The following is a 54,066-nucleotide window of genomic DNA, read 5'->3' as shown; positions in this document are numbered from 1 at the left end:
CCATTATTTTATCTAGCTCTGTTAATAAATTAATTATATGAGTTTTTGCACCACCTGTGTCTCCTCCACTAATTAAATGTAATACTTTCATTATAATAACCTATACAGATAGGTTCAACCCTCCTTTTAAATAAAACCAATTTAAATCTTTATTTATTTAATAGTTCCTTATATAAACTTAAAGTCTCTTTTATCATCTTATCCAATGAAAAATTCTCTATAATCACCTTTCTAGAATTTGCTTCCTTCTTTTCATATACCTGATTATTATCATGTAAGTAAATAATAGCTTCTGCAAGTTTTTTAGGTTCTCCATAAGGAATTAATATACCCATATCGCCTTTTTCAAATATCTCGGGTACTCCACCTACTTTCGTTGCCACTACAACTTTTTCAGAAGAAAGAGCTTCTAATATAGAGAATGATATAGCTTCATTTTTTGAAGGTGATACATATATATCAGTAATAGATAGTATCTCTAAAATGTCTTCTCTGTAACCTAAAAATAAAACAGATTCTTCTAATCCATAATTCTCCACCTTCTGTTTAATGAATCGTTCTTCTTCTCCTGAACCCACCAATAATAATTTAAAATCTTCCATATGCTTTTTTAATTCTTTTACACCTTCTATTAAAAAACTATGCCCTTTTTCTTTGTTAAATCTTGACACAGTTGTTAATACTAATGTATTTTTATTTAAACCTAATTCCTTTTTTAAAGTACAATTTTCAATTGGTTTATAATAATCTGTATCAACCCCATTATATATAACTTTAAGTTTTTCTGATGAAATACCTTCTTTTTTCAAGGAATTTTTTACTGCATGTGAAACACATATGATTTTGTCAACAAATCTAGAAAATAATTTATTGAAAAACTTTATTTTTTTATCATTTTCTGCCATCAAATGAGCTGTCCAAATTATTTTTACTTTGGGATTAAATATTTTAGAAAGTACAGCTATATAGTTCTCTCTTAAGAAATGTGTTTGAATTATATCAATATTATTAGCTTTACAATAATCAGCTATGTTTTTTGCAGCCTTAAAATCAAAGGGACTTCTCATTTTTATAATATCTATATTGTTACATTTTTCTTTGACTTTTCCATGATTTCCCCCTTCATGATCACAAATGACAAAAAAATTTATATCTTTAGCCATATTATCTAAAATATTAAATAAATATGTTTCTGCTCCACCTTTTTCTATGGTAAAAATCATATGTAATATATTCACTTTTTTACTCCTTCCGTAACCTAATTTAAAAACGATCATCTTTATTATTTCTCCATTAGATTATACTATAGTTTTCATATCTTTAAAACATATTAAGAGTATTTCCCAGGAAATTTCCCGAAATTTAGTGATTTTTCCCATAAAAAAATAAGCATGTGGTTCATGCTTATTTTCTATTCTATAGATCTACAAGTCCAAGACTTATTTTTATACATTCATTTACTTTAAGCATCATTTCATCACTAAATTTGCCGATTTTTTCTCTCAATCTTTTTTTATCAATAGTTCTGATTTGTTCCAGTAAAACTACTGAATCCTTAGGCAAGCCATATTCTGTAGCGTTAATTTCTACATGGGTTGGAAGTTTGGCCTTATTTATCTGAGAAGTAATTGCTGCTATTATTATTGTTGGGCTATATTTATTCCCTATATCATTTTGCACCACAAGTACTGGCCGAACTCCCCCTTGTTCTGATCCTACTACAGGACTTAAATCGGCATAAAAAATATCGCCTCTTTTTACTATCACACTTTTTCACACCCTGACCCTGTAAGTTTTGCTTCATAACTATCTAGTTCTCTCATATCTTCTTCTAATCCAACTTCTGCCAAAGTAGAGTTTATTTTACTCATTTCTTTATAACCATCTTTCAGCTTTTCACAAATTTCCACTCTCTTTTTTTCTCTAATGTATAACTTCATTGCCTCTCTTACAAATTCACTTCTATTCTTCTTTTCCATGGAGACTATAAAATCAACCTCTTCTAATAAGCTATTAGGCAAACTTATCATAATTCTTTTGGTTTTAGCCATTAATATTTGCACCCCCAAGCCTTTTAGAGATTCCCCCATTAAACCAATCCCATTAAAATAAGCCCCATTAAAATATATTAACAAAATAAAAAATTATGATATTTAGTGCCAAAAATATTCATATGAACAATTATATTTGTTTATTATAATTGTGTCAATATTAAAGACATATTATACAAATATTAGATTAATCTAATAAATAATCTATAATCTTTATTATTTTACCATCTTTAATATAAACTCTAGGTACTCTTCTTCCTACCATACAAACTATTTCATAATTTATAGTACCTAATTTTTCTGCTACTTCATCAATATGAGGAACTCCATTTGTCCCATCTCCAAATAATACCACTTCATCTCCTACTTTTACATCTTCTATATCTGTTACATCAATCATACATTGATCCATACATATTTTACCTACTATTGGTGCTCTTTTCCCTTTTATAGCTACTTCTGCCTTAGAAGTTAAAAGCCTTGTAAATCCATCTGCATATCCAATAGGAATTGTAGCAATCTTACTTTTCCTTTTTGTAACAAATATTTGACCATAGCTAATTCCTGTACCTTCAGGAACTTCTTTTAAGTGAGAGATTTTTGCTTTTAAAGTCATAGCTGGCTTTAAACTAACTTTTTCTTTATCTACCTCATCAGATGGGTATAGTCCATAAATCATTATTCCTCCCCTTACCATATTTAGATTATATTCTGGCAAGTCTATAGTAGCAGCACTATTCGACACATGTTTAATAGGAATTTGTATATTCTTATCTTTTAATTTTTCAATAACCCATTTATAATTTTTAAATTGTTTTCCTGTATAAGCCTTATCTACCTCATCAGCTTTAGCAAAGTGGGTGAATATACCTTCTATTTCTAAATTAGGAAGTTTAGATATTTTTTCAATTTTATCTATAGAACTATCCACTGGTGGAAACCCTATTCTTCCCATTCCTGAGTCCACTTTAATATGAACCTTTGCCTTTTTATTTAGATTCCCAGCTACTTGAGATAGCTTCTCTGCTGATTCTAAAGTGTATATAGCTTCAATGATATCGTTTTCCACAGCTATCTTATGTTGACTATCTGGAGTATATCCTAGTATTAATATAGGTGCATCTATATCTGCTCTTCTTAATTCTACAGCTTCTGACAATGTAGCTACTGCCAATCTATTTGCTCCATTTTCAAGAAATACTTTTGCTGCTTCTATGGAGCCATGGCCATAAGCATTGGCTTTTACTACTGCTGTTACTATTGCTTCTTTATTTGTAATTCTTCTTACTTCTTTAATATTGTGAGCTAAACTATCTAAATCAATTTCAGCCCAAACTGGTCGTAATTCCTCTAAACTACTCATCTTTAGTTGCGCCTCCTTAAAAGTCTTCATCTAGTGTTAAATTATATTTAAAATTTTCATAAAATATTTCTGTGTTAACTTCTCCATTCCTGTCTAATATGTTCAACTTATATGGGACAAAATCCTTCTTATTTAGCCATACTTTTTGGCTATATCTATAATCACTTTGATTTTGCAAATCCATTGTAAATATTATGTATTCTTCTTCTATAGATATTTGGGGGTCCTCACAATGACTCAAATTTTCATAGAAATTTCCTATGAAAAAACTCTTGTCTAAAGATTTTATATTCTCCATAGAAATTGTCTGGCTTATATTGGGATGCTTTAAAAAAATTTTATCTCCATCATATATAATTATACACCCTAAACTCTCTTTTGGTTCAATAATTTCTAATTTAATTTTATCTGGTTTTATAAATACCTCTTTAAATTTATAGGAAGTTACCCCTTTGTTACTCTTAACTACTACCGTTGATATAGATTCATAATTGTCAAAATCATCTATATTTTTCTTAATATTATTTAAAATTTCTTCATCAGTTGTTTTTTTACAAGATGTAAACATAAGTAAAACAATTATAAGAAATAAAACACTCAATACTTTTCTCATATTTCCATCCTTTAATTTTAATTTTTATAAATTAAATCTATTGCATATGGAATATTTTCTAAAATATCCTCAGCAATTAATCCATATTCTCCTTTTTCATTTTTAGCTAAATCTCCAGCTAATCCATGAATATAAGTGCCTAAAATAGCAGATTCATAAACCCCTATTCCTTGGCCTATAAAACTACTTATAACTCCTGTAAGTAGATCTCCACTACCTGCAGTTGCCATGCCTGGATTTCCTGTTCTATTTACGTATATTTCTCCACTTTTACTACAAACTACAGTATCTGCTCCTTTTAAGACTGTAGTTACATTGTATTTTTGAGAAGCCTTTTTACAGTATTCTATTCTATTTTTTTGTATTTCTCCTATACTCACTTTAAGAAGCCTAGAAAGCTCTCCTGGGTGAGGAGTTATAACAGTCTCTCCTTCCCTCTTTATAAGGATTTCTGGCTTTTCAGAAACGCAATTTAAACCATCTGCATCTAATACCATTGGTTTATCAAATATATTAAGGATTTCTTCTACTATCCTAATTCTCTCATAATCTACTCCAATTCCTGGACCTAAAGCTATTACATCCAGATCTTTAATACCTTCTTCTATATCCTGTATACTATCTAAAATAAAATGTCCTTTCCCATTATCTTCTACAGGTTTTATTATGGCTTCTGTCAATTTAAGGGACAATATATTTGATAAAGACTTAGGAGTCATAGTATAGACTAAGCCACTTCCACTTCTTAAAGAAGCTTTACTTGAAAAATAAGCTGCTCCAGTCATTCCTGTACTTCCTGCAACTACACCTACTCTCCCATAAGTACCTTTATGGCTTTCTTCTTTTCTAACTGGCAATATGTTCTTCATATGTTTTAAATCCTTCATTCCTTTTAATTCAATATCTCTAGAATAATTTAACCTGCCTTCTCCAATTACTACAGCTATAGCATATTCTATTTCATGGGTTATTGAAAGATAAAGACTTTCTATACCTTTTTCCTCCATTAAAAAAAGGGCCTTACCATATAATTTTACGTGAGGTTTGCCTAGATTATTATGAAAAACTTCAATTTCCTTTAAACTAATTTTGCCTATACCAGTACCTAGTACTTTACTTACGGCTTCCTTTGTTGCAAATATTCCTCCAATAGTACATGGATTTTCATTTTTCCCTCTTATATACTCAATTTCACTATCAGTAAAAACTTTATTTAAAAATCTTTCCTTTTTAGTCCCTATAATCCTTTCTATTCTTTTTAATTTTACAATATCCACTCCAATACCTTTTAACATTTTATCCCCTCTTATTTTAAGTTTTCAAAAATTCCTCCGTCTAATGGAATGTTAAATAATCTAGCCATAACTTGAACAAATTGTCCTAAAAAATAAATAAACCCTATAAAGAATACTAAAATAAAAAATAGCTTTATATTAGTTTTTTCACTCATATCCTTATTTTTCTTATGCAATAAAGTATTTTTAATTAAAACTGTAAAAAAATCAAAAAATATCTCCAATACTCCTAGAACCAAAAAAATAAGGAAAATTATTTTTTTATTCATACATATACCTCTCTATTCAAATATTTCTCTATCTAATCTTTCAATCTCCTTACTACCTAACATTCTATGCAAAAAAGTATAAGTATCATTTATCCACTCTTCATAATCATGCTTTTCATTTATAATACTTCTCAATCTTTCTCTTAAATCTTCTAATTCACTTGATATATTAGACAGTTTTTCTTCCTTATCCTTTAATTCAATATATCCATAGTTTACTGTTGCTTTTAAAAGCTCATAATTTAAATTCCTTATATCCCTTGGAATAGTCTCTAATTTAAAAGTTAGCTCATCTATAGTTTCGTTAATCCAATAAATTTTTTCCTTATACTCATCTAGAAGATCTGCTGACTCAATTTTTTCACCATTATTTATTGCATCTGAAATACCTAGTATCATTCTCATACATTTTAATTTTTCTTTATTCCAATGGGAAATTTCCCTTTCAATTTTTTTCTGTTCTTTCAACAGTTCCTCCAAATCTTTTTTATATTTCTTAATATTCTTATCATCTGTCTCACCAAATAGCTCCATCCACTCATCATCTCTAACCAATATGGGAACCCTATTTTTTAAAATAATATTTTCATCTAATTCAATATTATTAACATTATCTTCTCCAAATTTTGCAAACATAAAATTTACCTCCTTCTCTAAATTATACTACAATTTAAAGAATTTTTTAAATAGGCTGTTATGTTTATAATTTTTTGGACAAAAAAAGAGAATGAAGAAAGTCATTCTCTTTTAATATATTTATTATTCAACTACAATGGTTCTAGCAATTTCTTTATCTACAGCTACTTGAGTATATCCTACTTGAAAAACATAGGAAGGAAAGGTTTGAATCACCTTAACAGACGATCCAGGAAAGACTCCCATAGCCATTAGTTTTCTTATAATATCATCCCTATCTGTTTTAATCTCAACTATAGTTCCTTCAAATCCTTTTTCTAAATTAGCCAGTATTTTCATCTACTTCCTCCCCTTTTTCTTCTTTAAAAAACTAAATAATCTAGATTTTCCTAATATCTCATATCCACAATTTGGACATTTATATTTTCCACAATTTTTATTCAATGGACAACTAGCACAAGATTTTTTACTCTCTTCTTCTGTAAATTCATATCCGCAGAAACTACATTTTATCATGCTAATACACCTGTAACAAGTAATATCCAGTTCAAAGCATATCCTGCAACAAAAGAAAACGCAAGTACAAATGCAGCAATATAAATAGCAGTCTTAAATCCTCTTTCCTTAATCATCATTACAAATTGTGCCACACAGGGAACAAATAAGGTTAAAGTAGCTGCTGCTACTACCAATTGTCTTGTAGATAATATACCTTCCTTCACTAAGTCAAACAATCCTGCTGCACCATAATCTCTTCTGAAAAATCCAAATAAAAACACTTCACTAACTTCCTCAGGAAGCCCAATAGCCATAACAAAAGGTCTAAAAACACCAACTAATTTTGGGAAAACACCTATTATATTCCCAAACCAAATAAGTATACTTATTAATATAAATAAAGGCAATATTTCAGCAAAATACCATTCCATTCTAGTATAAGTCTTTACCAATACATTGGATAGCTTAGGAAGTCTTAGCGGAGGCATTTCCATATAAAATAATGGCTCTTCTCCTGGTAAAACTTTAGCAGCTAAATATCCAATAAATAAAAATACAAAACTTATAAATATAATCCATACAATAAGAGCCTTAGGTTCCCCAGAAAGTAAAGATAAAATAACTCCAAGCTGTGCTGAACAAGGAATAGCTAAGGCTAATAACAATGTAGAAATAATTCTTTCCCTTTCAGTTTCCAATGTCCTACTAACCATAGTAGCCATAGTATCACAACCAAAGCCTAGTACCATAGGTATTACAGCTCTTCCGTTAAGTCCTATATTTTTAAATAGCCTGTCTACTAACATTGCAAGGCGTGGAAGATATCCACTGTCTTCGATGATAGAAAAAACAAAAAAGAAAGTCCCTACTATAGGTAAAACTATAGCCACAGCATATCTTATTCCTAAAGTTATAATTCCATAATCTCCACCAATCAACGCTCTAAGCCATTCCCACGGTATATGATTATTCAATATATTATTAATCCAGGGGTTTATATGAGCTTCAAATATGCTCCCCTCTAAAAAATCTACTACAACTCCTGCGCCAAACTGACCTACAAATTTATAAAGCCCAAAATAAAGTACTAATAATGCTATGGGTATTCCTGTAATTGGATTTATCATAATTCTATTTAAAGTCTCTGAAAAACTCTTTTCTTTTCCTTTTGTCTTAGTCATAACACTATCTGTTAAAATTTTTGCTTGCTTTTGTCTATAGGATGATATAACAAAAGTTAGTGGTTTTTCATATTCTTTTTTAGTTTCCTCAACTATATTTATTATCTTTAAATAATTTTTTCCTTCCAGCTCTTTTACCTCTTCCAATGCATCTTCATCTTCTTGGAGTAAAAGCAAAGAAAAAGCCCTTTTGGAAATAACATAATCTCCTTCTAATATATTTTCTATATCCTCTATTGCCTCTTCTATTTTATCATCATATATATTGCTAAGCTGCATTGACATATTTATCTATCCTCTCTCTCAATATATCTACTCCTTTATTTAGGGCTGCAGTAGTTGACACCACTGGTATACCTAATTGTTCTTCTAACTTTTCAATATCGATTTTAAGCCCTAATCTCTTTGCCTCATCCATAATATTTAAAACCAATATTACTGGAAGACCACTTTCTATTAATTGAAAAGTTAAAGGTAACATCCTCTCTAAGTTTTTTGCATCTATTACATGAAGTACTACTTCTGGTTTCTCATTAAATAAAAGTCTTTTAGTTACTTTTTCTTCTTCGGTAATACACATAAAAGAATACATTCCAGGAGTATCTACTATTTCATATTCCCTATCCCCTAAGACACCTTTTCCTCTAGAAACTTCTACAGTAGTTCCTGGATAATTAGACACAGTTACATAAGATCTAGTTAGTCTATTAAAAAGTACACTTTTACCAACATTAGGAGTACCTACAAGGACAATCTTTTCCAACCCTTCTTTTGCTTCACCCTCAACAACAATATTCTCATTCTTTAATGTTTCAGTAGGATTACAACATTTCATGAAAAACGCCTCCTTGATATTGAAAACCATTTTCAGTAAATGACAAAAACTTACTCTCTGTATATTTTATAAACAGAGAGCCTTAATAACTATTTTCACTTACATCTTTATTTTACATGATAATAGGTATCAATTCAATATTTTTTTAACAAATTTCTATTATAAAGTTTAAATCAATTTTTACGATTACACAAAATCGCTTTTTACATACACTATTATTAACCATATATTATTTTTTTAAAAGGAGATTTAATATTCATTGATAACGATATTTTTCAAATCCTATCTACATCTACATTTCAAAATATAATAAATAAGGATTTAATAAAAAAAGAGCAGCTTAATGCTGCCACAAATTTATTAATAAGGATGAACATTCCTTTTAATCTAAGTTTTTCTCAAGGGACTATAGATAGTCCTAAAACTGCTCAATTAAGTATATCTATAAACCCTTCTACAGAAATTCAATTCACAATAACTTTTTCAGAATGAATTTATCTTTGACCATATTTATTTAGCTTCAACTATTTTTTCTTTTATAATCTTATTAAAGAATTATTACAAGTACAATTTTCTTGGTTCAATCCTTCCTGTAATGCATCTATAAATAGTTTAGTTACTAATTCTTTTTTTCCTTCCATAGCACCAGCAATATCATGAACAGTTATTCCATCTGGTTCTATCCCAGTACACCAATTGCTTATAATTCCTATAGCTGAATAACAGATTTTTAGCTCCTTTGCAAGAACTACTTCTGGTACATTAGTCATACCAACTACATCCCCACCTAAGGCCTTATACATTTTTATCTCTGCAGCTGTTTCAAATCTTGGCCCCTCAGTACATACATAGACCCCTTCTCCTTTTATTCCAACACCTTTCTTTTGAGCTGTCTTATAAAAAACCTCCCTTAAATTTTTACAATAGGGATCAGACATATCACTGTGAATTACTCCTTCTTCTCCACCTTCGTAAAAAGTTATAGGCCTTGATTTAGTAAAATCTAAAAAATCATTTATAACTACTATATCTCCTGGAGCATAGTTTTCGTTCATAGAACCTACTGCTACAGTAGCATATATGTATTTTACCCCTAATTTTTCTAATGATTTCATATTTGCTCTATAATTAATTAAATGAGGAGGAACAGAATGTCCTTTCCCATGGCGAGGAAGAAAAGCTATTTCTTCTCCATTTATCTTTACTATATCTACTTCCACATCACCATATTCAGTTGAAACACTCTCTACATAGCTATCTTCTCCTATATCATAAACCCCTGTTCCACCAATTATAGCTTTTTCCATTTTTTCACCTTCCTAACTATTATAATTAATTTTATTTTGAAAATAAGACAAAGGATCTGCCCCTTTGTCTTATGGCCTTAGTTTAAGGATGTTTTCTTTGAAAGGTGGTTTTATAATTCCCTTTTCTGTAATAATAGCTGTAATATTTTCATTAGGCGTTACATCAAAAGCTGGATTATAAACCTTAACTCCTTCTGGAGCTATTCTCTTACCTTGAATATGGGTGACTTCTTCATCATCCCTTTCTTCTATAACTATCTCTTCTCCTGTTTCAATATCAAAATCTATAGTAGAAATAGGTGCTGCAATATAAATAGGAATATTATATGCTTTGGCAACTACTGATAGCATAAAAGTACCTATCTTATTTGCTGTATCCCCATTTGTTGCAATCCTATCTGCTCCTACAACTATTAAATCGATCTTCCCATCTCTAATAAGGGTAGCAGCTACACTATCAGGTATAAGTTTACATGGTATCTCTTCCTTTACAAGCTCCCAACTAGTAAGTTTTGCACCTTGAAGTCTTGGTCTTGTTTCATCAGCATATACAAATATATCCTTACCTGAATAAAATGCTGATCTTATAACACCAAGAGCTGTACCGTAACCTACAGTAGCCAATGCTCCTGCATTACAATGGGTTAAAATTGTAGCCTTTTCTGGTATAAGAGTGTTTCCATATTCCCCCATAGTTTTATTTATCTCTACATCTTCTTTGGCAATTTTATTGCCTTCTTCCTTTAATTTTTCATATATTTCTTTAGGAGATAATTCCTTATTTCCTTCAATAACATTTCTCATTCTCTTAATTCCCCACATAAGATTTACAGCTGTAGGACGAGAACTATTTAGAACTTCTAATATTTCTTCCATTTTTTCAAGAAAATCTTTCTTTTCTAAATCTTTATATTCCTTTGCACCTAAAACAACTCCATAGGCACCACTAGCTCCAATAGCAGGGGCACCACGCACTACCATATCTTTTATAGCAAAGTCAACATCTTTATAAGTTTCGCATACAAAGGTTTCAAAAGAATTTGGTAGCTTTCTTTGGTCAATTAGATATAATTTTTCATCTTTAAATTCAAGAGTTTTTATTTCCATAAATACCAACTCCCTTATCTATTTATTAAGCTTTTAGCAGACTTTTCTGCATTGTACATAATTTTTTCTACGTCAATTGTTTTTATTTCATATCCTTCCATTATTATATTTCCATCTACTATTACAGTCTCTACATCAGAACCTTGACAAGAATAAGCTATGGCAGAAACTATATTGTGTTTAGGATATAAATGTGGTTTTTCCATATCTATAAGTATTAAATCTGCTTTTTTCCCTACTTCTATAGAGCCTATTTCTTTGTCCCAGTTTAAAGCTTTGGCACCATTGATAGTAGCCATTTCTATAGCTTTAATTGCTGGAACAGATACTGCATCTTCTGTAACCCCTTTATTTATAAGAGCAGCAAGATTTATTTCTTCAAACATATTTAAATTATTGTTACTTGAGGATCCATCAGTACCTAACGCAACGCATACTCCACTATCTAACATTTTTTGTACAGGAGCAAAACCACTTGCTAATTTTAAGTTACTACCTGGATTATTTACAACTGCTACATTATTTTCACTTAAAATTTCAATATCTTCATCTGATACATGGACACAATGGGCTGCTAGTGTTGGATATTTAAATAACCCTAAATCATGAACATGTTTTATTGGTGATTTATTAAATTGGTTAAAACTATCTTCAACTTCTTTCCTAGTTTCTGAAAGGTGGATGTGTATTCCTGCTCCCAATTCGTCTGCTAATTTCATAATCTTTTCAATATAAGATGGTCCACATGTATATGGTGCATGAGGAGCAACCATTACCTTAAGCCTACCATCTGCCTTTCCATTCCAGTTGTTATATAAGTTTTTAGTATCCTCTAATTTTTCATTATTTATTGCCTCACTATTGTCTCCACTTTCCTCTATAAGTCCTCTAGATAATACACCTCTAATTCCAGATTCTTCAACTGCCTTTCCTACTTCATCCATAAAAAAGTACATATCTGAAAAACATGTAACTCCAGATTGTATCATCTCTACAATGCTAAGCATAGAACCCCAATAGATATCCTCTGCTTTAAGCTTTGCTTCTACTGGCCATATCTTTTCTGTAAGCCATTTATGTAATGGCACATCATCTGCATAGTTTCTTAAAAGAGACATAGCAATATGTGTATGAGCATTTATAAGGCCTGGAAGGGCTACCTTCCCCTTGCCATCTATTATTTTATCAACCTTTATATCCCCTCTTAAATATCCAATATGTTCAATCTTTTTATCTACAATATAGATATTTGTATTTTCAATAGGCTCTATTTTCTCTCCCATTGGCAAAAGGGTAACATTTTTAATTAAAATATTCATATAAAAACCTCCATAATTCCAACTTATTTTAAATTTTTATCTAATTAAGTTAAAAATAAAACTCCTCTCAATATATCAAAATAATCATCAGAATTTAAAACTATAGTTTTAGCTTCTATTTGTTTGGCATTTGGATAGAAAGAATTTCTATAAGCCATTTGGTGTGTAGAATATCTGATTTCTAATTTAAATGAATCTGGTAATTTTATTTTATATTTATTTAAATCCCCTTTTAAAGCTTCTTCCACTCCTTTCTTAATTTTAGCTATAGCTAAATCTGGATGAATACTTATTGTAGAATTACCAATCCCTTCATTTACTGCTACTGTCACTATATTTTCATTTAATCTATTTACTTCTTCACATAGCCCCTTATCTCCACTTAAAAAGGCAACTGGTACCCCTAAATAAGCTGCTATATAAGAATGTATTAAAAACTCACTACAAAGCTCTCCATTTAGTTTAATATAGTCTATTGCTGAATTATGCATTGTATGAGCTAAAGGATTAAAATTGGAACCTCCCCAAGAATGGTATCCTATATACATTAAGGCATCAAAGGACTCGTCTAGTCCTTGAACCATAGAAAATGGATGCCCACTCCATCCCCTAATTAGCCTAATATTTTCAGGCAATTTTAATGGATCTAAATTTCTTCCTGTTTCATGGGCATCTTTTATCCAAATCTCATCTGCACCTGCATTAGTAGCCCCTTTACATGCTGATTCAACTTCTCTAGTCATCTGTTCAGCAAAATACTCATAATCTTCTTTAGTCTTTTCAGTTTCATCCCAATGGTTTATACCAGTAACACCTTCAATATCTGCACTTATATAAATTTTCATTTAAACCCCCCCAACCTTGTAGTATATGTTAATTCTACCTTTTATTTAGCTATAATTCAAGAAAACCTCTAAGTAAATTTACTTAGAGGTTTCTATGTTAAACCAATTCGCCTGCTTCTGCTTTTTCCTGCTCTTCTTCAGTCATACGAGCTGCAACTAGGCTTGTGCCACTTAACAAAATTACTAAAATAGGAGTAAAATAATTGAAGAAAGCCCATCTTCCATATTGAAAAGTACTAACTCCTAATATTGTAGTCATAAAAACTCCACATGTATTCCAAGGTACAAGGGCTGAAGTCAATGTTCCTCCAGATTCTAATGCATTAGATAAGGTCTTTGGATGCAATCCCTTATCCCTATAAGCGTTGGCATACATTCTACCAGGTACTACAACAGATATGTATTGCTCTGGCATAGTTATATTACTAACTAAACAAGTAAGTATGGTCATAGTTATAAGACCTGTAACACTCTTTATTCCCTTAAGCAATTTATTAACTATAACTTCTAATTGTCCTGTCTTTTCCATTATTCCACCAAACATCATAGCTAATATTGTAAGAGATATAGAATCCATCATATTAGATAAACCACCTGCAGTAAGAAGGCTATCTATGGCTTCTACACCAGTTTCACTTATATATCCTGCAAAGCCAGCATCTAATAATTGGCCTAAATTTGCGCCTTGAAATATGAAAGCTTCAATAGCCCCTAAAATTATACCTATAGTTATTCCAGGAATAGCTGGCATCTTAAACGCTATACTAACTATTACAGCTATTGGTGGAATTAGTAAAAACGGTGAAATTTTAAAACTAGCAGCGAGTCCTTGTTGTATTGCATCTATAGCTGATGTATCTGCATTAACACCTCTGAAACGCATACCTATGATTAAATATAATACTAAAGCAATTATATAAGAAATTAGAGTAGTAGGAAGCATAAATTTAACATGAGTAAATACATCGGTTCCTGCCATTGCTGGTGCAAGATTTGTAGTATCTGAAAGTGGTGAAAGTTTATCGCCAAAATAAGCTCCTGATAATATGGCCCCTGCAGCTATAGGTGCTGGTATGCCTAATCCCTTTGCTATACCCATAAGCGCAATACCTATAGTCCCTGCTGTACCCCAACTAGTTCCAGTAGCTAAAGAAGTAATGGAACATATTATAGTGGTTGCTACTAAAAATATAGTAGGATTTAAAATATTAAGTCCATAATAGATCATAGTAGGAACCACTCCTGCTAAAAGCCATACACCTATTAGCATACCAATAATCGCTAAAATAATTATTGCTTGTAGCGCTTGATATATACCATCAAGCATTCCTTTTTCAATATCCTCCCAACTATAACCTATTTTAAGTGAAATAATAGCTGCAAAAATAGTACCTAAAAACATAGGAATATGAGGCTCAGTTTCAAATTTTGCTATACCTACTGCCATAACTAAAACAAGAAATACAAGGGATAAAATTGCCTCATACAAATAGGGTTGTCTTACCTCTCCTTTAGTTCTACCATTGCCATCATCCATAAAAAATCCACTCCTTTTATTTTTTTATTTTACTACAAAAAATAAAACATAAAAAGTAAAATTTTTTCACGTCCCCGTTTTAAAGGATAACGTTTTCATGTTACTTATAGAATATTCTACAATTTTTTAAATATTCCTTGCTATTTAATAAAGTTCTAATATTCTCAATATTTTGAATGGTATGAATAATACATCCTAATAGTTCACTTTACTACATTTTACTACAAGAAAATACTGTTTTTATTTTTTTATTTTTTTAGAAAATTAAATATTTAAAATATATGATCTCTTATATATTTTGCTACCGCTTTTCCTAATATTTTATGGCTTTCTGGATCTAAATGCATTCCATCTATTTCACTGGTTTTGATTAATTTTGATGAATCCAATAAATGACATTGACCACTAAGTAATCTATTAAACTCCTTAGAAAATTGTTTACTCTTTTCTATTGCTTTTTCAAATTCAGGAATAAGATATTCAGCCTCTCTTACTTCTGCTGGAATTAATATTGGTGGTGGTATTATAACAAGTATTTCAGGTGAAACCATATTTGGACCTGTTTCACTTTTTTTAATAATATTTATCAACATCTCTATACTCTGAGCTATTTCATAAGAGTTAACAGAAAATCTACTTTTTAAATCATTACTTCCTAAAAATAATATTACTAAATCTATAGGTTTATGAGTATGCAAACAAGGTGATAGATATGTTTTTCCATTCCTATATTCACCTCTTACTGGATCATTCCATACAGTAGTCCTTCCATTCAAACCTTCTGGTATTATTTCATAACCATTACCTAATTCATTTTCTAATACACTAGTCCATCTTATATCTTTTGGATATCTACCTGTACCATCAGGATTATAGCCCCAAGTATTTGAATCTCCATAACAAAGTATAGTCTTCATTTTCATTCCTCCCAAATCTTTTCTACTTCTTTTTTATAATTATATCATTAAAAGTTATTTTTTTATTAATACTATAGAATGATTAATATATTTAAAATCGGAACATAATAATTTAAAAGGATTTTAATATAAAAAGGAAGGAGAATAAAATGGAAAACCCTAGATCTATTAGTGAAATGATAAATCAAACTAAAAGAATAGAAGAAAACAACTCTAATAATATGGAACATCTAACAAGTATGGAAATACTCTTAACTTCTAATGATTATGCCAGAAGTAAAGATGAAAATCTTTCAAAGACCTTTTATAAGTTACAGGAGAAGGTGGAAGATATAAATACTCTAACAAAAAAACTGCTATCTGACTTAGAAGATAAAACCGACGATCATGAGAGTATTCACTAAATAATAACCAATCCTTTTTAAATTTTCAATATTATTGAAAATTTAAAAAGGATTTTATTGTTATTTGAAGAATATGCTATAGTAGTAGGTGATAAATATGAAAAGTATATCTGCTTATTCTAAAAAAAATTTTAAAGAAGGCAAAAACAATACGCCTTCAAATAGGGAATTACTAATTTCCTATAAGGTTCATAAAAATATGAATGCAAGAGATGAACTTATTCTAAACAATATGGGCCTAGTATACATGGTTGCTAAAAAAAGAATGAATATACCATCATCATTTGTATTTGAGGATCTAGTCCAAGAAGGAACTATAGGGATGATGAAAGGCATAGAAAAATTTGACATAAACAGAAGTACTAGTTTCTCCACCTACATATATTATTGGATAATTCAGCAAATCGACAGAGCCCTAATAAACAATGGCCATTTGATACGTCTTCCTGCCTATATATGGGAAAAAATAAACAAACTAAATTCTATAGAAAATTCATTTGACTATTTAGATACAGATTTAGATACTCTATGTTCCGAAATAAAAATAACTGAAGATGAATACAACGAAATCAATTATTACAGAAAAAAACATTATAGTTTCACTTCTTTAAATACTCTAATAACCATAGATAACGATACTTCATATATAGAACTTCAAGATCTAATTCCTGATAATAATTATAGCTTAGAAGAGACCATAGTTTTTAAAGATTTGGAAGAAAATTTAGATAAAATATTATCTACACTTTCCTCTAGGGAAAGAGAAATTTTAGAACTTAGATTTGGTTTAAAAGATAATAAGCCTAATACTTTACAGGAAATAGGAGATAAATATAATTTAACCAGGGAAAGAATTAGACAAATCGAATCAAAAGCCTTAAAAAAAATAAGAAAAACAAATTATAAAACTTCTATTAAAGAATATTTAAGCTATCCATAATATTATGGATAGCTTAAGGTATTTTATCCTCATATTCATAGTCTAATGCAAACTTAACCCTTTCTTCACAAGGAGGATGGCTATAATACCATATCTTATATATATCACTAGGTCTAGGCAATGATAAACTTCCTTCATGAAGTTTAATAAGAGAAGAAGCAGTAGCCTCTTTATTTCTTGCTAACTCTAATTCAAATTTATCCGCTTCCCATTCTAAGTGTCTTGAGTATCCACTAATAACAGGTGAAGCAATAAAAGTATAAAAATTTAGAACAAATATTAATAATGGTAGTGAAGCAATGCTATATAGATTTTTAAATCCAAAATATCTATATGAACCTTTAAGTGTCCAATTACAAGTTTTATCTACTAAGAATAATATTATAGTAGTAAATAATCCTCCTAATACTATACCTTTCCAAATATGTCCCTTTACATAATGACCTATCTCATGGGCTGTAATACCGACTACCTCATCCCTATCTAAATTATTTATTGTAGTATCCCATAGAACTATTCTTTTAGATTTCCCTACTCCTGTCATATAGGCATTCATTTCTTTTGTGTCTGTACTTTTATCCACTTGATAAATCTTTGCCTCTTCTATACCTGCTTTTTTAAGTAAATTTTTTATATCTCTTTCTAATTCTTTATCTTCAATAGAAGTGTATTCATTGAAAATAGGATCTATATACATAGGAGTAATAAAGCTTGCAAATAGATAAATTGGTACAGAAATAATTCCTAAATATAACCACCATCTACTAGGACTCTTATATATAAGGTAGAATGGAAACCATCCTATTAATAATACTATAATTAAATTTAATCCAAATCCTTTAAGCACAACTTCTAACCATCTTATAATTGATTGATTAGAAAGTCCAAATCTGTGCTTTATAACAAAACTTCCATAATAAGATATAGGTAAAGTTATTAAAAAATCTATTACTAAATAAAAACATAAGTAAATAGATGCCTCAAGGAAAAAACTATTGGTTTTCGATTGGGCAAACAACCTTATTCTATTTGATAGACCTGTTAATAAAAATAAAAATGGAATTAAAAAAGAAATTATGAGGTTGATAGCCCATATTTTTAAGCCAATTTTTCTATAAGAAAAAGCTTCTTCTTTTGTATCTGGATATTCTTCTTTTATATTTTCCATATTTTTATTTTCACTTATAAAGACCAACCCAATAAATATAATTAAAATTAAAAAAAACAATGTGAAAAACAGTTTAACTTTTCTTTCCAAATTATCACCTCTTTAAAATATTATACCATCCCTAATATAATATTCTATGCTTCCCTATTGTTTAAATACTATTAGTTTTTCATAATCTGCCTTTTAACATTAAAAAACAAGCCATACCAAAATTATTTTGATATGGCTTGTTACCTATAAATCTATCTTCTTTTCAATTATATGACCAGTTCCTAAAAATAATATTATTCCTGTGATTATATTAGTAATGAATCCTGCTATATTTATATAAAAATAGTCTTCAGTAGAAAACATTAAAGAAGCATTATCAATTTCAATTTGAAATAATGCTGAAATATTTGAATTAACAATACTCCAGTCCTTTAAATTTATATAATAAGGAGATATAGTTACTATTTTCATTTGAATCCATGCTATAAATGCACTTAAAATCAGGAATATAATGAACCACATACCACCAATTTTTCTATTTCTTAAAGTAACCCTACTAAGAGCCATTGAAAAATAAATAAGGATTAAAGTTGAAATTCCACTTATAAGAATCATTATTGCAAAAGATATAATTTCACTACTATTTATCAAAGAAAGTAACTCTTTAAAGTTTATCGTCTCTCCTGATGTCTTTGCCATCATAAAGATATTATAGCTAACTGTTATAGCTCCCAGTATAAGAAACCACATAAAAGCTACAATTAACTTTGCTCCTAATATTTGATTACCTGTCAAAGGCAATGTAAAAGTTAAATAGCCTCTGTCTTCATAAAGCTCTTTTCTAAATGAACCCACTATATATAAGAATGCAGATAAAAATGTTCCAAATATTAGTAAAGAAGCCAATGCAATTATTAGTGAAGATTCGTTCTTTGCCGTATAATTATATAATACTGTAGTAGCAATTAAAACTATAGCTAGTATACCTAAAATAACTTTATAAGTCCCTTTTATTTCATATTTCATGTACTTTCCCATAATACCCCTCCTACTCACTAAATATTTCCTTATAAATTTCATCTATAGATTTGCCTTTTTCTTCTCTTAATTCTTCAGCATTCCCCTTAAGAATTACCTCACCATCTTTTAAAAATGCTACATCATCAAAAAGATTTTCCATATCCCTAACTAAATGAGTAGTTATAATCATTGAACTATTTGAGTCGTAATTTTTAATTATTGCATCAAGAATTTGATCTCTAGCTACTGGATCTACCCCAGCTATTGGCTCATCTAATATATATAATTTAGCTTTACGTGATAAAACTAAAGTTAAGTTTAATTTTTCTGTCATACCTTTAGATAAAGAAGTAATTTTCATATCCTTTCCAAGTTTCATAAAATCCAATAGTTCTTCCCCTCTTTTTAAATCAAAATCAGAATAAAAATCACTATAAAATTTAAAAGCATCCTCTATAGTCATCCAATTATATAGAAAATTTCTATCTGGAAGATAGGACACTATAGATTTTGTATATACTCCTACTTTGTGTCCATCAATAAGTACTTCCCCTTTTGATTGTCTTAACAAACCAGTCAATATCTTTATTAAAGTAGTTTTTCCACTACCATTAGGTCCAAGAATTCCTAATACTTTTCCTTCTTCTATAGTTAAATCTAAATTATCTAAAGCTTTTTTGTTAAAATAGTTTTTAGATAACTTTTTTATTTCAACCAAATTCTCCATTATCTAATCCTCCTTTTTAATCTCATTTAATATTATTTCAATAATCTCATCATCATCAAAATCCAATCCTTTTATCTCTGCAATAAAATTACTTATTACTTCTTTAGCTGTATCTTTCTTTAATTTCATAATTACATCATCATCTTCTGTAACAAAAGTCCCCATTCCTCTCTTTGTAAAAACTAGATCTTCTCTCTCTAATTCTTGATAAGCTCTTTGCACTGTATTTGGATTTACTTTCAGCTTTGAAGAAAGCTCTCTTACAGATGGCAATTTATCACCTCCAGAGATTTCACCAGAGGTAATCCTCCTTTTTAAATAATTAATTATCTGAAGATATATAGGTAAATTATCATTAAATTCCATTTATTCACCCCCATGGTTTTTAAATCTGCCTGTGTATTAATTACATAGTACACTAGTACAATATACTTGTCAATACCCTCTATTAAATATTTACAAAAGCACCCAGTTTTTTTAACCAAGTGCTTTTTAATGTTTTATTTATATATAGCTTTTATAGGATCTAATTTAGAAGCTTTAGAAGCTGGAACTATACCAAATATTAATCCTGTCATTACAGATATAGAAGATGCCCCTAAGAAATTCTTCACAGTCATAACTGGTTTAATAGGCATGAATTCCCCTGCTATAATAGCTATTAAATAACCTAAAATTATACCTAAAAGTCCTCCGATTATCGTTATAAATATAGCTTCTACTAAAAACTGAAGCATTATACTTCTAGGTTTTGCCCCTATAGCTCTCCTAATCCCTATTTCCCTTTTTCTTTCTGTTACAGATACATACATTATATTCATAACCCCTATTCCTCCAACAAGTAGGGATATTCCGGCAGCAAATGCTACAAATAATGTTATACTACCTATAACTTTCTGCATAGAATCTATTATTTCCTGAAGATTAAATTCTTCATATTCTCCTTTTACATCTGGATGAAGTTCATGTAACTTTTCTTTTACTTCATTTATTACCTCATCCTTATCTACTCCCGGCTCTAGAAAAATGCTTATATTTTGAATAGAGTCTTCTGATTTCTTTTTTTCTCTAATTGCTTTTTCAGGAACAATAGATACATCATCTTGCATTTGGTCCATATTACCTAATGATATCTCAAAATTCTCCATATTGATCTCCCGTCCTATTCCTACAACTTCAAATAATTCCCCTTTCATCTTAACAGCTTTTCCTAAGGCTTTCTCTGGTTCTTTAAAAAGTTCTTCTGCTACTCTATAAGATAAAAATATAACCCTTTTATTAGATTTTCCTTCAATAGAATTTATATTTCTTCCAAAGGAAACCTTCCTATCTTTATCTTTTTCTTCATGTTTTTTAAATTCCGTAGAAGTATGTCTATTAAAATAGGAGATTTCTTCGAAATCATTAAACGCAAATATTTGTTCTTCATCATTTTCTTTAACTTTTTGTACACCTGATACTTTTTTTATTTCATTTATATCAGATTTTTCAAAAGGTCTTACAGTTACATCATCTGATTCAAAGCCAGCGTTATAATTTATTGTTATTTTGTTTAGGTTTGATTTTTCAATAGAACTTGTAGCTTCCTTTTTTACGCCTTCTCCTATTGCTAGTATAGCTGATACAGAAGCAATACCGATTATTATACCTATCATCGTTAAAAATATCCTTAGTTTATAAGCTCTCATACTATACCAAGCTGTTCTCAGTAGGTTATAAAATTTCATATAGTTGCCTCCTCTGAAAACTCTCCATCTTTTAAATACACATCCCTTTTAGTATATCTTTTTAAATCTTTATCATGGGTTACCATAATTATAGTCTTTCCATCATCATTAAGTTTTTTTATTAATTCCATTATGTCATCACTTGTTTCAGAATCTAAAGCTCCTGTTGGCTCATCTGCAAGTATTAAATAAGGGTCTGTAACCAATGCTCTAGCAATAGCTATTCTTTGTTGTTGACCTCCAGACAGTTCAAAAGGTTTGTTATTCCTCTTTTCAAGCAATCCTACTTGTTCAAGTCTTTCTTCTATCTTCTTTCTTCTATCCTCCTTAGTCTCTCCAGATCTATATAATAGGGGCATTTCTATATTCTGATATACAGTTAATGATTCTATTAAATGGAATTGTTGAAATATAAAACCCATATTCTTATTTCTAAATTCAGATTTCCTGTTTTCATTGAAATTAGATATATTTTCTCCTCTAAAAGTATATTCTCCTTCATTGAACTTGTCCAAAAGTCCCAATATATTTAACAAAGTAGTTTTACCGCTACCTGATTTACCCATTATAGAAATAAATTCTCCCTCTTCTATATTCAGATTAATCCCCTTTAGAACCGGAAAATCTCCAGCTTTTGTAGTATATTTTTTCTTTATATTTTTTAATTCTATAAGAGGACTACTCAACTTCATCCCCCTCCTTCAAGTCTTCAGTTACATCAGCTACTAACTCATCATTTTCCTTAAGTCCCTTTGTCACCAAAACATTTCCATCTTCCTTCTTGCCAGTTTCAATCTCATGTTTTTTAAGAATATTGTCTTTTATTAAAAATACAAATGTCTTATTATTCTCTTTAAAAATAGCTGTATCTGGTATCATAATACTATTTTTCCCATAAGGTATTTTAACTTGAACATGGAAGCCTTGTATTAACCCTTCTTGATTATCTATTGAAAATTTAATTGGATACTCTGAAAATGTACTTTCATTTCCTCCACCAAAAGCTTCTGCCATCCCTTCTCCACTCATTCCTTCTGAAGACGGTCTTTGAGATATACTTTCTATTTTACCTGTTTTCTTCCTTTCGTTAGCAACTAAAGTCATTTCAACACTCATGCCTTCTTTTAATTTAAACAGATCCACTTCATTTATAGTTCCAGTAGCTACAAAATCATGGCTTTGTACTATTATTCTATCCCCTTGAAGGCCTTCCCCTAACGATACCTTTTCAACACTCACTATGCCATCTAAATTTGAATATTCAATAGTATATTCTTTATTTTTAAGATTTGAAATCTCCCTTTCTACTTTTTTAATCTGTGAATCATAATCCGTCATTTGACTGGCAAAATTTGATTCTAATATTTGAGATTCTTCTCCCTCAATAGCAGTTGTTTCAGGCTGATTTCTTATTGCTTCTTCTTTCTTTTTTGAATCCTTTAACTCTTCCAATTGATTCTTAAGTTCAGATATTTGCTCCGTTATCTCTTCTCTTCTATAAGTTATTAGGGGAGCACCTTTTTTAACTTCTGATCCGTCTTCTATATGGATTTTTTCAATTTTTCCCTTTGAAGGATCTGTTGAAAGAACTTGCTCCGTCCTTGGTGATATAATTCCATTTACGAATACATTGTCCCTAGATGGAACTACATATCTTTCAATATTCTTTTCTTTTATTTCTTCTTTTTTATTCTTTCTTCCAAAAAATATAGCTGTAATTGCCAATGCTAAAATAGCAATTCCTATAATTATTAAAGCTATTTTCTTTTTCCTACTCATTTTAAGCCTCCTTAAAATAAAAATACAACTGAATACAATATAATATTTGGTACAGTTCTAATTTCTGAATCCTCTTCCTTATCTAATAAAAGTAGATTAAGTCCCACTGCGATTAATATCTTTATTAATCCTAATAGAATAAATCTCACCCATACTGTAGCTGGTAAATAATCAGTCAATAATAATATTATCATTGAAAATATGTATAATACCGTCATATTGGCAAAATATATACCACTAAATCTCTCCAGTATTTTAGGGTTGTCCACATTTATCTTATTAAATATCCATTTACATATCTTATATGTTAAAAATATAAATAATGCCGTTGAAATAATAGCTGTTATTACAACAAATACAGTACCGCCCTTTCCAACTGCCTCTAATTCTTTTTGTTCTCCTGGCATATTTTCAAGACCATTATTTAAAGCATGAATTGCATTATATATCTTATAAGCAAGGTATATAATTATAGTTACTATGAAAGCTTTTTTTGAATTTTTTTCAAAACTTTTCATTTGAATCCTCCTCTTTAGTGTATTAATTATACAATACACCCATACTCTAATATTGTCAATTCATTCTAATTAATATAGTTAAAAATAATGCACCAAATAACTTTAATTTATATTATCTATATAAATAGCTCCTGCATATTTTTCAGTAAATACACAGGAACTCTTCAAATATGTACCTTATTTAGTTTTAGAAGTATATATTTTCATCAAAATTAGTCACTTCTTTCTTCATAAGTTACTGTTGCATAGAAAATATTCCCACTATTTTCATATTCGATATCGATTATCTCAAGTATTTCTCCTTCATTTTCCGATATCCAATCATATATTTTTTCTTTAAGATCTGAACCATCTCCATAATCTACTATAGTCATATGTTTCACCATATCACCCCTCAAAAATATATTTATATAAATATATTCTTATAAGAAGAATGGTATACTTACAAAATATTAATTTGTAACACTTTCTCATAAAAAACATATTCTATATTGTAGCATTAAAATATTTATTAAATCCAGGAGGTGTATATATGACGGAAAAAAAAGGTGGCGGATTATTAGGTGGATTGTTTGGTGACGGAGATGAAAATACATTATTATTCTTCTTCCTTCTATTAGTAATTTTATTCACTAGTTCTTTTGATAATAGATATTAGTGAATATAGAACTATCTATTTTTTAAATACTTAAATTAGTAATCTACAAAACAAAATAGTCCATAATATTATGGACTATTTTGAATTAAATTATATATATAATTTAATATATATAAAATACATAAAGTTAGTCTACAGCTCAATAGACTAGCTTTTTTATATGTTAACATATTTTATTAAGGTTATAATAATTTAATTTTTGATAAAACTATTTAATGGAGGTGATATCTTGAAAGTCAAGAAATTTGTATCCCAAAGTTTTGGCAGAGTAGATGAAAATTATATAAAAAATTCTCTCCATTCTATAGAAGGAGTAAAAGCTGTTCGATTAGATGACAGCGCTAATACAATAACAGTAGAATATGATGATTCTAAAGTTTCTCCATCTACTCTTGAAAGTGAATTGAAGAAGAATAATTTTCTATAAACAAAAAGATGACAGGGTATGTACTCTGTCATCTTTTTTATAGAAAATTATTTGCACGCTTTTTAACTAACTACATAATCTAATATTGGAAGTTAATTTACTCTAAATTATCTATGGAGGTGTGCTTATGACTGATGATACTAAAAAAACTGGAATATTGGGTAATATTTTAAGTGATTGTAATGACGATACTTCACTATTATTTTTCTTTTTACTCCTAGTTGTTATCTTCTGTAACTGTGATTATAGGTATGAAGATAGCAATGATTCTCTACTTTTCTTCTTCCTACTTTTAGTAATTTTATTCTGTAATTGCGATAACACTTGTGGTTGTTAGTTTAGGTCGGGGACATTCCCCGACATTTTTTTATATTAAGATGGCACACCCTGAGGGATTCGAACCCCCAACCGACTGATTCGAAGTCAGCATATATATTGAATTTATGTATTTTTATATTTTTATAACCATGTATTTTAAGCCATTTGTTTGTTTTGTCGCTTTTGTTTATATCTATTTATGTCCCCAAATCTTTAAAAATGTCCCCAAAATGTCCCCAGTAAAAAAAGACTAGAAAATCTAGTCTTTTTTATATGTAATAACATTTGGGTATTTTAAGCTAATAATACGATCTATTTCTTCATCAGATAATGTAATACTCTCTACTGATTTTCTTCCAAATGCTTCATACATAACAAATATATTTTTTATTATTTTTTCTTTTATATTAAGATATCCTGATATCTCATCTATATCTAATGGAATTTTATTTTTTATTTTGCTCTTAATAATATTTAATTCTTTTTCTTTTAGCATATAAATCTCCCCTTTTTATCCTCTTTAATGAGTATATCAGAACATAAGTTCTGTGTAAAGATAATAAAAAAACAGATATGCTAAAAAATATAAGTAATTAGCTTTATGAGCCTGTATTTAGCTTATATTAAGATTTGACCTTATTAGAATAGAATTATATTGCTAGAGTTAAAATAGCTTGGATATAGAGGAAATAGACGGTCAGTTTTAGGTAAGATTAGTAAAATAAAAAAGGACCTGGCAATAAACCAGGTCTAAAATTAATATTGGAATTTTGAGCTATATTGTTGGAATTCTGCTTCTATTTTTAAATGTCATTGGAAATTATACAATGAAGGCTTCAAATCCATCTTTCTTTAGTTGCATAACTAACTTATTAGCATTTTCTCTCTTGCTAAACGCACCAGTTTGGACTTTATATAATCCTTTATCTTGTACAACTATAGCATCATAACCTTTTGCTTTTAGCTTTTTCAATAAATCATCTGCATTCTTTCTCACAGAAAATGCACCAGTTTGTACTCTATATAATTTCTTATCTGTATTAGGTTTAGATTCTTTAATTTCACCAAAACTCATAGCTATAGCTTCTGCATAATTTTTAGGATTCAATTTCTTTACATCATTAGCATTATCAATAAAACAACCTTCTATAATAATAGCTGGTGCTTTACAATGTTTTAAGGACCAATAATTAGGGTTTACTTTCACTCCCCTATTTCTAATGCCAATATGTCTAGAAACATTGTTACATATTTTTTCAGCATGTTTCTTTGAAGAACTTCCATTACTATATATCCATGTTTCTACTCCAGTTCCTCCACCTGCATTTATATGAACATCTAAATATAGATCTGCTCCAAAATTATCAACTTCTCTACATCTTTTTAAATGATGTGATTTCTTCTCACTAAACTTCTGATTATAAGGTGTGACATCTTTTACCTTATGCCCTTGTGATTCCAACAATGAAATTAAATTCTTTACAGTTGCTTTAGTTATATCTGCCTCACGTTTTCCATTCCCAACTGCTCCACAATCAAAATTACTTCCTATATATACATTATGTCCTGCACTTAGAGCTATCTTCATTATAAATCCTCTCCTTTTTAATTTATTCTTTCTTTTTCTGCCCTTGGATCTGCAATCAATTCATATCCTCCCATGGATGTTAAAGTTATAAGAATTGAATTTATTATTGTAACTATAATCCCTTGCAGATTACTAAAATCTCCTACAAAAGCAAGGTTTAAAATTAAAGATATAACAAAAGCATATAATCTCACAGCTCTATCTCCATAACTCTTTTTTACTAGTCCTTTTGTAAATTGGACTATTAAACCTACTGCCATGACTAGGCCTGTAAATGTAGTTAATGTATCCACAGTCATAAAATCATCTAGCATAATGTCACCTCCTTATCATTTAAATAATCCTTGTTGAACTGCATAAAAAAAGAAGCCTATAAAAGCTCCTACTAATAAACCTATAAACCACTTCATTGTTGTTGTAAGCCCTTGAATAGTTTCACAAAGGTTTTTAATCTGTATCTTAAATTCAGCGTTCTCTCTATCATTTTTATCCATTCTTTTATCTAGTTCTGATAATTTTTCATCATGTTCAGTAATTTTCATTTCCATAACTTCATGATTCATTTTCTACCTCCAGAATATTTAATTTTGAGTATAAAAATAAGCCCTTTAAGGCTTAATCTTCTTCATTCATTCTATTTTCTACTAATTGCTCTAGTCCTTCTACTGCTGTTTTTAATTCTTCTTCATTCTCTAATACTACAAAGCTTTCTTTTTTGTTTGAATCTTTTAAACTTCCTTTTTCATCTACTGTATCATAGGTATATGAAATCATTTTACCATTTCTATTATTTATTACTGCAAAACCTGTTAATAACTTCATTATGCTACCTCCTTTAATAATAAGTTTACTAAATCAAAATTCAATTTATCATCATATGTTTTTTCTAATTCCTTATCTTTTTTATCTTCATGTTCAAAATCTCTGTCAAAGCTTACAGAATCGTCTCTCCCAAGGTCAAAATTATCAGGTTGTTCTAACCTGTGTTGCTCATAACCCTTTCTCTTAGCTTTAAGTTCCCAACTAAAATTTAATCCGGAAGTACCTTCTACTATAAAATAAGTTTCATGTTTTTCTTTAATCCACACATCACCTTGACCACATTTTTGTAAAAACACATGATATTCAATCTCTGTATTAACACATTCCTGGAAAATATCATCTATATAAATATAACAAAGACCGCCTTCATCTATTTTTCCACTTCCAATATCACCAAAGAAATATTCTGCTGTTTCGTAGGCGTTTATAAGTCTTTCACCATGATTTTCAGTTTTTTGTAAAGAGTTCTTTTTACCACTTACCGACAAATCTCCTGTTATATTAACTTTTCTATTATATTCAAACGCACCCCTCATACCATTATAGGTAAATAAAACAGAGTCATAGAGAGACAAAAATTCATGATTTTCAGCTTTATATGTTAACTTATTGCCAAATGGACGTATTCTAACATTATCCCCAAAATACAGGCTACTGTCACATCTTATCTTCTGAAAAAATATAGTAGGCTCATAAGTTTGTATAGGATATTCACTATTCACACCTAATACATTATTTACATCAAAATCTATATAAGGATTAGAATTTGTACTGCTACTATGAAGTATAGAAAATCTAGAATTTTGATAATGGGTTATTGCCAGTCCTGGCTCCGATTCAGATACTAACCTCTTCGCACCATAAATCGTTCCTACAACAGGATTGTCAAGAGGTTTATACCAGTTATGGAATCGTATTGAATTTTTCGTAAGATGAACTGCTCTTTCTCCATTTTGATAAGCTACAAAATCCCCTACTATATGCAAGTTACCTTCTGTATCTCCTTGCAATACACTTGTATAGTTATCATTTAATATAACGAATCCTGCACCTTTAAAAATTGCCGCTTCCCCTGTAAAATCGTAATAAGCACCCTTTAATTTACCGTTTTCATACTTATTTATGCTTATTTTAAATTTCTCGGATGTTTGCTCTAATGTAGTTATTTTATTAGTTGCAAGGTTTAAATCTTCTTGATTAGCTTTATTATCTAAATCATTTTTATATGCTGTAGAACTTCTTACTGTATTGATTATAGAATCATCTGTAATTTTCTGTTCTGCTATTGATACGCGTGATTCTATTGCAGATACTTCATCGTTTACTTTTATTATCTTTGATTCTGTGCTAGATACTCGACTAGTTATATCATCTAGGGTAATATCTATACCTGCCACTTTTGTATTTATAGCTGTTATTTCATTTTCTATATCTTCGGGAGCAGGAGTCCAGTCTGTTGCTTTTGTTCCTTCTTCTAATTTTATCCATTTAACTAAGTATCTTTGCAATAAATCAATAACTTCAATACTTATGTTTATCCGTATCTTTGCAGTCATAGCTGGAGATAAAAAGCTAATCTTTGTTGTTATCCATGAAAAAGAGGCGTTAAATTCGTATATTGTTTTACTCTCGATAATTTCATCGTGATGATTGATAAAATCAACAACTATAAAGGTGCGTCTGTAAGGTTCACCCATATCAGAGCCGTGATGAATAGAAATAGAGTAATGTTGTTGATACCTAATTGCAGAATCTAACCGTATAGTTTGCGTTAAGGTCGCAGTTCCGATATCTATAGGTTTTATCATTGCACCAAAACTGTAAAAATTCACATTAGTATTATCCCCTGCTATCCAATATCGGTCTTCATTGCTAAAATCACTATTTCTTATTAAATTCCTGCCACCAATTTCAATTTCATTAATCAGCTTTTCCACATCAGTCTGACTAACTTTAAAATTAATTTCTTCTTTTAATATATCTATACTAGCTGTATTTTTGCTAAGTTGAGTGTTAATTGTAGTTATATTTCCATCATTAGTAGTTCTGTACTGATTAAACTCTTGATTATCTACTTTAAATTTTATTGCATTATCTAAAGCTTTAATTTCACTTCTTTGATTACTTATTTCTTGACTATTTTCATCTATAGCTAACTTTTGAGTAGATAATTCAACGTCAAGTGTTCTATCTCCTACTTGCACCCTAGTGCCTTTTATTACTTCATCACCTATATTAATCTCTCTTATTACACTATTAATATCTAGCTTATGCCCTTGTATGTTAGCTGCATCATCTACTTTACTATCGTTTATTGCTCCATCTGTTAATCCTTCTCTAGTAAGCCCTCTTTCATCAAATAAGACAGTTTCGCCATCTTCACCTCTAACTCTTAGACCATACACAGTGCCATCTCTATTGACATCTCCAAGAGCTACCCTTTCAAGACCATTATGGATGACTTGTAATCTATTACCTGCAATGTTAAGTTTTCCGTCCGCTCCTGCAACTGTTACAAGCGACGTGTCAAGTGTACCGGATTTTATTTTTCCTGCTGTTACTGCATTTATTTGAGCATCACCTATTGCTCCATCCGCTATAATTCCACTTCCTGCTAATATTTGACCTACACTTGCTAGTTCTACGAAGACTTCTTTTGATAGTATTGTATCTATTTCTGCAACATTACCTTTAAGGGCTGTTATATGTGCATTAATAGCTGTTAAGTCTTCAGTTTCAATGATTTTTATCTTTGCATTTATAGATTCTAAATTAGTATTTATAATCTTTTCTATTCTTGCAACATTAGCGTCTAATTCATTTGTGCTTACTTTATCTGCTAGCACTGTATTTACTTCTAATATGTTGACTCTCAAATCATTTAAAGATTGAGTTATAGAATTGCTTCCAGTAGAACCTGTAGAGCTTATCGCACCACTTGGAGCGTTAGCCCTTATTTCGCTTCTAAGTCCCCCCGAATAACTTATCCTATGATAGGCAATAGGAATACTCCTCTTATTCCCATGTCTATCTGTTAGGTTTATGATGTCCCCTACTTCAGCATGGGGCATGCCTTGTATGTCACACTCATAAGCAGTATATGAAAGAGGAAAAACTCTATTATATACAGCAATCAATTCATTCTGAGTAGTAATAGAGTCGTTTTTAATCTTTATAGTATATCCTGTATCATCACCGTAGGTTAAATCTTTATTTTCTTCTCCTTCTTTTTCTACTGTCAATCTTGTAAGCTTTACGTCATCATCTGCTAATAATTTAAAATCGTAATAGTTGTTAGCATCTAAATCAAACTCAACTACGTTTAGTTGCCTAAATTCAATCTCACCTAATTTGTTAGTTATTACATTCATTCCTAATAATTCTGATATATCTGATAACAGCTCTCTTATTGTTTTAGGTTTCTCCTTTATCGTTACATTTGTTAGAGCTTGAGATGCAAATTTTAATCCTTTAGTTTCAAGTTCAGTCTTAATGTTATTCAATGTATTAGGAAACTTTAGCTTACTATTATAGGGGCTATTCTCTAGTATAAATAATATGTCATATCCTACCAAAGATATTGTTTTATCTGTTTTTTTAGTATCCTTTGGACTAATTCTGAATACCCCCATAGGTACATATTCTATCACTCCTGGAGATACTTCTATACCTAAATAAGGCTTTAATTCTTGTGTAGTTAATACAGGTGGTAGCTTATCTCTGAATAGCTTTACTTCCAATTTACTAGCTACGACTCCACCTATAGCTGGTATTCCATCATTACCTAATGAGTATTCCATATTCATGCTAATAATATCTTCGGGAGTTAGCTCTAAATTTCCCAATAGTAGTTTTCCTGCAATCCTTCTGCTGTTTTGTTTTATTTTATTTTTAAATTCAGTCGATACATTATACATTGTTTAACCTCCTTCAAATAGAAGGTTTATTCTTCTATCATGTATTCAATACTCATGATTTCAGCTGGAGTCATGCTATATCCTTCTAATTCATCAATTTTAAATTTATGAATATCTATCTCATTTTCTATACTCAACAATTCCTTAATATCTTTTTCCCAGTTTTCTTTATCTTTAAATTTAATTTGACCATTCTTATCTGCTACAACTTTACCTTCATTATCTTTTTCAGCATATTTATCAATTAATTTTTGTCTTTCTTGCTCATAAATAAGTAGCTCTTTTTCTATCTTTGAAATATTCTTCGCTATAGCATAGCTAACTTTAACAGGTAACTGTTTTTGCGACAAAGTTCTTAATTTAGATATATCAGTTAACATTTTTTCATTACTTAATTTCATCTAATTCACCACCTAAAGAATCTAACTCTGCTTTTTTAACTTCTTCTTGAAATTCTGTTACTTGCTTATTAACTTCTTCCATATTAGCTTTGTACAACTCTACATTTTGAACCGTCTTGCCAAATGTAACGCTTCCTAGCTCATTTATAGTTGCATTTAAAAACATTACGTTCTTGCCTTCTACCTGAATATTTGCATTAAGATTTGTACTTTTATTTATTTTTAACATAATTATCATCCTTTCTATTTTTAAATTTTTCACCTTATTTAAAGGATATTGTTGGTCTGTGTAGAAGCATCCCTATAAAGGAGGTGAAGGGTGTGAGTAATCTTGAGCAAAACTTAAGCTATGTTTATCATAAGGATGACAATGTTAATCCTGGTCCAATAAAGTTAGAAACAAAAGGTAATTTTAATAGGAGAGAAAACATTGTCATCAATGTGACTGAGAGATTTCAGCGTATTTCAATCTATGAAAATGGATTAATTGTATGTGAAGAAATGCTCCCAGGTAAACATGTTTTTAGATTTAATAAGCCTTATGTCGAAACTGAGCCTGGAACACTCTACTTTGAATAAGGTCCTAAGTTAAATTTCCTCTCCATTTTGTCCGTCAATTCACCAACTTTTATGGAAGAATATTGTTCTTTTTTATTAATCTTATCTTTAGAAAAATTGGACAGTCCCTTTTCTTCTAATAACTCAAGGATCCTGTCCAATTTCTTTTCTACTCTATCCAATTGTAATTTTAAATCCATTTATATCACCTCGATTTATATTTTTATTGTTCAATAAAATTAACTTTAAGGCCCTCCCATACGGGAAAGCCTTCTTTCATACGTAACATTGGCATTGTTTTAGGTCCTGCATAAAAAGTTTTAGTAATAAGACCGTCTTTAGGATCATAGTATTTTATTTTAAAAAATTCTGGTTCTATTAACTTAAGAATTTTTGATATTTCTTCTTGGGTTAACGGACCCCATTCGCAATTTAGTTTTCTTTTATCGCTTGCGATTCTATCTCTATTAGTCCCCCCTGCAGCATTTCTGCCTGATTCTTCGCTGTCCAAATCATTAAATTCTGGTTGAAATGACTTGGGGGATTTCACTGACACTCCATTTATCCACAACATTTCTTTCATATGTTCATCACCTCTACAAGTCTAGTAATATTTTGCCTTCTTGCTTCTGTAGAGAATTGATTGAGTTTATTACTGCTCTACCCAGCTTAGTATCATTCACGATTAAATTTACTTCTAAAGGCCTATCAGAATTGTTTGTATTGTTATTGCTTTCATTTACTGCTGTCTGTATCATCCCCATAAGATCATCTAAGGGAGATACTACTTCACGCCCTCCTGGATTATCTCCAACAAGTGCCAACATTTCACCGTTTGTGATACCACCTTTGGCCAGAGCCGGAATACTTGCTAATCCTCCAGCCACAAAAGGTATGGAAGCGGGGAATGTTAAAGCTATAGTTCCAGCTGCTACAACCGCACCAGCTACTATAGCAGTTTTTGCTATAGTCCCTTTATTCTCAGAAAACCAACCTTGAAGTTTTCCTCCTGTGGAAGAAGCAAAGCTTTTAATATTCCTCCAAGCACTCGACAATGCATTTGCTATATTACTAACAAAACTTCTGCCCCAATCAGCAGACATTCTTAGTAGCCCACTTGCCCAAGACCGCATTGCTGGAACCGTGGATCTAAAGAAAGAATTAAAATTTCTAATCCCTGCATTTAATCCACTACCTAAGTTTCTAGCCAAAGCCATACTAGCACCTGCTGCCATAACCCCTACATTTCTACCAAACGCAAGCATTGACCTTTGCATTGAAGACAATCCTGCGTTTTGATTTCTTCCAGAAGTCATTACCCCTCTTGCTGCATTAGCTGCCATAACTGTTGCTATACCTGCTGAAATAACTCCCATGTTTTGCCTATGAGTTTTATAGTTAGCTTCAATAGCACCCCATGTAGTAGCTATTCTTTGTTTCATAGTTGCAGTTTCAGATTTAACACGTTCATTCATTTGCTGCCATTGTGTTGTTACATTAGTTTTTAATTCTACAGTCTTAACTTTTATATTTTCATATGCCCCTACCGTCAATGCTTTTACTGTTTCCAATGACAAGTCATATTCTTCATGTAATAACGGCGGAAAAACTAACTGTGGTATTGGTGGAGGATCTAGTCCCCAATCTGGATTATAGACTGGTACAGGTATTGGAGGAAATACAGGCACCGGTACCAATGGAGGTACTAAACCCCAATCCGGGTTGTATACTGGAGAAGGTATTGCCGCAAATACTGGTGCTGGGACCTTGATAGGCATTTCTAGAGTTTGTTTTAATTTCTTCCATTTATTCATAAACCAAGTAAAGAAATCATCAAATATACTCTTCATATCATCAGCTGTCTTTTTGGTTTTCATTGTATTTTCCATGTTCCCTACCATATTGTTTATACCTTCATCAAAACTACCTAGTCCACCTGGACCTTTCCCTCCGCCTGACCCTAGCCCTCCTGAACCATTGCCACCATTAATATTATCAATTAGGTTTTTTTGTAATATATTTAATTCATCAAAAGGTGCAAGTGCTTTTTTGGCCGCTTTAGATGCCTTATCAATACCTTTACCTAAGTCTTTTTGTCCTTTAGCTGCCTTTCCACCTGTTTTACCAATGTCCTTATTTGCCTTCGGTAAATCCAACATTGGTTTTAAATCCTTATCGTCAGGCATAGGACCAAGCATGTCAGTATTAGATTTTGTGTCTACAGATACCTCTTTACCAGTTATCATAGTGTAGATTTCGCCTATGCTTTTAGCTATTTTTATTAGTACATCTAAAACTTTTATTAATCCTTTAACTAGGGGTAGTATAACTACTTGAAGCCCCTTCCCAACTATACCTAAAAACTCTTGCCACTTTTCACCTAAAATCTTAACACTATGTGCCCAGTTCCAGTTGTTTCTAGCAAAGTCACCTTGAGCATCTCCTGTAACTGCCATTAAATAGTTGTATCTCAACATCACTTGTTCAGCTTGGTTCATTTCTTGCCATGACTTTCTTATTCCTTGTTGTAGCGCAAAAGCTTCTAAGTTAGCAATATTCATATTTATACCTAATTGTTTTAAAGGCATTGATTGTCCACTCATACCAGACATAATTTTTTGGAACATTTCATCTGTTTCTAAGTTATAGAAAGAAGCCATATCAGCTGTTAAGAGTGTTAGGTCCTTAGACATTTGCCTTACTGCATCCCCTTGAATACCAGAAGACTTTAACATTGCTCCCATATAAGATGCATATTTCTTTGCCGACAATTCCCCTATACCATGACTTTCTATTAATGTCTTAGAAAATTCATCTACATCTCGTGCCATACTGCCAAATACAGTATCTGTTACGTTCTGTATTTCTTCTAAATCAGATGATGTTTTTATTGCTTGTTTTCCAAAATTCACAAGTGCAGCTGTACCTAATGTTATTCCTGTTAACTTACCAAGAGTACTTAAACCAGTAGTTAGAGCAGATTGAAATCCTTTAAATTGTTTTTGAGTTTTGTCCATTTCTCGTTTTATTTGACTAAAATCGGCGCCACCACGGACTATAAAATTTGATTTACTCAATAATTCTCACCTCCTGTTTTGAGGTATTAAAAAAGCACCTACTTTTGTAGATGCTTTAAAACCATATATTAAATTGAATTTAACACTGTTCCCAATATCAAATTGAGTACAAAAAAGGCTACAATACTTGAAAGTAAAAATATAATGTCATCTTTAACTTTATTTTTCTTTATTAGATTGCGAATCAAAGTTATAAGTGAAATAATTCCTATGATAATACTATCAAGTATCAATGCTGTGAATATGCTGTCAAATCGTACTCCTATAGTTAATACAAAAAATATGTCAAATATTATAAGTGCTATCCATAGCCATAGGTTTGTTTGTAGCTTTTTGTTTCTTTTTTTAATTTTATTTCCTTCCTTCTTAGTATATAAGCCCCCTGCATCTGGCGAACCATATAGGCCCATCTAAATCCCTCCTTAAGGATACTTTATACCATTATAATATAAAATATCCTTAAGGATTACAAGTTTTCACATTCCCACCAAACATAGCATTTAAAGCCTTGACTTGTGCTAACATTTGTTCATCTGTCATAACCTTCTTTTCTTTTCCAACTTCTAACTCTAAATTATTTAATATTTTTTCTATTGGTACATCTTTAGTCCATACCCACCTGCTAGTTAAATATGCTTGCATAATTAGGTTCTTCTCTTCTTCTTTCCTTCTCCTAGAATAGCCTTTAGCCGCCATATTCAGTTCATAAGGTGTCATTTCCCAGAATTCACTCATAGGAACATCAATAAAGGTAGCGAGTTCTATGGCACCTTCAATCGTGAAAGGTTCTTTCTCGCTACCTTCTACTTGTTTTTTTCTTTTGTTTCACCTGTTTCCTCTCCTGTTTTAAATACACTATTTAATGCTTCCCACATAATTTTAGTTGCTTCCATAAGACTTGAGTGTTCATCTATTAACTCCATTACCTTATCAGGTGTTAGATCTTTATCTTCATGTTGTAATCCAGCCCACATTATAACAGAATACTCCTCCATTGATAATGCTCCAGTTTGCATTGCTTCTATTTCTGCGATTGGTTTTTTAAACTTCTTTTCTATTAAACTAAGTGCTTTCATGCCATATTTAAAATTTCTCACCTTATCTAATTCTATTGGATAATAACTCATTATATAATTACCTCCTTATTACCTTCCTTTTGTAATTCTTCATTTATTTGTTCAACAACCGTCTCAGCTATTTTTTGACCATCTATAGTAATGTTTAATTCAACGTTTCCTTTATCTTGTTCTTTATCAGAATTCAGGGTTTCTGGTATAAATTCTAATTTAATTATAGGCATCTCATCTACGCCTATGCTATAATTTACATTCTGTACTCCTTTAACCTCATTGCCATCAATAAAAACTCTTGCTGTTCTAAAATCCTTTTGTTCTATTCTTACATCATTGCCTGCCATTTTCTAATCCTCCTTTATATATAAAAAATAAAGGCCAGATTTTACTCTAGCCCTTATACTGTTGTTCCTACGGTAAGGGTTGGTTTTCCACTAACCTTAATAGTAGCTTTAAAACCTATTGTTCCATCTACATCTACGTCTCCAACTCCAAAGCCTGTTACAACTCCCTTAAAGCTCCATTCTGCTTTTGGAGTAGTAGGAAATACAATTTTATAATCTTCTGCTTCTCCATTATCTAATGAGTCCTGTAAAGCTACCTGTCCAGATGATGTGTCAGAATCAAAAAAGCCCTCTATTGGAACTTCCCCACCATCTTTAAAACTGCCTATATATTCTTTGTATCCACCTTCACTATCTAAGGTGGTTACATCAATATCATCAGCTGTAATTTCAATTCCGCCAATAGAAGTTAATCCACCTATTTCAGAATCGCTTTTTAGCAATTTAGTACCTAATGCTCTTGTTGCTTTACCCATTATTCTACCTCCTCAAAATAAATTGTAAAATCTATAATCCCTCTGTTTACTTTAAGCTCATGTTCGTAAACTTCATGTACATTATTTATGTCCATATCTTCAATATAAAATCCATCTAATTGCTTTTGTGGTAATGAAATTAATAAATCCTCAACTTTTTTAGTTAAGGATTTCATATCTTTGTATTTATTTGCCATAATTGAAAACATGAAAGAAAGATACTCTTTATTCGTAAATCCTTCAAGAGTTTTTATCTTTTTAGTAGTAATCCTTGTATAAACTAAATAAGGCTTTGTATGCCCTTCTGGTGCGTTTGTGGGGTATATCTCATTTTCAAGTTCAGGAATGTTATTTTCTATTAGGTTTCTTAATGCTACTTCCATTATTTTGGCTCCTTAAAGGTAGTTATATAGATATTTGTTATGCCAGTAGGTTTTCGTTCTATATTTTCACCATCTAATGTAGACCTGTCAATTTCTTCTACTTCATTTGCTATAGAAAAATCTTGTACCTCATCTACATAGTCAATAAAATCATTCAATATCTTTTTTATTCTTTCTTTATCCATCTATTTCACCTCTTCAAATTTACATCTATCGTCAGGGACCCAACTAGTAGTTTCCCACCCATCACTAGTAGCGCGGGTATGTTTTTCGCCACATCTTAGGCCCAATTTAATTCCACTATTTTTTTAATGGGCACAATAGGCACTCTGTAGGCTTTTTATCTACTAATACCTTGTGGATTTTCATCTTACTTCAACCCCGCTTTCGCTATTTCAGCATCTATTTTCTTTTGCATTTCTGATACTATAGTTCTTTCTACATTGCCAGTATTATTTGCTAAGCTGTCATGAATGAATCTATATCCAGGAATATATCTGCCATTTTTAGCAAAGAATCCATATTCTTGCGATACTGGATAGTAGCCTGTAATTTTCCCATCCTTATTAGGTTTTTGAAATATAAAATTATACTTTTCATCAAATACTACTTGATATACTTTTTTACCCTTTACTCTAGCACGTTCACCTTTTAGTTTCATTCCCTTGGACAAGGCTCCAGTATCATAAGGTGCAGTTGCTCTGGATTCTTTTAAAACTGTATTCATAGCTTTTCTTGAACTAGATGTTACATGTTTTTGTGGTACTTTCCCTAGTTTTTCTAAATCATTTATGAGTTTGTCCATACCTTCCACTTTAAAGTTAAAGTTAGTCATTAGTCCACAACCTTATTAACCAATGTTTGACATTCAAATAAAATGAGTAAAATATAAACACTCCTATTATTGAATCTACAATACTTGGTTGAACTTCTCCATAGTAATATAATTCTAAACCTTGCCATATAGCAATGAATAAAGCATAGACTCCTAATGTTGCAAAAAATAAAAATAGTTTAGCTTTTACTTTCTTATTCAATCTTTTACCCACCAATTAATCTACCATCAACATATAGTCCATATTCTCCACCGCATTTACATTTAGCTTTATTGTCATAAACTTCCCAATTTTCATTACTTTTCTTCTTGTCTTTTTCTTGTTTTGCTCCACATTTTATACATTTCTTTTCTATTTTCATTTTATTTCACCAACCTACAATAACACAATAATTCTCTATTTAAGCCTTTTACATTTACAGGTGGACCTATAATCTCATATATTTCATTGCCATGTTTAATTCTCATTTCAGAGGTTATTCCAGGGACATATCTCATATTAAATTTAACTTCTACTTTACTATCAGTAGTTAAAGCTGTGAAAAATTCATTGCCAAGTAGTGGATCTTTACTGGCCCATATACCTGCCTTAAACACTTCCCATGTATCAATAGGATCTCCATATTCATCTCTGCCTTTTACTCTTTGTAGAAAGTCTATTTTATGTCGATAATCTCTCATATTGAATCACCTACTGTATACTCGGCTGATAATGTCAAATGAGTTTTAAGACTTGTGTAGGATTGTTGAAATCTTTCTGCCATATTTATATCATCATATCCAAAATTAGCTTTACAATATAAAATTATAGCCCTTTTAATTAAAGGATCTGTATCTAGGACCTTATCTTTATTAACTCCACTAAGGATTAAATCTGCTTTAGCTGCGTCAATTAAATCTTGTAACTCTACATCTAAATCACTGCCATTAACTCTTAATGAGTTTTTAACTTCTTCTATCATTATTCTTCACCAACTTCACATGAATAAGGCATTAATACAATTTCTAGTCCTGTTTTCTTTTCTTCTGATTTAACCAGGTCAGATAGTAATTCAAATTCTTCTTTTGTTAGTCTCCTATTTGCTTTAAATATTATAGCTTTATCAGTTTCTTTGATTTTAGTTACTTTTTTCTTAGCCATTATCACACCTCCTTATACAAAGAAAATAAGAGAGGTCAGCCCTCTCTTATTAAACAGTTGCACCTTTCTTAGTGATTGTTACTAATGAATTTTCATCTACTACTTTTCCATCTACAAGCATTAGAGCCTTAGTTACTTGATCATCTGTATCATTATCTTCGTATTTCTTAACAGTTATATTGTAGTTTGTATTAAGCACATAATCTTTAAAATTGAATAAAAATGCTACAACTGCATCTGATTCGATAGTAGAGCCAAGGCTTGTCATATAGTCATTCAATACTACAGTTCTACCTAACAATGTTCTTTCAGGTCTACCATTTATACCATAATTAACTCTTGCAATAGGTTGTTTATTGCTATCTACCATACCTATAAACTTCATAAATGTCTTTTTAGTCATACACCATACTGCTTCTGATTCATAAGCAAGTGGTAAAGCTGCTTCTGCTTCAACTAAAGTTTTATAATCAATATCAGCGCTTGCTCCAATCTCTATATTTTGTCCTTCTGGAGCAGTTTCAGTTAATATGCCTGTAGGTTGTCCTTCACCTGTACCCGATATAATAGCTTGTTCTAATGCTTTTGTCATAGCTTCAGCAATATTATTTATTATAGTTGTTTCAAATACACCTAGTGTTACTATGCTAGTTTCAAATGATACTGATACCGCACATCTTAACTTGTAGTAATTGAATACCACATTACCTGTAGTTTTCTTTTGTTTGGCTGAACCTTTACCTTCTGCTGTCCAAGTTGCTACTGGCTTTACAGTTGATGTAGGAATTGCTAATCCACCTTTGTAAGATGTTCTAGTTACTAAAGGTAAAATCATTCCTGTTGCTTCAAGTTTTTCAACTATTTTTTCTAATATTGTTGTAGGAATTACAGAACCAACATCACTTGTAGTTGTGTTTTGGTCTGCATTTAGGAATTTTTCAGGAATTGGGGTTCCTTTCACTACATTGTTCATAAAAGCTTTTCTATATTCTATTGTGTTATATATATCTGTTTCAGTTGCTATTGTATTTTTTTCTAATGAATCTATTACAGTGCCATCAACTCCATTATCCCCTAGTTCGGCAATGTTTACTGGTTTAGGGTCAGTGTTTAGTGCATTTAAATTTGCCTGTGCTTTTGAAAAATCTTCCCATTGATTATCTAGCTTTTCTACTTCTTTCATTTTTGCATTTGCTTCTTCAATTTTACTTTCATTAATTAAGTTTTGAGCCTCGTCTAATAGTCCTTGTCTTTTAGCTAAATATTCTTTTTTATTCATTAATCATCTCTCCTTTTAATTTTAATAAATCTAATTGCGCCTTAGTTTTTTGCAATAAAAAATCCGACTCATTGCTATTTGCATTGTTCGGATTCTTAATCGTGTTTCTTATTTTCTCAATAGTTTTATATGGTATGCCACTACCAAGATTATTATAAAAACTTTTTATAGATTGGCTTTGATTATCAAACATTACTTCATCTACAAATTTATTTTTTACTGCGTCTTCTGCTGACATCCAAGTTTCTTGATCCATTAATGATAATAATTCTTTGTCTGATAACCCTGTTTTCTCTTTGTATGCATTTGCTATGGATTGATTAGCAATTTTTAATACATCTGATGTTTTATCCATAACATTATAATCACCTCTAGCTCCACCAGATACATTGTGTATCATAAACAATCCAGTAGGAGTAATTCTACTTTTACCAGCCATGGATATTACACTTGCTGCACTCGCCGCTAATCCTACAATATTAATTATCACATTTCCTTTATAATTCCTAAGTGCTGTATATATTTCTGATCCAGCAAATATATCTCCACCACCACTGTTTATTTCAACTTCTATATCTTCTCCTTTTGCTTCACTTAAAGCTCTATTAATGTCTTTTGGACTAGTAGCTTCTATCCCTAACCAATCATATATCCATTTGTCACCACTTGAAACAATATCCCCTTTTACATTAATCTTCTTCGTCACTATTTCCACCTCCTTCCTTTATTGGAGCTGTATCAAGTCTTCTCACTGCTATGTCCCCACCCTCTATTGGTGCTAGATTCATGATTTTTCTTACTTCATTTGGTGTCATCATTCCTCTATCTACGAACTGTACTAGTTCTAATTTTGTTTTCATAGAAGCATATTGAAGGTTTGAAGCTTCAAATATTATTTTATTTCCAAACCCTCTTTCTCTCCTAGAGAATAGCTTTCTAGTGTACTCATTACTCATTTGCATTGCATCAGGTTCAATCCTGGATTCATAATAACTTATCCATTCATTCTCATCATAGCTTGATTGAACAATTTTTTTATTTGTATTAAAGAATGAATATATTCTATCAGTAGTCCTATCGGTTTGTGCAGCATTAGGCACATAATCCTTAGGCTCAACTTGTATTGCGTCTGCTTTAGCGTCTGTTGCAGCAGCTCCAACTGTACTACTTTCCAAAGATAAATAATTGTTAACAAATTCCTCTGTATTTTTCTTGATGTCCTCAGGTCTCAAAGTTTGATTATATTTAAGCAACCATTTAACAATATTACTATTTTTTATAGCTTTTATTATCCCTTGATCTGTTGTAGAAACTATATTCATAAGACTAGTTAGAGCTTTTCCAGGAGGTTCTCCAAATATATCATTATCGTTATAATCATCTCTAAGATGTATTATTTCTGTATAAGGGAACGTTGCTACTTTGCCATTTTGAAAATAGAATTTTAAAAATAAATCTCCTGTTTGATTATATAGTGCTTCAACTGTCATGCAAGGAATAGGATATAATTCAATTGGATATCCATTACTATCTTTGATTATTAAAATAAAAGCATTATTATTAAGCGCTAATTGTGTTGCTACTTTCTCCTGGAGCATTTGACCACTCATATATGGGTTAGGATCCTCTAATAAAAATCTTATATATGGCTCTGGATTAATCTTGATTCCATCTTTATCATTTCTAATATGTTTAGGAGTTAGTTTTCCTATCGCCTTTACTCTTGGTCTTATACAAGCTCTTACTATATCACTTTCATAAAGTTTACCATTCCAAGAATAAAAGCCATTACCTCTATCTACTATCATTTTGTATCTTGCTACCTGTGCAACATTCTTAAACTTATCAAATAAGCCCAATAAATCACCTCCCTTATAACCAATAACATTAAATTAAATTAAATCATTTTTACCTCTTCTTTCTCATTAATAACAACTGCTGTTATTAAGTCTGGATTTAAAATGAGATGTTTTGTTTTTTCTGAATTATAGATTCCGGTTCTCCCATTCATGTAATCTACTTGTACATCACCATCAGCTTTTATCTTTCTATCTCCTATTATTACTATCATTTATTAACCCTCCTAAATCATATTAATATAATCCTCATAGTGTCTTTCTAATGCTACATAGGCATCTAATAAACTTGCCAAGCCATCTATACGCCTTCTACTATTACTAGTTTTTACAGGCTGTATATTATCATTTTTATCTATGTCTACAGACGTATTGCTCAAACACCATTTTAAAATAGGATTATTATTGTAATTAATCCTTTTACTTTCTAGATCGGCTCCTAATGATTTCATTGGGCCACTTAAAGTCTTTTTCCCTTGTATGACTGATTCCATTCCATCTTTGCCAAAATAAGACTTCATTTCCTCTACATAATATTCAGCAGACCAATGATCATATCCATGCCAAGGAATGTAAATGTCGTATTCATTTTGTATTTCTAAGAACCACTGCGTAACATATTTATAATGAATTTTATTGCCTGGAGTAGTTCTTAATAACCCCATGTCTCTCCACTTATCATAAGGAATTTTATCTTCTTGCACTCTTTTTTCTAATAAGTCTTCAGGTAACCAATACATTTGTTTAACATAAATTGTATTGTCCCCTGGTACCATAAATATAACAGTTCCACAAGTAAGGTCCGTTGTTGAAGATAAATCAGAACCCCCTATACCATATCTAGGTTTTAGTTTTTCTAAATCATAAGTAGCTGGATTATTTAACTGTTCAAATGTTAACCATGCCTCATGGGTTGTTTCTCTAATATTAAAATCCTTGCATAGTAGATTTTTTACTAGCAAGGGATTAGCTTTAGCTTTATTAACCTTATTCCTTAATTGGTCTATTTTTTTAATAGTTCCTAGTCCTGGATTAGGTTGATACCAACATTCTTCATCTATCCAGTCTTTCCTATTGTCTAATTCATAAATAATAGGAAGGAGTCTTTCATTCTTATATCCTTCTGGATCTTCATATCCGTTTATTACTCTTTCAGCTTCATCATATTTTATGTCAAATACTGATTCTCTTACTGTACCAGCTGTAGTAGTGATAAAAATTAAAGGCTCATCTCTTGCAGATGTACCATCAACTATAACATCATATAAGTTTACATCTTTCCATGCATGTATTTCATCCAGTAGTGCACAATGCACATTTAAACCATCTAAACTATCTGAATCCCTGCCTAGAGGTTTAAAAAAAGAATCGTTAAAATCACTATTTATTTCAGCTACTAAAGTTTTCATCCTCTTTCGCAGTGAAGGTGATTTTTTAACCATTCTTTTGGCTTCTAACCATATTATTTTTGCCTGGTCTTTTTTAGTTGCACAAGCATATACTTCAGCTCCAGGTTCTCCGTCTGCCATTTGCATATATAGACCAATAGCAGCTGCTAAAGTAGATTTACCGTTTTTTCTACCCACCACTAACATTACTTCTTGGTACTTTCTAGTGCCATCTATTTTATGAACCATTCCAAAAGTTGCAGCTACAAGGGCCTTTTGCCATAATTCTAGCATGAATGGCTTTCCACCCATTTTACCTTTAGAATGTCTTGTGTAGTTCTCTATAAATTCTATTGCATGATTACCTTTAACTGGATCATACTCCCACTCACTTTTAGGATCATTTATAATCCTAACTAGTTCATTGTAGACTTTATGAACCTTCTTAGGAGTTCTTCTTCTATTTTTTCTATTAAGGTTTATCCAATTCCAATATTCCAGGATTGGATTGTAGTCTTCTGGATATTGTATCTTTCTTACTGCACTCATTTCATCATCACGAAGTCTTCAAAGCCATCATCTACTTCTTTTTTCACTTCTTCTTTAGGGTGTAGATTAGTTAATTTATCTATTATATTTGTATATCTTTGCACCATTGTGTTGTATGCTTTTAAAGCAGGGTGTTCACGAAGGATAGAGTAATCACCTTGTGGCATTTCATCTATTGGTCCATGTTTATCTATTTCTTCTTTTAATTCCGCTAATGTTACTCTCATGTATGCAGCTTCTTCAATCAATCCTTTAGCAGTTAGTCTTTTATTTCTGTCTATGTCTTGGAATAACTTAGTAAGTCTATTTATTTCTCTATTAACTAATGTATCTTTGTCCACTTCTTTCTTTTTACTCATATCTTTCACCTGCCTTATTAGTTATTTTTAGGGGTGGGGGTTATGTGAAAACCTCCTGCGTGTTTTCTGTATATAGGCACATGGTATTCACACAGCGAACCCTGTATTTTTACATAGGGGGGCTATACCTATTGCAATTACTAGATTCTTATTTTTTTCAAACGTGAATGTGCGTATTTCACTAGCTCACAGGCGTTGCTTATAAGTGTTGGTATCACTATGTTACAAAGCTTTTATGATATGCTAATCCTTGTAATTTTTTATTATATTTTAGCTCCCTCTAACCTCTCATGTCCATTGACTAAAGGTAAGTGCACATTCAATTCTACATACTTACAATCTGGAGATGCCCATCCAGCGGAATAATTACCTTCTCCTCTATTATCATCGATCATCTTCTCAGCCAAATTTTTAGCAAATCTATAAAACACTTGTGTATTTACAAATCTACGTTTCTTACATATTAATTTTATATCTATTACTCCGTATACTTCTTTTACTTTTATATCAATTATAGTAAAGTACCTTTCAAAGTTTCCCATCTCATTCCCTTCTTACTAAATCTCCACTCTCATCAAACATAACATCATCTCTTACTACATCATACTTACTCATATGCTCTTTGCTATGACAACTCTGGCATAACAATTCTAAGTTATCCCAGGATAAAGTGATGTAAGGATCATTAATATTTTCTGGTGTTAAATGTTCTTTATGATGAACTTCTTCCCCAGGCATACCACAACGTTCACATATACCATATTTAGATTGTTTGTATCCTTCTCTACACTTGATCCATTCCTTAGAGTTATAAAATTTCTTTGCAAATTCTCTAGCCATCTACATCATTCCTTTAACTTAGACACAATCTTAATAATTCCTAATATTATTAAAAATATAATTCCTAAACTTAGGCCTACTACCTCTATAATTAATTTAAATTTAAAATATGTTTCCATGTCATCCCCTACCTTAATTTTATGTATGAAAAAAGAGCCTTGTTGGCTCTACAATTATATAACTAATTTTTATTTATAGCTTTTTTCTTGTTGACTCTTTCGTCTATATCCTTAGCAAATTCTTTTATATATTTAATTACAAGTTTATTGAATTCAAAATCGATATAAAATGTTCCTCCTTCTAATTCTTTTGGAAATTCTATTATCCTATTTGTTTCAAAGAACCTTTTATCAAACCTTCCATAATTATGTGTGTTTATATGCCTAAACTCCATGAAAAAATGTATTATATTGTAATTTTTGATTTTTTTTAAATCAAGTCCTATTAATTTTTTGTAATACTTATTAGCCTTATTTAAATTTTGATAATTTATGTATCTATCTTTACTAAAATTACTTATCAAATAATTCTTCAATTCTTCTTGGTTTTCAAATCTATCTTTAGTCTGTTCAAGTAAAAAACTTCCTAAGAATTCTTCAAATAATGAAAAAATATAATTATACATAGCCCTATGATAGAAAATCTTTGAACTTTTCAAACTTTTATCAGAGCAAATATCCTTAACCTTCAAATATCCTAATTCATAGATATTAGTATTAGCTATTATCCCTATTGTTAATCCATTAAATAACTTCTTTGCTTCATAGCTTTTTAAGGAATTTGCTTCTCTTAGCATCTCGTTTATATTATCCATAATCTAGCTCCCCCTTCCTTGATATATTTCTACATAAAAGGAGGAAATCCTTCTTCACTCTCCATTATCCCCACTTAACCTGCCTAATTCTTCTTCTTTGTCTTCTGTATGAATCATGCATCATTAGATTCTCAGGTCTATCTCCTAATTTAATTTTCTCCTTACCTATCTTCTTCAATTTTCTATATGTAATAGGATCTGTCTCCCTAATAATATTTTCTATCCTCATTTTCTCACCTCATTTTTGCATAATAAAAGGGCACATCAGCTTTTAAAGCTGATATGCTCTTTTTGGGGTCTATTCTAATGAAAGTAATAGCCTTTTTGATTAGTCCTTATTATTTTGTATTTACTCCCTGTAGCTAAAATTTCTTCCAATACCATATTATCACATATAAAAATTAAAAACTGTCCCTAAACTGGTCCAAAACTGGTCCTTTTCTGTTACTTTTTGATTTTAAACCTATTATAGTATGGTTCCAATATCCTAGCTACAAGTCTAATGGCTTGTCTATTCATCTTTCTAATCCCTTCCACAGTAATATAATTCTGTTGTCTAAACCTATCATTAAAACTAATCTCTATGTCTCTCCAAAACATTCCTTCAAAGTATTTACATTCAATAATAAATCTTTCTTGCATTGTTAGTGCATTTAAAGCTCCATCTATCTGTTCTAGTTCTATTTGATATGGATATATTCTAGAATGATCATCTTTTATCCATTGTTTTAATAGTTCTATAGCTTCCTCTTTATCCTCTACAGCTAACTCTACAGGTGATTTTCTTCCTCCCCCTGTACCTCTAGGCATACCTGGTTCCCTTGGTGAACCTAGAAATACATATTCAAATGAATCTGGATTACTTAATGCTTCTTTATATTGTTCTATCCTGGCTAATGTTGTCTCTACAACTGATTTCTTTCTTTTATAGTCCTTTAATGCATTCTCTATTATTTTTATATTCATATCTGCTTTCCTCCTATCCTAATTGTTATAGATAACTCCATAAACGTAATATTTCTTCTCAAAATTTTTACGCCCTATTTTATGATATTCAGTGTGGTGTTCTCTGCATAGGCACATTTTTCTGTTTTCACTATCATCAACCTTTGTCCTATCTCTCCCCATGCCTATAGTGTCAACATGATGCTCTTCTCCCTCTCTGCCGCATACACAACATTTCTTTTGCTCTAAACATATTCTTAAATAGCTTTCTATATTATCAAGTCCCTCGGCTGGATTTTCCTTAAGTGGTATTCCTGCTTCAAAACATAATCTAATTAAAAATTCTATATAGTCACCTGCTAGATCCTTGCTACAGTTACTTAAACTAAAATCCTCATATTCTGTTGCTCTTATAAAACTTGATTTAGTAGCTTCTTTAATATTCTCTTTATTATCTCCTGTATAAGTAGCTATGTCTTTAAGTAATCCATATATTTTCTTTCTCTGTTCTGGAGTAATCTGCTTCATTCTCTCTATTTGTTTTTCCTCATCTATAAGTAAATCAACTGTTATTGGCTTATCCATGAAATTATATATATTTTTCATAACCTCCAAAGTTTGTTTATCATTTATGGCCAATGTTATTTTCATACCTTTTTTAAGTGTTTTTATATTATCTATCTCACAATTAAATTTCATATTCATTCCCTCCTAAAAATAAAAAGCCCAAGGATTTTAATTTCCCTGGGCTTCTAGAGCCTCTGTATTATTTATTTTATAGGTATGTATAGTCTTACATTTAGTACACTTCATTTCTATCTCTGCTATTGTCCCTTCTGGTACTTTTCCTAATAGTTTATTACATCTTACACACCTAATTTCTATTCTGTCTTTCACCATAGCTGCCCTCCTAAACTCCAAGTCTTTCCGCTAATCTTTTTATTTTATATTCCTTCATTTCTTCTACGTCTTCATCTATATTAAACAATATTTTCATCTGCTCTAGCATTATTTCTACATCTGCTATTTCTTCTGCTATATATAGTTCGTTTTCTTCTCCTCTCATGTTTTTAGATAGTTCCTTTTGTAGTTCTGTCATTTCTTCGATTGCCACTACCTTTTGTAAATATCCCCAATTTCTTAGAGCTTGAATATATATTTCTTTCTTGTCCATGTTTTCACCCTCCTATTTCCTTTTTAGTTCTTGTTTTATCCTTAGTAGTGTTATTACTATAGTCGCTATGATTAAAGCTTGTACCATTATCCTGTATCCTCCCATTACTGTTGCTTGTCCTCTGCATTTGCTAGAATAAACATTGCTAATGCAAAGTTAAATAGTATTGCAGTTATTCCGATTATAAGTAATAAACCTAACATTTTATCCCTCCTGTAATACCGACTCTAGTATTGTTAATATAATTTCTAGTGATTGTTCTTCTGTAAATCCCGCTTCTGTATAGCTTAAATATAAGCTGTAGAGCATTTCTGCATGTTCATCCATTTGTTCTTTTTCTGTTTTATTAAAGTTTAACATTTCATCCCAATCCATTTTTATCCCTCCGTTCTTTCAAATTCTATGACCCATACCCAAGGATTAGCTTCCCATCCGTATTGATTTAAGTCTTGTTTCTTTATTGTAGAGTTCCATAGCTCTATAAATTTCTTCTTCTCTTCTGAATAAGGTAATCCTTCTTGCTTAATATCCCAGTTACTAATCTCCTGTAACCTTTCTACATATACATTTTTTACTTTTAGAAAAATTCTCACTGCAGATTTTGGCATATGGATTGAAGGTTTCCATCTCAAGCGATCTTCTGAATCTGCATAGTGTATATCACTTGCTTTAAACACATAATATTTCTCTCTAGCTGGGTCACTTGGTCTTGAACACTGTGTGCTTAAACCTGCCTTTATCTTGTCAATCTCATCAAAATTTGTTATTAGTTCACGAATATTAAAGGGTCTATCTCTGCCATACTCTGTTTCAAATACTTCTTGCCATGTTTCCCTAACATAGAGAATGTCCCCAACTTTAAAGTATAAGGGGTAATACAGTGCATCAATCATTGTTTCCCCCTTATATTCAAATACATCATTATCATTATAGAACCCAGCATATAGTCTATTTGGATTTGTACCATTAAGATTTTCATCTATCTTGTAAAATTTATCTTTTCCATCCATAGTTGGAGTTCTGCCATAATATTTTACAATTCTCCTGGTAACAGTCTTCTTATTTTTCAATATTGCTTGTACCATCTCAGTATTAAAAAGAATAGGTTTTGCCATCTCTAATAGTTGTTTTCTTGACATTTTACCCCCTCCTAATTTACTAATTTGTATAATTTTTCTTTCGTACTTCCTGGTATCATCTCTTCTATACTGCATATACATTGCTCTCTATGATAAGCTTCTACAGCTCTTTTCTCGTACTCTTTCGATAGCTTTAAGTCTCCATTCAAGTGTCTTATTATTGCTCTAGCACAGTATTCTATAGTTAGCATTTTTTTATCCCTCCATCTTCTTTTCTCATTGCCCAATCCTCAAAACCATAATAGCCGCAGTCATGACAAATAAATATTTTCCTTGTATACTCAGGCTTTTCGACTGGTATAAACTCATCATATTCTATATTTTTTGAACCACACCATTTACATTTTTTCATTCCCCTACCTCCTACTTAACTATTTTTAAACTTAAATCTGGATATTGATACTCAAACATCTTTTTCTTAATCTTAAATACTTGAGTTTCAACCCCTTTAACATCTACAACTTCTGTAGTTCCATCTAGGTTTACTATTACAAAATCTGCTATGTAAGTAATAGCTCTATATGTCTTTCCGTTCTTTGAAAATTTAGGTTGTAACTCGTATCTTGGTTGTAATCCAAAGTCTTTTATCTCTCCTGCTTGTTTTAAAATCTTTAACATAGAGTAATATTCAGCTTCTTTTTTGCTATCAAAAGTAATTCCGTCTATAGTTATTTTCTTATTGTTATATTTATTTTTCTTTTTAGGCTTTTTCTTATTTAAATAATCAAGATATTGCTCTTCTGTCCATCTTAAACTCATAATCTTCACCTTTTTCTTCTATTGCTTTTGTTATAGCTTCCTCTACACTTATATTCTCATTAAAATATATCTCTACTACTTCATCAGCTATAGCTAATATTTCTTTTTTAGTCATTCTTCTTCACCTTCTTTATAAACCTTTCAGCATATCTAAATTGTTGTTTTATATAAGGATCTTCAATACTTCCACCACTTGCTAGCCAATCTCCTATTCTTTTATCTATATCAACTAAAACCATATGAGGCAATAAGTGTCCATATCGAAATAAATCTTCCATACTGTTTATTGAAATATTCAATTTTCCTTCACCCTTTCTTTATACCTCTGTACACACTTTTTGGACATCTAACATAATCTATAGTAGGCACCAAATATACCTTATTCAGGAGGTGTAATTATGGGTGATATAGCTTGTAGAAAACGTAAAGGTTTTGATGATTCACTACTATTCTTTTTCTTACTACTAGTAGTAATATTCTGTAACTGTGACAATTGGTGTTAAGTTGATATGCTAAGCCGGGGGGATTGTTCCTCGGCTTTTTTATATCTCTTCTGCTATACATTCACCTATTACAAAATCCGATTTTAGAAAACATTCCTTAAATCCTTCTCTATGCTGTAAAATATAATATCTATCTTCTTTACCTATGCATGTACCAATAAAAGGTGCTGCCCTCCTTGATTTAGCTTTCTTTACTTTATACTTCCTGCCTACTTTCATATTTTCACCCTCCTATAAAGCATTCTGATCCCTCAGCCTTTCCAAATGTTCTAGCTTTTTTCTCTCCATAATCTTTTCTAAATCATCATTAGAATAGCTTTCTGTCCTTTGGTCAAAATTATGAAATCTAGTTTTTTTAGCCTTTGGATATTGGACTTTATTCTGGCTCTTTTGTTTTTCTTCTTTCTCTTGCCTTTCAAGTTCCTTCTCTTTTCTCAAAGCTTCTAAATCATCTATAGTTAAGATGTTATTGTCCTTCCAGTTTCTTAAAATTCCTAATATATAATTAACTGTTCTCTTTTTGTTATTAGCTGCAATTTTTGTAGCTTCACTAAACATATCTAAATTAAATACATTTGAGTATTCATATATTTCATCAATTAAGATTGGAGGTATTACTCCAGTATTTTTTTCTAAAAGCCTTATAATATTTTTAAAGTTTTCGTCGTACATACATACACTATATTCTTTCATTCTTACATTCTTATCATTCTTGTTAGGTGTTAGCTCTTTGTTAGTGCTTTGTTGGTCCTTTGTTAACTCTTTGTTATCATCTTTGTTAATCTCTTTGTTGTCACCTTGATATAAGTCCCAATTTATAATAGTTATAAGCCTTCCTGTCTTTGTTGATTCACTTGTTAGAAATTCATATTTTTCAAACTTATTTAATGCTGTTCTAACGTTTTGTATTGTTATTCCTTTTCCAGATTTATCTACTATAGATTGTAAGCTTGTAACAAATTGACCTGGCTTAGCAACATATTTTTTCCCTTTCCATTCCCACTCCTTTTCTTTGTGATTAGCCATAGTTAACAACGTTATTAAAATCACTTTTTGCTGTGGGGTTGAGCTTTGCCATATTGCCTTATCCATTAGCTGCCTATGAAGTTTTATCCACCCTTTATCCATCTCTAATCACCTGCTTATTCAAAACCAGGAGCCAAAGCTCCTAGCCTAAAATAGTAATTCATTCTCAACTACTTCATCAAATCCTTCTACTTTTTCATCCTGCTTATTGTTGCTTTCCTTATTGTTTTTGCTGCTATTTAAAACCATGTTTGCTGCTTTCTTCATTACCTCTTCCTTTGCATTACTTGCTAACCAATCAAGGTAATCTGGTTGAATCTCATGTACTTCTTTCAAGGTTTTTCCTTTATATTTACCAAATGTTAATTTTACATTTTCAGCTTCTACCTCTGTTAAATTAGAAACCTCTTCTTGCTGTATAAACTGTCTCATATCTTCAATATCCTGAGTAAATAATTCTGACAAACTTGCAACTGTTAATGTAGCATCTATTTGAGCTCGTTTTTTAGCCATTTTTAAGATCGTATTAGCTTGTGAATATATTTCATCATTTTCTATTTGATACTCGACTTTTCCCCATCTATTTGACCTTTGCTTTAAACTACTCTTGTCTATTCCTGTAGGCAAATCATCCTCTTTGACCCATCTCCATCTGTATTTATTTTCTTTAGAATTACAACTACCTACACCTTCAGTTATCTTGTAATTACCTTTAGAAAGGATACATTTCATTGTGTAAGCAAATATACCTTTCTCATAGTCCTCAATACGCTCTATAATTTCATATTCACTAGTAAGTCCAAACATCATTAAAAGCTTTTCTGCACCGGGTTTAAGCAATGTTGGCTTTGAAGTACCTGGAATAGTATCATAGTCATGTCCTTGCTTTAATTCTTTCTGTACAGCCGCTTGAACTTGTGTAATTTTATTTAAGGTTCCCACTATTTCATTAACCTCTACATTTTCTATTAAACTCATCATCATATTTTCATTATCCATTTATCTCTCTCCCTTAATTAGCCTAGATAAGGCTTAGTTAAAATAAATTCAAACGTTCTATCATTCTTTTTTTCCACTTCATAATAAGGCTGAGACCATTGCCTGAACTTAAGATATTTGTTGACAGCTCCTGGATATAGAAATAAAAAGAAACCTTCTATAAAATCTTTGGAATACTTTATATCTGAATTATTTTTTATAATTATCTTTTCAACTGTATCTCTATATTTTCCACACTTTAATTTTTCAGTAACTACTTCAAAATTGTAATCCTTAAAAGTAACAGCCATTTATTCCACCTCCACCTTAAAATCTTCTGGTTTTTCTTCTATACTTAATCCATCAATTTCAACTATTTCACCTGTATTTTT

Annotated in this window: 83 protein-coding genes and 1 tRNA gene (1 of these 84 only partly in view); 6 read left to right on the top strand and 78 right to left on the bottom strand. The window is 30.7% G+C overall.

Going from position 1 to position 54,066, the window contains the following annotated elements; all coding sequences use genetic code 11:
* From FYJ27_RS02045 to FYJ27_RS01960, 19 genes are all read right to left on the bottom strand, one after another.
* Positions 1-91, bottom strand: the 5' end (the start) of a protein-coding gene (locus tag FYJ27_RS02045) for a glycosyltransferase family 4 protein (protein ID WP_154482383.1). It extends 1,031 nt beyond the left edge of the window; the window shows 91 of its 1,122 coding nt (coding positions 1-91); it begins with the start codon at positions 89-91; the stop codon falls past the left edge of the window.
* A 58-nt stretch (positions 92-149) separates the two neighbouring features.
* Positions 150-1,238 carry a glycosyltransferase gene (locus FYJ27_RS02040; protein ID WP_195839059.1) on the bottom strand — a complete coding sequence of 363 codons (1,089 nt, stop codon included), beginning with the start codon at positions 1,236-1,238 and terminating at the stop codon, positions 150-152.
* Positions 1,239-1,416: 178 nt separating this feature from the next.
* Entirely contained in the window at positions 1,417-1,767 is a 351-nt protein-coding gene (locus FYJ27_RS02035; protein ID WP_216383250.1) for a type II toxin-antitoxin system PemK/MazF family toxin, read from the bottom strand.
* Entirely contained in the window at positions 1,764-2,051 is a 288-nt protein-coding gene (locus FYJ27_RS02030) for a CopG family ribbon-helix-helix protein (protein WP_154482377.1), read from the bottom strand. Before FYJ27_RS02030 ends, FYJ27_RS02035 begins: the two co-directional genes overlap by 4 nt.
* Before the next feature lie 187 nt (positions 2,052-2,238).
* Complete coding sequence (gene alr / locus FYJ27_RS02025) at positions 2,239-3,414, bottom strand: alanine racemase (protein WP_154482374.1); 1,176 nt, start codon at positions 3,412-3,414, stop codon at positions 2,239-2,241.
* A 16-nt stretch (positions 3,415-3,430) separates the two neighbouring features.
* A complete protein-coding gene (locus FYJ27_RS02020; protein WP_154482371.1) occupies positions 3,431-4,027 on the bottom strand; it encodes a LolA family protein in 597 nt (198 codons plus the stop codon).
* 17 nt (positions 4,028-4,044) lie between these two features.
* A complete protein-coding gene (locus tag FYJ27_RS02015) occupies positions 4,045-5,322 on the bottom strand; it encodes an NAD(P)H-hydrate dehydratase (protein ID WP_154482368.1) in 1,278 nt (425 codons plus the stop codon).
* A gap of 11 nt (positions 5,323-5,333) precedes the next feature.
* Complete coding sequence (locus tag FYJ27_RS02010) at positions 5,334-5,591, bottom strand: hypothetical protein (RefSeq protein ID WP_154482365.1); 258 nt, start codon at positions 5,589-5,591, stop codon at positions 5,334-5,336.
* Between the two features lie 12 nt (positions 5,592-5,603).
* The gene (locus tag FYJ27_RS02005) at positions 5,604-6,227 is read right to left on the bottom strand and encodes a hypothetical protein (RefSeq protein WP_154482362.1); all 624 of its coding nucleotides are present in this window, start codon (positions 6,225-6,227) and stop codon (positions 5,604-5,606) included.
* Between the two features lie 123 nt (positions 6,228-6,350).
* On the bottom strand, positions 6,351-6,566 hold the full coding sequence (locus FYJ27_RS02000) for a FeoA family protein (protein ID WP_154482359.1): 216 nt from the start codon (positions 6,564-6,566) through the stop codon (positions 6,351-6,353).
* Positions 6,567-6,743: a hypothetical protein gene (locus tag FYJ27_RS12615; RefSeq protein ID WP_195839058.1), complete on the bottom strand. Its 177-nt coding sequence runs from the start codon at positions 6,741-6,743 to the stop codon at positions 6,567-6,569.
* Positions 6,740-8,191 (bottom strand): ferrous iron transporter B, encoded by a 1,452-nt coding sequence (locus FYJ27_RS01995; protein ID WP_154482356.1) that lies wholly within the window; start codon positions 8,189-8,191, stop codon positions 6,740-6,742. The genes FYJ27_RS12615 and FYJ27_RS01995 overlap by 4 nt, the downstream gene beginning before the upstream one ends.
* Positions 8,175-8,741, bottom strand: a complete 567-nt coding sequence (locus tag FYJ27_RS01990) for a FeoB small GTPase domain-containing protein (RefSeq protein WP_216383260.1) — start codon at positions 8,739-8,741, stop codon at positions 8,175-8,177. The genes FYJ27_RS01995 and FYJ27_RS01990 overlap by 17 nt, the downstream gene beginning before the upstream one ends.
* Before the next feature lie 536 nt (positions 8,742-9,277).
* Positions 9,278-10,048 carry an S-methyl-5'-thioinosine phosphorylase gene (locus FYJ27_RS01985; protein ID WP_154482350.1) on the bottom strand — a complete coding sequence of 257 codons (771 nt, stop codon included), beginning with the start codon at positions 10,046-10,048 and terminating at the stop codon, positions 9,278-9,280.
* A gap of 69 nt (positions 10,049-10,117) precedes the next feature.
* Positions 10,118-11,155 (bottom strand): S-methyl-5-thioribose-1-phosphate isomerase, encoded by a 1,038-nt coding sequence (gene mtnA, locus FYJ27_RS01980; protein WP_154482347.1) that lies wholly within the window; start codon positions 11,153-11,155, stop codon positions 10,118-10,120.
* Between the two features lie 14 nt (positions 11,156-11,169).
* A complete protein-coding gene (locus tag FYJ27_RS01975; protein ID WP_154482345.1) occupies positions 11,170-12,474 on the bottom strand; it encodes an amidohydrolase in 1,305 nt (434 codons plus the stop codon).
* A gap of 44 nt (positions 12,475-12,518) precedes the next feature.
* Positions 12,519-13,319, bottom strand: coding sequence for a M55 family metallopeptidase (locus tag FYJ27_RS01970; protein ID WP_154482342.1), 801 nt, complete (start codon positions 13,317-13,319; stop codon positions 12,519-12,521).
* Positions 13,320-13,416: 97 nt separating this feature from the next.
* A complete protein-coding gene (gene nhaC / locus FYJ27_RS01965) occupies positions 13,417-14,856 on the bottom strand; it encodes a Na+/H+ antiporter NhaC (RefSeq protein ID WP_154482339.1) in 1,440 nt (479 codons plus the stop codon).
* 272 nt (positions 14,857-15,128) lie between these two features.
* Positions 15,129-15,773 (bottom strand): SGNH/GDSL hydrolase family protein, encoded by a 645-nt coding sequence (locus FYJ27_RS01960; protein WP_154482336.1) that lies wholly within the window; start codon positions 15,771-15,773, stop codon positions 15,129-15,131.
* Between the two features lie 149 nt (positions 15,774-15,922).
* On the opposite strand from FYJ27_RS01960, the gene FYJ27_RS01955 reads away from it, so the two are divergent.
* Both FYJ27_RS01955 and FYJ27_RS01950 read left to right on the top strand, forming a co-directional pair.
* On the top strand, positions 15,923-16,177 hold the full coding sequence (locus tag FYJ27_RS01955) for a hypothetical protein (RefSeq protein ID WP_154482333.1): 255 nt from the start codon (positions 15,923-15,925) through the stop codon (positions 16,175-16,177).
* A gap of 97 nt (positions 16,178-16,274) precedes the next feature.
* Entirely contained in the window at positions 16,275-17,117 is an 843-nt protein-coding gene (locus FYJ27_RS01950) for a sigma-70 family RNA polymerase sigma factor (RefSeq protein WP_154482330.1), read from the top strand.
* Positions 17,118-17,130: 13 nt separating this feature from the next.
* Here the strand turns inward: FYJ27_RS01950 and FYJ27_RS01945 are convergent, their stop codons facing one another.
* The 9 genes from FYJ27_RS01945 to FYJ27_RS01905 form a co-directional block, all read right to left on the bottom strand.
* Complete coding sequence (locus tag FYJ27_RS01945) at positions 17,131-18,375, bottom strand: M48 family metallopeptidase (RefSeq protein ID WP_154482327.1); 1,245 nt, start codon at positions 18,373-18,375, stop codon at positions 17,131-17,133.
* Positions 18,376-18,519: 144 nt separating this feature from the next.
* Complete coding sequence (locus FYJ27_RS01940) at positions 18,520-19,314, bottom strand: hypothetical protein (protein ID WP_154482324.1); 795 nt, start codon at positions 19,312-19,314, stop codon at positions 18,520-18,522.
* A gap of 10 nt (positions 19,315-19,324) precedes the next feature.
* On the bottom strand, positions 19,325-20,023 hold the full coding sequence (locus FYJ27_RS01935) for an ABC transporter ATP-binding protein (RefSeq protein ID WP_154482321.1): 699 nt from the start codon (positions 20,021-20,023) through the stop codon (positions 19,325-19,327).
* Between the two features lie 3 nt (positions 20,024-20,026).
* Positions 20,027-20,389, bottom strand: coding sequence for a GntR family transcriptional regulator (locus FYJ27_RS01930; protein WP_154482318.1), 363 nt, complete (start codon positions 20,387-20,389; stop codon positions 20,027-20,029).
* Positions 20,390-20,523: 134 nt separating this feature from the next.
* A complete protein-coding gene (locus FYJ27_RS01925; protein WP_154482315.1) occupies positions 20,524-21,750 on the bottom strand; it encodes an ABC transporter permease in 1,227 nt (408 codons plus the stop codon).
* Positions 21,747-22,436, bottom strand: a complete 690-nt coding sequence (locus FYJ27_RS01920; RefSeq protein ID WP_229775439.1) for an ABC transporter ATP-binding protein — start codon at positions 22,434-22,436, stop codon at positions 21,747-21,749. Before FYJ27_RS01920 ends, FYJ27_RS01925 begins: the two co-directional genes overlap by 4 nt.
* Positions 22,429-23,529: an efflux RND transporter periplasmic adaptor subunit gene (locus FYJ27_RS01915; protein WP_154482309.1), complete on the bottom strand. Its 1,101-nt coding sequence runs from the start codon at positions 23,527-23,529 to the stop codon at positions 22,429-22,431. The genes FYJ27_RS01920 and FYJ27_RS01915 overlap by 8 nt, the downstream gene beginning before the upstream one ends.
* An 11-nt stretch (positions 23,530-23,540) precedes the next feature.
* Positions 23,541-24,047, bottom strand: a complete 507-nt coding sequence (locus FYJ27_RS01910) for a hypothetical protein (RefSeq protein ID WP_154482306.1) — start codon at positions 24,045-24,047, stop codon at positions 23,541-23,543.
* A gap of 212 nt (positions 24,048-24,259) precedes the next feature.
* On the bottom strand, positions 24,260-24,433 hold the full coding sequence (locus FYJ27_RS01905) for a hypothetical protein (RefSeq protein ID WP_154482303.1): 174 nt from the start codon (positions 24,431-24,433) through the stop codon (positions 24,260-24,262).
* A 146-nt stretch (positions 24,434-24,579) separates the two neighbouring features.
* Between FYJ27_RS01905 and FYJ27_RS12860 the strand changes: the two genes are divergently transcribed.
* The 3 genes from FYJ27_RS12860 (at position 24,580) to FYJ27_RS01895 (ending at position 25,469) form a co-directional block, all read left to right on the top strand.
* Positions 24,580-24,705, top strand: coding sequence for a hypothetical protein (locus tag FYJ27_RS12860; RefSeq protein ID WP_264291925.1), 126 nt, complete (start codon positions 24,580-24,582; stop codon positions 24,703-24,705).
* A 229-nt stretch (positions 24,706-24,934) separates the two neighbouring features.
* A complete protein-coding gene (locus tag FYJ27_RS01900; protein WP_195839057.1) occupies positions 24,935-25,132 on the top strand; it encodes a heavy-metal-associated domain-containing protein in 198 nt (65 codons plus the stop codon).
* Positions 25,133-25,259: 127 nt separating this feature from the next.
* Complete coding sequence (locus FYJ27_RS01895) at positions 25,260-25,469, top strand: hypothetical protein (RefSeq protein ID WP_154482297.1); 210 nt, start codon at positions 25,260-25,262, stop codon at positions 25,467-25,469.
* A gap of 41 nt (positions 25,470-25,510) precedes the next feature.
* Here FYJ27_RS01895 and FYJ27_RS01890 read toward each other — a convergent pair.
* The 9 genes from FYJ27_RS01890 to FYJ27_RS01850 form a co-directional block, all read right to left on the bottom strand.
* A tRNA-Arg gene (locus tag FYJ27_RS01890) sits at positions 25,511-25,579 on the bottom strand.
* 130 nt (positions 25,580-25,709) lie between these two features.
* Positions 25,710-25,946: a hypothetical protein gene (locus FYJ27_RS01885; protein ID WP_154482294.1), complete on the bottom strand. Its 237-nt coding sequence runs from the start codon at positions 25,944-25,946 to the stop codon at positions 25,710-25,712.
* A 324-nt stretch (positions 25,947-26,270) separates the two neighbouring features.
* Positions 26,271-27,038 (bottom strand): N-acetylmuramoyl-L-alanine amidase, encoded by a 768-nt coding sequence (locus tag FYJ27_RS01880; RefSeq protein WP_154482291.1) that lies wholly within the window; start codon positions 27,036-27,038, stop codon positions 26,271-26,273.
* 17 nt (positions 27,039-27,055) lie between these two features.
* On the bottom strand, positions 27,056-27,352 hold the full coding sequence (locus tag FYJ27_RS01875) for a hypothetical protein (protein WP_154482288.1): 297 nt from the start codon (positions 27,350-27,352) through the stop codon (positions 27,056-27,058).
* A gap of 15 nt (positions 27,353-27,367) precedes the next feature.
* Positions 27,368-27,601 (bottom strand): hemolysin XhlA family protein, encoded by a 234-nt coding sequence (locus tag FYJ27_RS01870; protein WP_154482285.1) that lies wholly within the window; start codon positions 27,599-27,601, stop codon positions 27,368-27,370.
* 52 nt (positions 27,602-27,653) lie between these two features.
* Positions 27,654-27,860 (bottom strand): hypothetical protein, encoded by a 207-nt coding sequence (locus FYJ27_RS01865; protein ID WP_154482282.1) that lies wholly within the window; start codon positions 27,858-27,860, stop codon positions 27,654-27,656.
* Positions 27,860-31,777, bottom strand: a complete 3,918-nt coding sequence (locus FYJ27_RS01860) for a hypothetical protein (RefSeq protein WP_154482279.1) — start codon at positions 31,775-31,777, stop codon at positions 27,860-27,862. Before FYJ27_RS01860 ends, FYJ27_RS01865 begins: the two co-directional genes overlap by 1 nt.
* 26 nt (positions 31,778-31,803) lie before the next feature.
* Positions 31,804-32,178: a hypothetical protein gene (locus tag FYJ27_RS01855; protein ID WP_154482276.1), complete on the bottom strand. Its 375-nt coding sequence runs from the start codon at positions 32,176-32,178 to the stop codon at positions 31,804-31,806.
* Complete coding sequence (locus FYJ27_RS01850) at positions 32,165-32,407, bottom strand: hypothetical protein (RefSeq protein WP_154482273.1); 243 nt, start codon at positions 32,405-32,407, stop codon at positions 32,165-32,167. Before FYJ27_RS01850 ends, FYJ27_RS01855 begins: the two co-directional genes overlap by 14 nt.
* Positions 32,408-32,499: 92 nt before the next feature.
* On the opposite strand from FYJ27_RS01850, the gene FYJ27_RS01845 reads away from it, so the two are divergent.
* Positions 32,500-32,757, top strand: coding sequence for a hypothetical protein (locus tag FYJ27_RS01845; protein ID WP_154482270.1), 258 nt, complete (start codon positions 32,500-32,502; stop codon positions 32,755-32,757).
* Here the strand turns inward: FYJ27_RS01845 and FYJ27_RS01840 are convergent.
* The 41 genes from FYJ27_RS01840 to FYJ27_RS01640 all read right to left on the bottom strand — a co-directional run bounded on the left by FYJ27_RS01840 (position 32,745) and on the right by FYJ27_RS01640 (position 53,985).
* Positions 32,745-32,936: a hypothetical protein gene (locus FYJ27_RS01840; protein ID WP_154482267.1), complete on the bottom strand. Its 192-nt coding sequence runs from the start codon at positions 32,934-32,936 to the stop codon at positions 32,745-32,747. The two genes, FYJ27_RS01845 and FYJ27_RS01840, sit on opposite strands and share 13 nt — an antisense overlap.
* A 23-nt stretch (positions 32,937-32,959) precedes the next feature.
* Complete coding sequence (locus FYJ27_RS01835; RefSeq protein ID WP_229775438.1) at positions 32,960-33,319, bottom strand: DUF6711 family protein; 360 nt, start codon at positions 33,317-33,319, stop codon at positions 32,960-32,962.
* 13 nt (positions 33,320-33,332) lie between these two features.
* The gene (locus FYJ27_RS01830; protein ID WP_154482264.1) at positions 33,333-35,813 is read right to left on the bottom strand and encodes a hypothetical protein; all 2,481 of its coding nucleotides are present in this window, start codon (positions 35,811-35,813) and stop codon (positions 33,333-33,335) included.
* Between the two features lie 68 nt (positions 35,814-35,881).
* Entirely contained in the window at positions 35,882-36,223 is a 342-nt protein-coding gene (locus FYJ27_RS01825) for a hypothetical protein (protein WP_154482261.1), read from the bottom strand.
* A gap of 49 nt (positions 36,224-36,272) precedes the next feature.
* Positions 36,273-36,548, bottom strand: a complete 276-nt coding sequence (locus tag FYJ27_RS01820; protein WP_154482258.1) for a hypothetical protein — start codon at positions 36,546-36,548, stop codon at positions 36,273-36,275.
* 68 nt (positions 36,549-36,616) lie between these two features.
* Positions 36,617-36,940 (bottom strand): hypothetical protein, encoded by a 324-nt coding sequence (locus FYJ27_RS01815; protein WP_154482255.1) that lies wholly within the window; start codon positions 36,938-36,940, stop codon positions 36,617-36,619.
* Positions 36,940-37,230: a hypothetical protein gene (locus FYJ27_RS01810; RefSeq protein WP_154482252.1), complete on the bottom strand. Its 291-nt coding sequence runs from the start codon at positions 37,228-37,230 to the stop codon at positions 36,940-36,942. The genes FYJ27_RS01815 and FYJ27_RS01810 overlap by 1 nt, the downstream gene beginning before the upstream one ends.
* A gap of 53 nt (positions 37,231-37,283) precedes the next feature.
* The gene (locus FYJ27_RS01805) at positions 37,284-37,706 is read right to left on the bottom strand and encodes a phage tail tube protein (protein ID WP_154482249.1); all 423 of its coding nucleotides are present in this window, start codon (positions 37,704-37,706) and stop codon (positions 37,284-37,286) included.
* Positions 37,706-38,089: a tail completion protein gp17 gene (gp17, locus tag FYJ27_RS01800; RefSeq protein ID WP_154482246.1), complete on the bottom strand. Its 384-nt coding sequence runs from the start codon at positions 38,087-38,089 to the stop codon at positions 37,706-37,708. Before gp17 ends, FYJ27_RS01805 begins: the two co-directional genes overlap by 1 nt.
* The gene (locus FYJ27_RS01795) at positions 38,089-38,274 is read right to left on the bottom strand and encodes a hypothetical protein (RefSeq protein WP_154482243.1); all 186 of its coding nucleotides are present in this window, start codon (positions 38,272-38,274) and stop codon (positions 38,089-38,091) included. The genes gp17 and FYJ27_RS01795 overlap by 1 nt, the downstream gene beginning before the upstream one ends.
* A 185-nt stretch (positions 38,275-38,459) precedes the next feature.
* On the bottom strand, positions 38,460-38,924 hold the full coding sequence (locus tag FYJ27_RS01790; protein ID WP_154482240.1) for an HK97 gp10 family phage protein: 465 nt from the start codon (positions 38,922-38,924) through the stop codon (positions 38,460-38,462).
* Positions 38,917-39,126, bottom strand: a complete 210-nt coding sequence (locus tag FYJ27_RS01785; protein ID WP_154482237.1) for a hypothetical protein — start codon at positions 39,124-39,126, stop codon at positions 38,917-38,919. Before FYJ27_RS01785 ends, FYJ27_RS01790 begins: the two co-directional genes overlap by 8 nt.
* Before the next feature lie 4 nt (positions 39,127-39,130).
* On the bottom strand, positions 39,131-39,286 hold the full coding sequence (locus FYJ27_RS01780; protein ID WP_154482234.1) for a hypothetical protein: 156 nt from the start codon (positions 39,284-39,286) through the stop codon (positions 39,131-39,133).
* Position 39,287: 1 nt separating this feature from the next.
* Positions 39,288-39,605 carry a phage head closure protein gene (locus FYJ27_RS01775; protein ID WP_154482231.1) on the bottom strand — a complete coding sequence of 106 codons (318 nt, stop codon included), beginning with the start codon at positions 39,603-39,605 and terminating at the stop codon, positions 39,288-39,290.
* Positions 39,602-39,886 (bottom strand): head-tail connector protein, encoded by a 285-nt coding sequence (locus tag FYJ27_RS01770; protein ID WP_154482228.1) that lies wholly within the window; start codon positions 39,884-39,886, stop codon positions 39,602-39,604. Before FYJ27_RS01770 ends, FYJ27_RS01775 begins: the two co-directional genes overlap by 4 nt.
* A complete protein-coding gene (locus tag FYJ27_RS01765) occupies positions 39,886-40,065 on the bottom strand; it encodes a hypothetical protein (RefSeq protein ID WP_154482225.1) in 180 nt (59 codons plus the stop codon). The genes FYJ27_RS01770 and FYJ27_RS01765 overlap by 1 nt, the downstream gene beginning before the upstream one ends.
* Before the next feature lie 49 nt (positions 40,066-40,114).
* On the bottom strand, positions 40,115-41,344 hold the full coding sequence (locus FYJ27_RS01760) for a phage major capsid protein (RefSeq protein ID WP_154482222.1): 1,230 nt from the start codon (positions 41,342-41,344) through the stop codon (positions 40,115-40,117).
* Positions 41,337-42,050, bottom strand: a complete 714-nt coding sequence (locus tag FYJ27_RS01755) for a head maturation protease, ClpP-related (RefSeq protein ID WP_326831020.1) — start codon at positions 42,048-42,050, stop codon at positions 41,337-41,339. The genes FYJ27_RS01760 and FYJ27_RS01755 overlap by 8 nt, the downstream gene beginning before the upstream one ends.
* A complete protein-coding gene (locus tag FYJ27_RS01750) occupies positions 42,034-43,203 on the bottom strand; it encodes a phage portal protein (protein WP_229775437.1) in 1,170 nt (389 codons plus the stop codon). The genes FYJ27_RS01755 and FYJ27_RS01750 overlap by 17 nt, the downstream gene beginning before the upstream one ends.
* A 38-nt stretch (positions 43,204-43,241) precedes the next feature.
* Entirely contained in the window at positions 43,242-43,415 is a 174-nt protein-coding gene (locus tag FYJ27_RS01745) for a hypothetical protein (RefSeq protein WP_154482219.1), read from the bottom strand.
* 12 nt (positions 43,416-43,427) lie between these two features.
* Positions 43,428-45,137 carry a terminase large subunit gene (locus FYJ27_RS01740; RefSeq protein WP_154482216.1) on the bottom strand — a complete coding sequence of 570 codons (1,710 nt, stop codon included), beginning with the start codon at positions 45,135-45,137 and terminating at the stop codon, positions 43,428-43,430.
* Complete coding sequence (locus tag FYJ27_RS01735) at positions 45,134-45,496, bottom strand: hypothetical protein (RefSeq protein WP_154482213.1); 363 nt, start codon at positions 45,494-45,496, stop codon at positions 45,134-45,136. The genes FYJ27_RS01740 and FYJ27_RS01735 overlap by 4 nt, the downstream gene beginning before the upstream one ends.
* A gap of 263 nt (positions 45,497-45,759) precedes the next feature.
* Positions 45,760-46,038 carry a hypothetical protein gene (locus tag FYJ27_RS01730; protein WP_154482210.1) on the bottom strand — a complete coding sequence of 93 codons (279 nt, stop codon included), beginning with the start codon at positions 46,036-46,038 and terminating at the stop codon, positions 45,760-45,762.
* Position 46,039: 1 nt separating this feature from the next.
* Complete coding sequence (locus FYJ27_RS01725) at positions 46,040-46,336, bottom strand: HNH endonuclease signature motif containing protein (RefSeq protein WP_154482207.1); 297 nt, start codon at positions 46,334-46,336, stop codon at positions 46,040-46,042.
* 181 nt (positions 46,337-46,517) lie between these two features.
* On the bottom strand, positions 46,518-47,150 hold the full coding sequence (locus FYJ27_RS01720) for a hypothetical protein (RefSeq protein ID WP_154482204.1): 633 nt from the start codon (positions 47,148-47,150) through the stop codon (positions 46,518-46,520).
* 64 nt (positions 47,151-47,214) lie between these two features.
* The gene (locus tag FYJ27_RS01715) at positions 47,215-47,379 is read right to left on the bottom strand and encodes a hypothetical protein (protein ID WP_154482201.1); all 165 of its coding nucleotides are present in this window, start codon (positions 47,377-47,379) and stop codon (positions 47,215-47,217) included.
* A gap of 215 nt (positions 47,380-47,594) precedes the next feature.
* The gene (locus FYJ27_RS01710; RefSeq protein WP_154482198.1) at positions 47,595-48,116 is read right to left on the bottom strand and encodes a hypothetical protein; all 522 of its coding nucleotides are present in this window, start codon (positions 48,114-48,116) and stop codon (positions 47,595-47,597) included.
* Positions 48,117-48,134: 18 nt separating this feature from the next.
* A complete protein-coding gene (locus FYJ27_RS01705; RefSeq protein WP_195839056.1) occupies positions 48,135-48,794 on the bottom strand; it encodes a putative HNHc nuclease in 660 nt (219 codons plus the stop codon).
* A 36-nt stretch (positions 48,795-48,830) separates the two neighbouring features.
* Entirely contained in the window at positions 48,831-48,995 is a 165-nt protein-coding gene (locus FYJ27_RS01700; protein WP_154482192.1) for a Com family DNA-binding transcriptional regulator, read from the bottom strand.
* A 10-nt stretch (positions 48,996-49,005) separates the two neighbouring features.
* Entirely contained in the window at positions 49,006-49,269 is a 264-nt protein-coding gene (locus FYJ27_RS01695; RefSeq protein WP_154482189.1) for a nucleoside triphosphate pyrophosphohydrolase family protein, read from the bottom strand.
* 204 nt (positions 49,270-49,473) lie between these two features.
* A complete protein-coding gene (locus FYJ27_RS01690; RefSeq protein ID WP_154482186.1) occupies positions 49,474-49,644 on the bottom strand; it encodes a hypothetical protein in 171 nt (56 codons plus the stop codon).
* A gap of 2 nt (positions 49,645-49,646) precedes the next feature.
* Complete coding sequence (locus FYJ27_RS01685) at positions 49,647-50,408, bottom strand: hypothetical protein (RefSeq protein WP_154482183.1); 762 nt, start codon at positions 50,406-50,408, stop codon at positions 49,647-49,649.
* An 11-nt stretch (positions 50,409-50,419) separates the two neighbouring features.
* Complete coding sequence (locus FYJ27_RS01680; protein WP_154482180.1) at positions 50,420-50,599, bottom strand: hypothetical protein; 180 nt, start codon at positions 50,597-50,599, stop codon at positions 50,420-50,422.
* Positions 50,593-50,760 (bottom strand): hypothetical protein, encoded by a 168-nt coding sequence (locus tag FYJ27_RS01675; protein WP_154482177.1) that lies wholly within the window; start codon positions 50,758-50,760, stop codon positions 50,593-50,595. Before FYJ27_RS01675 ends, FYJ27_RS01680 begins: the two co-directional genes overlap by 7 nt.
* A gap of 11 nt (positions 50,761-50,771) precedes the next feature.
* Positions 50,772-51,167, bottom strand: coding sequence for a DUF1064 domain-containing protein (locus tag FYJ27_RS01670; RefSeq protein WP_154482174.1), 396 nt, complete (start codon positions 51,165-51,167; stop codon positions 50,772-50,774).
* The gene (locus tag FYJ27_RS01665) at positions 51,133-51,282 is read right to left on the bottom strand and encodes a hypothetical protein (RefSeq protein ID WP_154482171.1); all 150 of its coding nucleotides are present in this window, start codon (positions 51,280-51,282) and stop codon (positions 51,133-51,135) included. The genes FYJ27_RS01670 and FYJ27_RS01665 overlap by 35 nt, the downstream gene beginning before the upstream one ends.
* Positions 51,275-51,466: a DUF6877 family protein gene (locus FYJ27_RS01660; RefSeq protein WP_154482168.1), complete on the bottom strand. Its 192-nt coding sequence runs from the start codon at positions 51,464-51,466 to the stop codon at positions 51,275-51,277. Before FYJ27_RS01660 ends, FYJ27_RS01665 begins: the two co-directional genes overlap by 8 nt.
* 243 nt (positions 51,467-51,709) lie before the next feature.
* Positions 51,710-51,889 (bottom strand): hypothetical protein, encoded by a 180-nt coding sequence (locus tag FYJ27_RS01655; protein WP_154482165.1) that lies wholly within the window; start codon positions 51,887-51,889, stop codon positions 51,710-51,712.
* A gap of 12 nt (positions 51,890-51,901) precedes the next feature.
* Positions 51,902-52,798: a DnaD domain-containing protein gene (locus tag FYJ27_RS01650; protein ID WP_154482162.1), complete on the bottom strand. Its 897-nt coding sequence runs from the start codon at positions 52,796-52,798 to the stop codon at positions 51,902-51,904.
* Positions 52,799-52,843: 45 nt separating this feature from the next.
* Complete coding sequence (locus FYJ27_RS01645) at positions 52,844-53,695, bottom strand: exodeoxyribonuclease X C-terminal domain-containing protein (RefSeq protein WP_154482159.1); 852 nt, start codon at positions 53,693-53,695, stop codon at positions 52,844-52,846.
* A 17-nt stretch (positions 53,696-53,712) separates the two neighbouring features.
* Positions 53,713-53,985 (bottom strand): hypothetical protein, encoded by a 273-nt coding sequence (locus tag FYJ27_RS01640; protein WP_154482156.1) that lies wholly within the window; start codon positions 53,983-53,985, stop codon positions 53,713-53,715.
* Positions 53,986-54,066 lie beyond the last annotated feature (81 nt).

It is taken from the genome of Anaerosalibacter bizertensis (assembly GCF_009696605.1).
In the GTDB taxonomy this organism is placed as follows: Bacteria; Bacillota; Clostridia; order Tissierellales; family Sporanaerobacteraceae; genus Anaerosalibacter; species Anaerosalibacter bizertensis.
This window is presented reverse-complemented; position numbering and strand designations above follow the sequence as displayed.

Coding starts and splice junctions, on each gene's coding strand:
- FYJ27_RS02015 (WP_154482368.1), bottom strand. CDS start 5,322: ATGTTAAAAGGTATTGGAGTGGATATTGTAAAATTAAAAAGAATAGAA.
- FYJ27_RS01735 (WP_154482213.1), bottom strand. CDS start 45,496: ATGAGTAAAAAGAAAGAAGTGGACAAAGATACATTAGTTAATAGAGAA.
- FYJ27_RS01720 (WP_154482204.1), bottom strand. CDS start 47,150: ATGGATAATATAAACGAGATGCTAAGAGAAGCAAATTCCTTAAAAAGC.
- FYJ27_RS01725 (WP_154482207.1), bottom strand. CDS start 46,336: ATGGCTAGAGAATTTGCAAAGAAATTTTATAACTCTAAGGAATGGATC.
- FYJ27_RS01870 (WP_154482285.1), bottom strand. CDS start 27,601: ATGAATCATGAAGTTATGGAAATGAAAATTACTGAACATGATGAAAAA.
- FYJ27_RS01940 (WP_154482324.1), bottom strand. CDS start 19,314: ATGGGAAAGTACATGAAATATGAAATAAAAGGGACTTATAAAGTTATT.
- FYJ27_RS01820 (WP_154482258.1), bottom strand. CDS start 36,548: ATGAGTGAATTCTGGGAAATGACACCTTATGAACTGAATATGGCGGCT.
- FYJ27_RS01655 (WP_154482165.1), bottom strand. CDS start 51,889: ATGAAAGTAGGCAGGAAGTATAAAGTAAAGAAAGCTAAATCAAGGAGG.
- FYJ27_RS01815 (WP_154482255.1), bottom strand. CDS start 36,940: ATGAGTTATTATCCAATAGAATTAGATAAGGTGAGAAATTTTAAATAT.
- FYJ27_RS02030 (WP_154482377.1), bottom strand. CDS start 2,051: ATGGCTAAAACCAAAAGAATTATGATAAGTTTGCCTAATAGCTTATTA.
- FYJ27_RS01840 (WP_154482267.1), bottom strand. CDS start 32,936: ATGGATTTAAAATTACAATTGGATAGAGTAGAAAAGAAATTGGACAGG.
- FYJ27_RS01905 (WP_154482303.1), bottom strand. CDS start 24,433: ATGGTGAAACATATGACTATAGTAGATTATGGAGATGGTTCAGATCTT.
- FYJ27_RS01835 (WP_229775438.1), bottom strand. CDS start 33,319: ATGAAAGAAATGTTGTGGATAAATGGAGTGTCAGTGAAATCCCCCAAG.
- FYJ27_RS01730 (WP_154482210.1), bottom strand. CDS start 46,038: ATGGGAAACTTTGAAAGGTACTTTACTATAATTGATATAAAAGTAAAA.
- FYJ27_RS01765 (WP_154482225.1), bottom strand. CDS start 40,065: ATGGCTAAGAAAAAAGTAACTAAAATCAAAGAAACTGATAAAGCTATA.
- FYJ27_RS01760 (WP_154482222.1), bottom strand. CDS start 41,344: ATGAATAAAAAAGAATATTTAGCTAAAAGACAAGGACTATTAGACGAG.
- FYJ27_RS01865 (WP_154482282.1), bottom strand. CDS start 27,860: ATGAAGTTATTAACAGGTTTTGCAGTAATAAATAATAGAAATGGTAAA.
- FYJ27_RS02005 (WP_154482362.1), bottom strand. CDS start 6,227: ATGTTTGCAAAATTTGGAGAAGATAATGTTAATAATATTGAATTAGAT.
- FYJ27_RS01950 (WP_154482330.1), top strand. CDS start 16,275: ATGAAAAGTATATCTGCTTATTCTAAAAAAAATTTTAAAGAAGGCAAA.
- FYJ27_RS12860 (WP_264291925.1), top strand. CDS start 24,580: ATGACGGAAAAAAAAGGTGGCGGATTATTAGGTGGATTGTTTGGTGAC.
- FYJ27_RS01740 (WP_154482216.1), bottom strand. CDS start 45,137: ATGAGTGCAGTAAGAAAGATACAATATCCAGAAGACTACAATCCAATC.
- FYJ27_RS01650 (WP_154482162.1), bottom strand. CDS start 52,798: ATGGATAAAGGGTGGATAAAACTTCATAGGCAGCTAATGGATAAGGCA.
- FYJ27_RS02000 (WP_154482359.1), bottom strand. CDS start 6,566: ATGAAAATACTGGCTAATTTAGAAAAAGGATTTGAAGGAACTATAGTT.
- FYJ27_RS01995 (WP_154482356.1), bottom strand. CDS start 8,191: ATGTCAATGCAGCTTAGCAATATATATGATGATAAAATAGAAGAGGCA.
- FYJ27_RS01640 (WP_154482156.1), bottom strand. CDS start 53,985: ATGGCTGTTACTTTTAAGGATTACAATTTTGAAGTAGTTACTGAAAAA.
- FYJ27_RS01970 (WP_154482342.1), bottom strand. CDS start 13,319: ATGAAAATTTATATAAGTGCAGATATTGAAGGTGTTACTGGTATAAAC.
- FYJ27_RS01915 (WP_154482309.1), bottom strand. CDS start 23,529: ATGAGTAGGAAAAAGAAAATAGCTTTAATAATTATAGGAATTGCTATT.
- FYJ27_RS01985 (WP_154482350.1), bottom strand. CDS start 10,048: ATGGAAAAAGCTATAATTGGTGGAACAGGGGTTTATGATATAGGAGAA.
- FYJ27_RS01680 (WP_154482180.1), bottom strand. CDS start 50,599: ATGCTAACTATAGAATACTGTGCTAGAGCAATAATAAGACACTTGAAT.
- FYJ27_RS01955 (WP_154482333.1), top strand. CDS start 15,923: ATGGAAAACCCTAGATCTATTAGTGAAATGATAAATCAAACTAAAAGA.
- FYJ27_RS01880 (WP_154482291.1), bottom strand. CDS start 27,038: ATGAAGATAGCTCTAAGTGCAGGACATAATGTATATATAGGAAGTAAT.
- FYJ27_RS01775 (WP_154482231.1), bottom strand. CDS start 39,605: ATGAGAGATTATCGACATAAAATAGACTTTCTACAAAGAGTAAAAGGC.
- FYJ27_RS01790 (WP_154482240.1), bottom strand. CDS start 38,924: ATGACTAACTTTAACTTTAAAGTGGAAGGTATGGACAAACTCATAAAT.
- FYJ27_RS01645 (WP_154482159.1), bottom strand. CDS start 53,695: ATGGATAATGAAAATATGATGATGAGTTTAATAGAAAATGTAGAGGTT.
- FYJ27_RS01885 (WP_154482294.1), bottom strand. CDS start 25,946: ATGCTAAAAGAAAAAGAATTAAATATTATTAAGAGCAAAATAAAAAAT.
- FYJ27_RS01780 (WP_154482234.1), bottom strand. CDS start 39,286: ATGAAAATAGAAAAGAAATGTATAAAATGTGGAGCAAAACAAGAAAAA.
- FYJ27_RS01695 (WP_154482189.1), bottom strand. CDS start 49,269: ATGGACAAGAAAGAAATATATATTCAAGCTCTAAGAAATTGGGGATAT.
- FYJ27_RS01670 (WP_154482174.1), bottom strand. CDS start 51,167: ATGAGTTTAAGATGGACAGAAGAGCAATATCTTGATTATTTAAATAAG.
- gp17 (WP_154482246.1), bottom strand. CDS start 38,089: ATGGAAGTAGCATTAAGAAACCTAATAGAAAATAACATTCCTGAACTT.
- FYJ27_RS01805 (WP_154482249.1), bottom strand. CDS start 37,706: ATGGGTAAAGCAACAAGAGCATTAGGTACTAAATTGCTAAAAAGCGAT.
- FYJ27_RS01675 (WP_154482177.1), bottom strand. CDS start 50,760: ATGAAAAAATGTAAATGGTGTGGTTCAAAAAATATAGAATATGATGAG.
- FYJ27_RS01705 (WP_195839056.1), bottom strand. CDS start 48,794: ATGAAATTTAATTGTGAGATAGATAATATAAAAACACTTAAAAAAGGT.
- FYJ27_RS01895 (WP_154482297.1), top strand. CDS start 25,260: ATGACTGATGATACTAAAAAAACTGGAATATTGGGTAATATTTTAAGT.
- FYJ27_RS01855 (WP_154482276.1), bottom strand. CDS start 32,178: ATGAAATTAAGTAATGAAAAAATGTTAACTGATATATCTAAATTAAGA.
- FYJ27_RS01665 (WP_154482171.1), bottom strand. CDS start 51,282: ATGACTAAAAAAGAAATATTAGCTATAGCTGATGAAGTAGTAGAGATA.
- FYJ27_RS01810 (WP_154482252.1), bottom strand. CDS start 37,230: ATGGCAGGCAATGATGTAAGAATAGAACAAAAGGATTTTAGAACAGCA.
- FYJ27_RS01990 (WP_216383260.1), bottom strand. CDS start 8,741: ATGAAATGTTGTAATCCTACTGAAACATTAAAGAATGAGAATATTGTT.
- FYJ27_RS01745 (WP_154482219.1), bottom strand. CDS start 43,415: ATGATAGTAATAATAGGAGATAGAAAGATAAAAGCTGATGGTGATGTA.
- FYJ27_RS12615 (WP_195839058.1), bottom strand. CDS start 6,743: ATGATAAAATGTAGTTTCTGCGGATATGAATTTACAGAAGAAGAGAGT.
- FYJ27_RS01960 (WP_154482336.1), bottom strand. CDS start 15,773: ATGAAGACTATACTTTGTTATGGAGATTCAAATACTTGGGGCTATAAT.
- FYJ27_RS01930 (WP_154482318.1), bottom strand. CDS start 20,389: ATGGAATTTAATGATAATTTACCTATATATCTTCAGATAATTAATTAT.
- FYJ27_RS01795 (WP_154482243.1), bottom strand. CDS start 38,274: ATGGATAAAGAAAGAATAAAAAAGATATTGAATGATTTTATTGACTAT.
- FYJ27_RS01825 (WP_154482261.1), bottom strand. CDS start 36,223: ATGGGCCTATATGGTTCGCCAGATGCAGGGGGCTTATATACTAAGAAG.
- alr (WP_154482374.1), bottom strand. CDS start 3,414: ATGAGTAGTTTAGAGGAATTACGACCAGTTTGGGCTGAAATTGATTTA.
- FYJ27_RS01770 (WP_154482228.1), bottom strand. CDS start 39,886: ATGATAGAAGAAGTTAAAAACTCATTAAGAGTTAATGGCAGTGATTTA.
- nhaC (WP_154482339.1), bottom strand. CDS start 14,856: ATGGATGATGGCAATGGTAGAACTAAAGGAGAGGTAAGACAACCCTAT.
- FYJ27_RS01925 (WP_154482315.1), bottom strand. CDS start 21,750: ATGAAATTTTATAACCTACTGAGAACAGCTTGGTATAGTATGAGAGCT.
- FYJ27_RS01850 (WP_154482273.1), bottom strand. CDS start 32,407: ATGTTAAAAATAAATAAAAGTACAAATCTTAATGCAAATATTCAGGTA.
- FYJ27_RS01875 (WP_154482288.1), bottom strand. CDS start 27,352: ATGCTAGATGATTTTATGACTGTGGATACATTAACTACATTTACAGGC.
- FYJ27_RS01975 (WP_154482345.1), bottom strand. CDS start 12,474: ATGAATATTTTAATTAAAAATGTTACCCTTTTGCCAATGGGAGAGAAA.
- FYJ27_RS02020 (WP_154482371.1), bottom strand. CDS start 4,027: ATGAGAAAAGTATTGAGTGTTTTATTTCTTATAATTGTTTTACTTATG.
- FYJ27_RS01860 (WP_154482279.1), bottom strand. CDS start 31,777: ATGTATAATGTATCGACTGAATTTAAAAATAAAATAAAACAAAACAGC.
- FYJ27_RS01685 (WP_154482183.1), bottom strand. CDS start 50,408: ATGTCAAGAAAACAACTATTAGAGATGGCAAAACCTATTCTTTTTAAT.
- mtnA (WP_154482347.1), bottom strand. CDS start 11,155: ATGGAAATAAAAACTCTTGAATTTAAAGATGAAAAATTATATCTAATT.
- FYJ27_RS02010 (WP_154482365.1), bottom strand. CDS start 5,591: ATGAATAAAAAAATAATTTTCCTTATTTTTTTGGTTCTAGGAGTATTG.
- FYJ27_RS01710 (WP_154482198.1), bottom strand. CDS start 48,116: ATGAATATAAAAATAATAGAGAATGCATTAAAGGACTATAAAAGAAAG.
- FYJ27_RS01935 (WP_154482321.1), bottom strand. CDS start 20,023: ATGGAGAATTTGGTTGAAATAAAAAAGTTATCTAAAAACTATTTTAAC.
- FYJ27_RS01715 (WP_154482201.1), bottom strand. CDS start 47,379: ATGAGGATAGAAAATATTATTAGGGAGACAGATCCTATTACATATAGA.
- FYJ27_RS01700 (WP_154482192.1), bottom strand. CDS start 48,995: ATGGTGAAAGACAGAATAGAAATTAGGTGTGTAAGATGTAATAAACTA.
- FYJ27_RS01910 (WP_154482306.1), bottom strand. CDS start 24,047: ATGAAAAGTTTTGAAAAAAATTCAAAAAAAGCTTTCATAGTAACTATA.
- FYJ27_RS01690 (WP_154482186.1), bottom strand. CDS start 49,644: ATGGATTGGGATGAAATGTTAAACTTTAATAAAACAGAAAAAGAACAA.